The organism is Shewanella pneumatophori (genome assembly GCF_023283895.1).
Taxonomy (GTDB): domain Bacteria; phylum Pseudomonadota; class Gammaproteobacteria; order Enterobacterales; family Shewanellaceae; genus Shewanella; species Shewanella pneumatophori.
In genome coordinates, this window is sequence record NZ_JAKILB010000020.1 from 1 (window position 1) to 57,671 (window position 57,671).

A 57,671-nucleotide genomic window follows, 5' to 3' on the forward strand; every position below is an offset into this window, starting at 1 on the left:
GATATCATAGGTCCAACCCATGTCATCGTTATCGAGACTAAAGCCTGCCAATAAGTCCGAGACTTGCTGAGCGGTGAGCGCGGCCATGGCCGGATTTTGCCAATCAATATCACCGTTATAGCTGGCACTTAAAGTAAGAACATCATTGTTATCGACATCAAAGGTGGTGATGTCACCAGTGGCAACAAGGCGGTCTGGTGCCACATCAATAGTGTCTTCGGTGACGCTGCCAGTGTTGGTCACTGTCAGCTCAGGGATGTCGTTGGTACCTTCAATCGTTATAGTGACTTCTTGAGTATCAGACAGGCCAAACTGATCAGTAACTGTAATCGTAAATGTTTCAGTTGTGCTATCGCCAAAAGCTAAGCTATTGGCAAGTTCGTTATCTAAACTAAAACTCCATTCACCCGTTGCTTCATTTAAGGAGAAAACACCATAAGGCGTCATAGGATCACTAACAAGCTGCCAAGTTAATACTGCACCATTATCAATATCATCAGCAGTTAGTGTTCCTGTAACTTGTGGGATCCCAGCTGTTTCGATATTACCGCCAACCAATACACCAGCTTCTATCACTGTGCCTTGCGCATCTTCAAGCGAAGAGGTGATCTGCGGAGCGTCATTCTCACCAGTAATCGTGATAGTTAACGTTTGGGTTACTGCATCGCCATCGCTATCAGTAAGAACATAGTCAAAGGTTTCGATAATTTGCTCACCAAGAGCGAGCATTTGCACTTCAGGAAGTTGATTATTTAATTGGTAGGTATAACTACCGTCTGCCGCGATAACGAGCGAGCCGTAAATACCGGAGATCACGGTATTGCCTGCAATATCAGCAGCGCTATTTTGGCTGTTTGCGATTTGAGTTACTACTGCGGAGTCTGCACCCAAGGTATCGTTGGTTAATACACTGCCAGATACGCCAACTTCATTACCTTGAGTGATTTCGTTAACATCATCTAACCCACTTGGAGCATCATCTACAACATTTGCATTAACGACAGATGTGACGCTATTTCCCTGATTATCAGTGAGCTCTAGTAGAAATATCTCCGTTAATGTATCTGTGTCTTGATGATTGAAATTAGAAGCTAATGTGTAGCTGTAAGTTAAAGTTGATGTCGCAGGATCATAATCACTGAAAACCAGTACACCTAACTCAGTTGTTAAGGTTACTGGGCCTACAAAGTCACCAGCTACGAATATGGCTTGGCCATTGATTGTCAGTGAATTTATACCCGCGGGTACAGTAACAGACACACTTTCAGCTTGAGACAGCAAAGCTGATTGTGGGGCGCTACCTTGTGCTAAATTTTGCTCATAAAGCGTGACAGAACTTGATGTGATAGTCGGGATGGGGAATTGAATTAAAAAGCTTTGCTCTTCTTCCACGATTGGCGTCGACACTTGCTCAAAACCTTCGGTGTCATGACCTGCCGCTGCTATGGTTTCATCTCCGGTACGACCAACAGCAATAAAACCGCCGCCCTCATTTGAAGTCGGAGCGGCTTCCCCTGCTGCGGTGTCGGGCAGTTCTAAGCTCGGATCTTCCCCTGCTTCAACCTGCGCTTGTAATGCTGCGATGTCATCATCAGAGGTTGTTTGAATATTGTCAGGCTCACTTTGAACCGAGTCAGCTTGAGTTAAATCATTTTGATTTACCGTGGTGCCATCACTGTATTGCAATATAAAAGTTGCGCCCACAGCAATGCTATAAACACCATTAACATTAAGTATGTCACCGACTTTGAGCGGTGTTTCTATACCTTGTTCATTAACTGTGTTTATTGCACCAGAAAGCTCAAGAATCTTGGCATCCTGCTTTGGAATAAATTTATCCATCATAAAGTACTCTAACTATCTCATCCATGAGCGAAATGAAGGATTGTTAGTACTTAGTCATTTTTTATTGGTGCACTAACAGTATAAATTCTGTACTGCATTGAACGGTTGTCAAATTATGGGAAGTCAAGCAAGGGAGGAGGATTTAGTTTGAGTTTAACTAAAATAGCTTGAATAGGCGGCTAATCAGTGACTTAGCACAAGAAGTGTAGCTTATGCATAAGGCATAAATAACAAAAGGCCGTTTAAATAACGGCCTTTAGTTTAAAAAGGTATAAAAGTTAGATGAGCTTAGCGGCATTTCTTCTGGTTTGCAGGGCTCGGTTGAGTTCGCCTAGATGTTCCTGTGCATCAGCTAAAGCATGCAAGTTGTCGCGATCATCTTTTAAGTAACAAGCCTTTTGCCACCAGATCTTCGCTTGATGAAAATCGTGATTCTTTTGATATAGCTTTGCTAAGCAAACTTGGTAATCAAGATTGTCTTGATATTGAGTCTCTAGAGCTAGCAGCTGTTTTTTAACTTCAACATCAGCAGGTGAAATGACCTCTGCTAAAGCCTGTAAAATCGGTGCAGATGGTGCAGCCTTAACTTGTTTTAGCAGTAGTTTTTTGGCTTCATCTCCGCGTTCAAATCTATTTAAACCAATGGCATAAAGTGCGATATATTCAGGTTGCTTTCTTTCTGCACGCGTTAGCCAGTGCCAGCATTTTTCTAGCTCTTGCTCATTGGCTAGTCCAGCTTGGTTTAGTAAGGCGGTATTAGTTGTAAGCGATAAAGCTTGAAACTGCTCATCTGCCAAAACGTGTTTTTTATTAATAATAGGTAATAGCAGTTTAAGTGCTTGCCAGTCTTGCTGTGCTTGGTATAACTCAATAGCAAGCTTAAGTACTGGAAACTTACTCTTGCTGGTCGGGTTAAGTTTGTCTAGCTCTTCTCTAGCAGCAGCTAGCTCACCTTGTTGCAGTAAATAACGTGTACGGGTAGTGCTTACTGCTTTAACGGCTTGTGGCTCGAGTTCTGCTTTGGCTAGGTATTCATCACGGCTTTGAAAGTTATTTTGGTGATGGGCTGCACGAGCGGCGGCAAGCAAATTAAGTGCAGGGATTTCGCCTTTTTCAGCGCCTTTAGCCATGGCCTTTTCAGCTGCAGGCCAGTTCTCTTCAGCTAAAGCTAGCGCACCAAGTAAAGTATGTTTACGTGCCGCATTTCTGCGCCAGCGTTCAGGTAGGTAGCGGCTGTTTAGCACCAAGTTGAATAACCATACCATTACAAACTCAACTAGTTGCAATAAGCTGTAAAAAATAATTAAGCCAATCACAGCAAAAAAGATACTAGTTTCAATTTGGTATTCGCCAATTGCGAGATACAAATAGCCTTTATTACCGACCAGAAAAGGGCTAACACACAGCCCTAGCAAGATGATGACGAGATAGACCAGAGCGCGGATCATTATTGCGCCTCCTCTGTCATCAAGTTGCCATAAGTAACCAGCTGATTAAGCATGTTTGAGGCTGCAAAACGGTCAATGCTGGTTGATTGGATCTTTAATGTTTCTAGCGCATCTAAAGTAGCAAGCGTGTCTGTTGTTTGCTGATCTTTTAAATCAAAATATTGAAAAATCCACTTTCTAGCGAGTTTAATCGAATTGCGGTAATTCACTTGATCTTGGCGATATAAAGCCAATTGTGCCTGTAGTAGTTTGTTTTTAGTATTTTCAACTAGATACCATTGTTGATCTGGCTCTAAAAGCGGCGCCGCGTCAGTTGTACGCTTTCTTACAATAACAAAATCGTCAATCAAGGCCTGCCAAGATTTAGCAAGATTAGACTGCCAATCATCTAAAGACTCAGTCATTTGCGTGTCAGCCACCTCTTCTGAAGAGAAGTGGGTTTCAGCTCGGTTTAGTGGCAACTTATCTAAATTATCAATAATGGCATCTAAGGTTAAAACAGTGCCCGAAATGTCGGTATTTTTAACTGAAGCTACAGCGGCGATATCTTTAGATAATGCTTTTCTAAGCGGCATTAACGATGGATCGCGCATCGACTTAATACGCTCATCAGCTGCTTTTAGTAGGCTAGTTGCAGTGCTAGGGTCTTTTTCAAGCCATAGCTTTTGACCTGCTAAGCGCACTAAATATTTAGCTTCTTCTGCGCGCCAATGATTAGGGTTACGCTGAGCAATAATAGACACGCGCTCTTCGAGCTGAGTTTGTTGCTCAAGTGATTGTGCCATTGCATTTTCAACACTGGTAGCAAACCGTCCCTGTTGCTGCTCAAGCGATGCAATACGCTGATTAGGCTCAACTAAAGCCGCTTGAAGCTGTTGAGTTAGCTTTGCAGACTCGGCTTGCTGAGCTTGTAGTTGTTGATATAGGTAATAGCCGCCAGCAACTGAAGCAAACGCCAAAATGAGCAGTAAAAATAGGGTGATGATAATGCCCCAAGGGGTTGAGCTTTGCTGTTGAGCTTGCTCTTTAGGTGCACTTTCGTTGGAGTTAGTTTCTGGTTCTGACTGAGTGTCGATAACAGGCTGAGTGGCAATTTTTGGCTCAGTTGTTGGTTCTGAAGCGCTAGCGTCAGTGTTCTTGGTTTCCATTAAACAGTCCTTGAAAGCGATGATGCTGCAGTATTTACGAGTATTAACTTAAATCAGCTGCGGACTACTTAAGTGATAACGCAGCCAACATAGCATTAGTATTGGCGGCGGTTGCATTGCTTACATGTGCAAGTCCGTATGTTTGAGCTTTTTCGAATACCCGGGAGCTTGGCACTATAATATGACAAGTTTGCAGCCAAGCAAATAGCTCTTTTGGTACTGTTTTAACTAGGTTATCGAGTATTCCGCCACTGGTAATGATAATAGTGTCAATGCCGAAGCTTTGCCATTGTTGGCAAATAACACTGGCTTCAATTGCTGGGCAGCCACGTTTATAGACCTCCCAATAATTAAGTTTTGCGCCTCGGTTTATTAGCTCTGTGGCCAAATCTTCTCGGCCACCTTGGCCGCGAACAATAACAATATGCTTATTATCGACCTTAGATAACGAGTCGAGTGTTAATAGTCCTTCAGTTTGTTGGCAATCTTCAGGCGCTTTTTCTGCGTTAATTCCTAACGCTTGCAAAGCACTATAAGTTGCATCGCCTACGGCAAGATAATGCGCGTGAGCTGGCCATTGGTTATCAATAATCTGCGAAGCAAAAGTAACGGCGTTGGTACTGATAAAAATGATGATGTCGGCTTGATTGAGTGTAAGCTCAACGTCTGCAGTACTGAGGTTGGAAGTGGATTGAACGTTAAGTAAGGGCGTAACAAAATAGGAGACGTTGCGCTGAGTCAACGCCTCTATCATCAACTGATTGCGCCCTTCTGGGCGCGTCAGTAAGACTTTCATCGTGATTATGCGTTTGCGTAAACAGCATCAAGAATGGTTTTTGCGCCTTTCTCGAGTAGTTCTTCAGCCAATGCTACACCTAACTTTTCTGCATCTGCAGTGCTACCTGTGGTAGAAGCTGTGATGATTTGGCTGCCATCAGGGTTACCCACTAAACCACGTAGGTTGATGGTGTCGCCATCGATTTCAGCGTATGCGCCAATTGGTACCTGGCAACCGCCTTCAAGACGAGTGTTCATCGCACGTTCTGCGATAACGCGCATACGTGTTTCAGCGTGCTCAAGTGGAGCTAGCAGTGCTTTAACGCGAGCATCATCAGTACGACATTCAATACCTACAGCGCCTTGGCCGTTTGCTGGTAGTGATTGTTCAGCTGAAATAAAGCTAGCGATTCTTTCTTCAAGCTTTAGACGCTTAAGGCCTGCAGCTGCAAGAATGATTGCATCGTAGTTACCAGCATCTAACTTAGCTAGACGAGTTCCAACGTTACCACGTAGATCTTTAATCACTAGATCAGGACGTGCAGCGCGGATTTGGCACTGACGACGTAAGCTAGAAGTACCAACAACAGCGCCTTGTGGTAGATCTTCGATTGTCTTATAGGTGTTTGAAACAAATGCATCACGTGGATCTTCACGCTCACAAATCACTTCAAGACCTAGACCTTCAGGGAACTCCACTGGCACGTCTTTCATTGAGTGAACTGCAATGTCAGCTTCGCCTTCTAGCATAGCGACTTCAAGTTCTTTAACGAATAAACCTTTACCACCCACTTTTGCAAGCGGAGTGTCTAAGATGATGTCACCTTTAGTGCTCATCGGTAGCAATTCAACAGTGAGGCCTTCGTGGATTTTTTCCAGTTCTGCTTTCACAAATTCGGCTTGCCACATGGCAAGAGGGCTCTTACGTGTTGCGATACGGATCAGATTTTGAGACATGAAGATATTCCATCTTAGAACTTATTTGCGCCAATGCTAACATTGGCTGAATATAGATGTAACATTCTGTTGTTGATTCTTTGAAGTCTACCCATTTCTAAAACTGGAAAAATAGTGATCTTGATCACATTTGCTTGCTGCTGTGAAGATTGCCATATACATTAGAGGGGCATTATTTTCTTTTTAAAGGTCGAATCATTTGCCACATGAGCTTGGTAAATTTGAGCATGCCGCTCAGAGGTTAGATGTTATCAGGTTTGCGAGAGCGATAGCTTTATTGTCGCCACTAAAGCGTCACCTGTTGCGGCTTATTGCGGTCTTTTTACATCATAATTCCTCTAAACTCCCCGGCTATAACGGCCCTTTAACGCCATGCGGTGTGATTGATTTTGAGCTTTCATATGAAACTCAAGAAGCTTGCGACACCTTAAATATTGATATTGACGCTTTTACTCAGGTAAAAAAGCCTCAAATAGAGGGGATTTACAGCATGGGGAGTACGGCCAGTTTTGGCCAGAATCCGCAAAGTGATATCGATGTCTGGTTAGTTCATAGTGCCGAACTCACTCAAAATGAATGCCAATTACTTGCCGATAAAACTTTACTGCTCACTCGCTGGTTTGCTCAGTTTGATTTTGAGGTGAATTTTTACCTAGTTCATCCACTGCAGTTTATACAGGAGCGAGAGCCGCAAACTGATTTATACAACTGCATGGGGCAAGAACACAGTGGTAGTGCGCAACATTGGTTATTGTTAGAAGAGTTTTATCGCAGCCAGTTTCGGCTTGCTGGTAAGCCTATTGCTTGGTGGCCAAATGCAAAATCAAGCGCCTCGTTATTGTCGCTCGGAGATACCAATGCCCTGCCTGCGAGTGAATATTTTGGTGCTTCATTGTGGCAATTGTACAAAGGGGTAGAAAAGCCCCATAAAGCGTTATTAAAAGTGCTATTGCTAGAGGCTTACGCCAGCGAGTATCCACATACTCACTTGGTTAGTGAGCATATTTGGCAGCACACATTGGAGGGGGACTTTTCCGCTGCAAATGATGCTTATTATTTACTTTATGAGTCGATAGAGGCTTATTTATTGAAGCGCGGCGATGCTAGGCGACTTGAGATCACTCGGCGCTGTTTTTACTTAAAGTGTGGCGTTAAACTGAGTCAGGCGGATCAAGCTGTAGATTGGCGTTACTTTAAAATGCAAAAACTAGTTGCTGATTGGCATTGGTCTGACAGCTTACTGCGCACTTTGGATAATTGCGAAAACTGGCATTGTGGCCAGTTACAGTGGTTTAACGAGCAGCTCAATGAATTGATGTTGGGTAGCTATCGCACTTTGCTGCAATTTGCTTCGACTCATAAGTTGAGTGAAAGCTTACGGATCTCAGAGCTTGGGCTGCTAACTCGAAAACTACATACCTATTTCAGTGAAGATGCACATCAAATAATGCGTTTGAATCCGCTATGGAGCCGCTCCATATTGGAACCAAACTTATCAGTGATCTATAGCTCCACCGATCAGTATTATTATTTGTATCGCTGTAGTCCAAATCCAAGAAATTTTCTTGAGCATAGTGCGGTATTTCATTCCAAAAGTAAGGCGAAATTGTTGGTTTGGGCAAGCTTGAACGGCGTTGCTAATCAGCAAACACGCTGGCATGAAATAAGACAAAGTAAACGTAAATCAAATTATTTAACTCAGGCCGCAAGTCGCCTAGATGGCTTAATTGTTAACGAGTCAATTAGGGTGTCTAAAATGGCACTTTATCAGCCTTGGCACTTCCGTAAGCTTGTATTCTTGCTTAATTTTAATAGCGATCCAACTGAGAGCTGGTCGGGGCAAGATATTATGGTTGATTACATGAATAGCAATGTATTCTCGATTGGCCGTGGCTATTTGAATATGGTCGATTCGATAGATGTGATTAGTCTTAACAGCTGGGGTGAGTGGCACTGCAATCATTTTGAAGGTGAAAAAAGCATTCTGGATGCACTGTCGTTTGTCACTCCAGGGATGAAGCGCGCTAGCGCGGAAGTGTCTGTTGATGTGATTAGCTGCTCATTAAAGTTACGCTCGCAAACTGAACGCACAGTTAAAGACTTACTTTACCGCGCTGTTCGTTTAAGTCGGCAGGCACAAAGTTCAACAACGCTGGCTCATGCGCTACAAGTTGGTAAAGTTCGTTATGGTTTATTTTTCAATAATCGCGGTATGCATTACGAGAATTTAAGCGACGCAAAATCTTTCTATCAGCAGTTATCGCAGCGTAAATTGTTAGAATTGCCACGCCCGAGTTTAGGTGATGAGCCGTTTGCTAAACTACCTGCGGTTATTCAAGATTATGCCGCTAAAGGCGCAATTCAATATTTTCTACGTCAGCGTAAGCAAGGTTTAGATGTTTTTATCTTAGATGAAGCCAATGATCTAAATCATTATGTGCAAGAGGGGACGGACGTGAATGCGCTAGTTAATAAACTTAGCCACTACCATACTTTTGAAGATCCACAACTGACTAAAGAGAACTTTAACTTGCCACAGTTTTTTAAATTAGACCGAATTAAAGGGGTGTTGATTGCCGTGCCTTTTGGGGTGACACACGAGTCGAGTGAAGTCGATTTTTAACGTTGGTAATTACAACAAAGGGAAGCAGAGCTTCCCTTTGTTGTAATTTAACAAGAGATTAGCGGAAATCGCTTAGTCCCTTTTAAATATCGAGTTTGTAGCCGCTTTGCTTAAAGATAGATTCGATTACAAATGGCATAAATTCATTGCCATTGCGCTCATCCATCCACTTACCGTCAACATAAGCAAAGTGGTAGCCACCAAACTGCGTTGCTAACCAAATCTCATGCAAAGGCTCTTGCTTGTTCATCACGATTGTCGATGAACCGTTAAACTCTAATTGCAGCACATTGCCTGAACCATCAACATCAATATCTGCATCTTGTTCGTCAATCAGTACTTCTAATGCGTTATCAATAGTTTGAAATATTTCATCAACCAATTGATGAAATTCGAAATCTGTTAGAGCCATGCTAATTATTCCTCAGATTTAGTTAATGCAATCATATTACCAATCGTCACGATGATTACCAATCACATTAATTTTGTGGTTAATGCTTTGCTAATCAAAAATAGCGACAATTATTATAAATAATCTAATTTTTTCATTAGTTTAAATAGTTTTAGTGACAGATAGCTGACTTAAAGCCTTACCGGGGTTAGTTGATCTATTTTGTATTAACCGCGTTTTTACCCTGCAAGTTGCGATTTAACCCAATTAACTTTGCTCATTTAAGCTTAACAAGGCCAATATTAGTTGTAATAAAGCCGCCATATAAATGCGTTAGAGGGTTGACGCGTAGCGGGCTGTCTGCAAACATCAGGATTAACTATTTTCGCCGTATAGCAAGCCTTAGTGCTATTGCTCAAAGGGTCACCTGATGTTGAATAAAATGAGACTGTTTTTGCTAGTAGGGCTTGGTAGCCTAGTACTTTTAGGTTGTGGCCAAAAAAGTGCGTTATATAGAACGCCACCACAGGAAGTTAATCAGCAGGCAACTGAGCAGCAGGTGTCTGACGCAGAGCAAAAGCAAAGCGAACCGAGCAAAAAGGACTAAAGACGTTGGATCATTTTTTATATCAAGCAGATGAGCTTTATGCGGAGCAGTGCCAAGTTGCCGAACTCGCAAAACAGCATGGAACACCGCTGTATATATATTCTCGCGCGACATTAGAGCGCCATTGGCACGCTTTTGACAATGCTGTGAGTGATCATCCACATCTTATCTGTTATGCGGTAAAAGCTAACTCAAATATTGCGGTGCTGAATGTACTGGCACGTTTAGGCAGTGGTTTTGATATCGTTTCTGGCGGTGAGCTATCACGGGTGATAGAAGCCGGTGGTGATCCCGCTAAAGTGGTGTTTTCTGGCGTGGGTAAAACCGTAGCAGAAATGGAAATGGCACTGAACCTTGGTATTTATTGCTTTAACGTTGAGTCGGCTGCAGAGCTTGAGCAGCTAAACCAAGTTGCTTTGCGTCTTGGCAAGGTTGCTCCTGTATCATTACGAGTTAATCCTGATGTTGACGCTGGCACTCATCCTTATATCTCAACGGGTTTAAAAGAGAATAAATTCGGCATTGCCATGGAAGAAGCCGAAGCTATCTTTGCCCGCGCCCATGAATTAGCGGGTCTTGAGGTCAAAGGGGTAGATTGCCATATTGGATCGCAACTTACCGAGATCAAACCTTTCCTCGATGCAATGGATCGCATGTTAGCGCTTATTGATCGTCTTGGCTCGCAAGGTATCGAGATCAAACATTTCGATGTAGGCGGTGGACTCGGTGTGACTTACGACGATGAAGTGCCACCACAACCAGATGTTTATGCGGCAGCATTACTCGATCGTTTAGGCGGTCGTGATCTTAAATTGATTTTTGAGCCTGGTCGCGCGATTGCAGCCAATGCCGGGATCTTTGTTACTCAAGTGCTTTACCTTAAAGAAAATAGCGATAAGCGTTTTGCCTTGGTTGATGGTGCGATGAATGATTTGATCCGTCCATCTCTGTATAGCGCATGGCAAAAGATCATTCCGGTGATCGAGCGTGCAGGTACAACACACAACTACGATGTGGTAGGCCCAGTTTGTGAAACTGGAGACTTTTTGGGTAAAGATCGTCAATTGAACGTGCAAGCGGGTGACTACCTTGCGGTGCGTTCGTCAGGTGCCTACGGCTTTACGATGGCTTCGAATTACAACTCACGCCCACGCGCAGCCGAAGTGATGGTTGATGCAGATAACGCTTATGTCATTCGAGAGCGAGAAAAAGTCGCTCAGTTATGGCAAGGTGAGCAGATCCTGCCGTAAACTAGAACAATACTTAAGTAGCGGATCCTTGATCCGCTATTGATACTTTTTAAGGATATCCACCTTGATCCAATTCACTAAGATGCATGGCTTAGGCAATGACTTTATGGTCGTGGATGGAGTGACACAGAATGTGTTTTTCTCACCTGATCAAATTAAGCGCCTAGCCGATCGGAATTTTGGCGTAGGATTCGATCAGTTGTTACTGGTTGAGCCGCCTTATGATCCCGATCTAGATTTTCATTATCGCATCTTTAATGCTGACGGTAGCGAAGTAGAGCAGTGCGGTAACGGCGCACGCTGTTTTGCTCGTTTTGTGCGTAATAAGGGGCTAACCCATAAGCATAAGATCCGAGTTAGCACTTCATCGGGCAAAATTACCTTACGCCTTGAGCGCGACGGCAAAGTTACTGTGAATATGGGGGTTCCCGTACTTGAACCTAATAAGATCCCATTCACGGCTAAAAAAGTAGAAAAAACTTATCTACTAATGGCATCGAGCGGTACTTATTTATGTGGCGCTGTTTCTATGGGTAACCCGCATTGCGTGATTGAAGTTGAAGATGTTGTGGCATCTGATGTTGATACGATCGGCGCGGATCTGACTAATCATGAGCGCTTCCCTAAAGGGGTAAACGTTGGCTTTATGCAAGTGATCAACTCTGGCCATATTAAACTGCGAGTTTACGAGCGAGGCGCGGCTGAAACCCTTGCTTGTGGTACAGGTGCTTGCGCTGCTGTGGTTGTAGGTATTCAACAAGGTAAGCTAGATCGCAATGTGCAGGTTGATCTTCCTGGTGGTACGTTAATGATCAACTGGGAAGGTGAAGGTAAACCTTTGTGGATGACAGGCCCTGCTGAACACGTATATGACGGGCAGATCGCACAATGATCGACAATCCAAATTCTAACATTCCTTTTGACGAGATCCTGATCCGCGAGTATCTGTTGGATAACCCAGACTTTTTCAGTCGTTATCCAGAGCTGTTACTGGCTATGCGTATTCCGCATGCGGAGCGTGGCGCTGTGTCATTGGTTGAGCGCCAACAAGAAAGCTTGCGTCAACGGGTGCGTCAATTAGAAGAAGAGATCACTGCGCTGTTGGCTATGGCATCACGTAATGAGCAGATCTACATGTTTAACAGTGCATTATCTTTGCAGCTGCTAAAATGTGAAGATATGGGCGAATTACGTCAGGTGTTATCGACTGGTTTAAAAGAGCAGTTTAACTTTACCCATGTGAGGCTGATAACAGTGCACGATCTTGATAGCGAGCTATCAAAGATCTGGAGCAAGCGTCTTGATTCAGGCTATTACTTTGGTCGCTTAACGATCGAAGAATCAAAACGACTATTTGGCAGTGAAGTAGGTTCAGTTGCATTGTCTCGCTTATCACAAGATAGCGGTCAGGTAATCTTTGCGATCGCCAGCCAAGATCCAATGCATTTTCATCCAGAAATGGATCACTTGTTACTATCACAGTTAAAACAGTTTCTTGATCACCAGTTAACCAAAATCTAATCGCGAGGCTTTATGGCTGTTAATGCGTTGTCAGATAACAAAGGTTGGCTAGCTGACTTTGAACGATACTTGCGTACCGAACGTCAAGTATCGGCATACACTGTGCGTAACTATCTGTTTGAACTCAATCGTGTTGAAAAATTGTTTGCTGAAACAGAATCATGGGGCGCGCAGCAACATGACTCTTTGCAGGCTCTGCTGGCTAAATTGCACCGTAAAGGTTTAGGGGCACGTTCTTTGTCCTTGACGCTCTCATCGCTAAAACAGTTTTATGAATTTTTGCTACGCGAACAACATATCAAGTTAAACCCTGCGATAAATCTAACGGCTCCAAAACAAGGCAAGCCTCTGCCTAAGAACATGGACGTTGATTCTGTAACCCATTTGCTCGAGATTGACGCTAACGATCCCTTAAGCTTTCGCGATAAAGCCATCATGGAATTGTTCTACTCTTCGGGTTTACGCTTAGCAGAACTGGCAGGCTTAAATGTGGCCGATATTCAGTTTTCACAGGCGCAAGTTAAGGTGCTAGGTAAGGGCAGTAAAGAGCGTATCGTCCCGATAGGTAAATTAGCGCTCCAAGCCATTAGCCAATGGTTGGATATCAAGCGTGATATTTTGTGCGACGATGATGCGCTATTTGTTACAGCTAAAGGCAAGCGTTTAGCTCATCGCAGTATTCAAGCGCGTTTAGCAAAATGGGGTCAAGAGCAAGCGTTAGGCATTAAGGTGCATCCACATAAGCTGCGGCACTCATTTGCAACGCATATGCTTGAGTCCAGCGCTGATCTGCGTGCGGTACAAGAGCTTTTAGGTCACGCTAATTTATCGACCACACAGGTTTATACCAGCTTGGATTTTCAGCATCTGGCTAAGGTTTACGATGGCGCTCACCCCAGAGCGAAAAAGCGTACTAAATAAGGGCGAGGGGAGCTCGATGCAAATATTCATTCGACCACAGGCTTTTGCAGCGATCAGTTTTGATTTAGACGACAATCTTTACGACAATCGGCCGATTATTGTTGCGGCTGAAAAAGCGCTGCAGCAATTTCTCCACCAAAACTACCCTAAAGCAACTGCGTGGCAATTTGATGATTGGCGCGCGTTAAAGTCACGTATGCTGCGCCAATCACCACAATTACGTCACGATACCAGTAAAGCAAGATTACAGATGTTAGAGCTGGGATTAATCGAGCTTGGTTATGATAGGGATACAGCCCAAGCTGCTGCCAAAGCAGGCTTGGCTCACTTCTCCCTGCATCGCAGTAATTTTAAGGTGTCAGATGAAGTACTTGAGCTATTAGCCCAGCTTAAGCAAAAGTACCGCTTAGTTGGCATTACTAATGGCAATGTCGATTATCAGCGTATAGGGCTAGGAGATTTATTGGAGTTTGTACTACATCCAGGCTTAGGCTATCCACAAAAGCCTGCGGCAGATATGTTTAAAGTGGCAGCTAACAAACTTGAGTTACCGTTAAATAAAATACTGCATGTCGGCGATAGTGCTAAAAGTGATGTCGATGGCGCAAGAGCGGCAGACTGTCAGGCGGCATGGTTAAATCCAGGTTTTGGTGTAACGCAGAAATCATTACCTCAACAACAGCTGCCTCACATCGAAATCTCATCAATACTGCAGCTAAAACAGCTTTTATAGCTTTTATAGCTTTATATAGCTTTTAAATTATCTGAGTTATTTGAGTTATTTGAGTTATTTGAGTTAATTAAGCTATTAAAGGCTCACAGATGTGAGCCTTTTTACTTTCATAACTTGGTCACTGTTTCTGATTAAGCGGTTAGTGCCAGTGCTTTGGGGAACAAAATATTGTTCTCAATATGAATATGCTGTTTTAAGTCTGCTTCAAACTCTGCCAAGCTGGCGTAGCAAACTCGCCAAGTGGTGCAAGCGTGTGCTGGTGGAGTAAATTCATTGGTCAGCTTACTGATTTTTTCAAAGATCTGTAATGCGTCATTGTGCTCATACTGCATAGCATTGATTGGGTTGCCGATATGACCAAAACAGTTCTGCATCTCAACTTGGTTGTGTAGGCCCAAAATAGCTGGAAACAATATCTGCTCTTCTTTCATTAAGTGCGGTATTAGGTCATCGACTAATGCGCGGATCCAACCTGCTAGCGGTTTAATTTCGTCATAGTTCTCACCGTGAGCGCGTACCATTTTCTGGCTATATTCCAGTAGTAGCGGCGCTTTCTCTCTTACAAAAGTATGGTGTGTCGATTCAATGTAATTCAGCAGATCGGGTAGGGGGAGTTGCTCCAAACCTTGTAACTTCTCGCCATCGCTTTCTAACGCCATCAATGCGTCAAGCAATGCCGTTTCGTCTGCATCAAAGCGTTTAATTGCTCGCGCTAGTGAAATTCCACCACCACAACAAAAATCAATATTATGCTGGCTAAAAATATGGGCGATACGAAAGTCATTAGCGACTAGCTCACCGACGCGAGTGTTGAGTAAGTTGGTCTTTTGTTGAGATTGATCAGCTTGAGACTGAGGCATACGCAGCTCCAATAAACGCAATTCATTTAGGTGTATATTATTTGCATCTTTTGGGTGGTTCAATTATTAGTTGAGTAAAATGCTCGGGTAATCACATTTTTTGCGCTAGATTAACTCTATGTAGGTAGGTATTGGCTGGTAATAAGTCGCTCGGTTAATGATGCGGATTTGCAGAGGTGGCGGATTACTTTGCTTAAAAGAGGTGTGATTTGAGTCCTGAAATAAGGTTTTAATATAGTGTTTTAATTTTGATTAATTTACACTAACCCGAAGCAAACTAAGGTATTAGTCATCATAAATCTATTGATGATTAGTAACATAATAAGGATTGTAGTTAGTCATAATGTTTCGCCTAGCTCGTTTTATTCACGCATTTATCTGCTCTCCAGCTAAGTTGGGGCGGGTATTGTTGATCGTGATTTTAACGATGCAATCTATGGTAACTATGGCTGATGACTGTACTTCTGCACATGATGATTGTGGCAGCGAAGTCTTCTTTGTGGCAGAACATACCAGTGGTACTGCCAATAACACATCACAATGTGATGACCTTGAAACTGCAAGTCATGTAGAAGATGATTGCGCTGAATGCAGTAATAATTGCTGTTCATGCTGTATGACCCTAATGCATCCGGTTACTGCGATGCAAGCATCGACATCTAACCCTAATAGTTTTGTGTTATCTTTTAACTTCACTTCTGTTGAAGCACCCTACTACTCGCTCTTGCGTCCCCCCAAAGCTGTACTCGTTTAAACAAAATATTATTTATTTAGCGGGCTTTTAAAGCTTGCTTTAGATCTGTGGCATTTTTCAGATTTAGCTAACAGGTCTGTATTTTTGTATTAAATCGAGGCTTATTCTCTGATGTTTTATAATACTTATGTCGTCAACGATGCCGTAAAAATGGCTATGCGTTGCCTTTGGCGAGGGTTATTTAGCACTCTCGTTATCATTACTCTGTTATTTGCAGTGCCTTTTGTTGCCAAGGCTGAAACGCAAACAGAGTCTTTGTCGTTAGCTAAGGTTATCGAGCGGGTTCAACAGCAACACCCTTCACTAAAAGTGTTTCAGTTTAGACAGCAAGCGCTTGATGGCGCTGCGCAAACTCAAGCCTTATCTCCGGGTTTTGAGATTGGTTTTGACCTCGACAATGTTGTTGGAACGGGTGAGTTTCAAGGCATAGAAAGTGCTGAATTTAGTGTATCACTGTCTTCGGTTATTGAGCTTGGCGATAAACTAGATGCACGTTCTGGTGTTGTGAATGAACAACGCGCGGTGCTTGATGCTGAACAGAAAATTGCCGCGCTTAACTTGCTTGCTGAAACCACTCGCCGCTACATAGATGTATTAGCTGCGCAATCTCAGTTGCAGCTTGCGATAGACGCTTTAACGCTCGCGGAAGAGACTCAAGCGGTTGTGGCTGAGCGAGCACAGGCTGGTGTTACACCTGACGCGGAAGTTAAACGTGCTCAAGCGGCAGTATTCAATGCCAGATTAGTTGCCGAAACCCAGCTACAGCAGCTTGATTACGCTAAGTTGGCATTGAGTATGATGTGGGGTGAATCTCAGGTCGGCTTTGATTCGTTGCAAGGCAACTTGTTTGCCTTTAGTGATGATGTCGCGCTCGAACCATTATTCGAAAAGGTAAAGTACAGCCCAGCGATCACTGCTTATTTAACTCAAGCACAGCTAAAAGAGGCTGAGCTGCGTTTTGCTAAAACTCAGTCGAGTAGCGATATAAGTTGGTCTGTAGGGGTTAAGCAGTTACAGCAAACTAATGATATGGCGTTAACTGCAGGATTTAGTATGCCGCTGTTTAACGGCGAGCGAAACACTGGCGAAATCATGTCTGCTCAAGCAGCAAAAGAGCAAGTGCTGGCTAACCGAGAAGTGGCATTACTAGAGCTTTATGGTCAGTTATATCGCGCTTACGCCAGCCGTAAGCAGGCGATAGTAACAGTTAACCGTTTGCACTCGAGTGTTATTCCTACCTTAACTTCAGCCCTTGAAGATACTAAACGAGCTTATGAGCAAGGCTTATATAGCTACCTTGATTATTTAACTGCACGTGAAGAGCTGTTATTTGCTCGTCGAGCATTGATTGATGCTGCGGCCTCTGCACTGCGTTATGGCGTTGATATTGAGCAACTGATTGCTGAGCCATTACCAGCTTCACAACATACTTTTTTCAATGATTTTTCAAGTACTGCCGACTTTTCTCACGCAGCGATTTCTAATGCAGCTAAAGGACACACAAAATGAGCGCTAACACATTAACTAAACTTTCTCTCGTTCATCTTGCTGTAACAGCTGTCATTACAGCCTGTGTGGTTGTGACACCGGTATATGCTTCAGGTGATCATGCTCATGAGCATCAACAGCACACTGAGCGTCATGACGAACATGGTCATGATAAGCATGATGATGAGCATGGACATAAGGATGAACATGGTCATGATGAGCACGATGATGAACATGGACATAAAGACGAGCACGGTCATGGCGATGAACATGGCCACGATGAGCATGAAGAGGGCAAAGTCCACATTACTGCGGAGCAGATGCTGCGCTCTGGTATAGCGACTCAATTAGCCCAAGCAGGGGATATTAAACAAACTGTCACCGTATATGGCCGAGCAATCTTGCCAGAAGCTGCGAGCAGCCAAGTCAAAGCTCGCTTTGCTGGTTTAATTACGCAAGTGAAAGTTAACGTAGGTGATAGGGTCAAAGCGGGGCAAATCATCGCCGAAGTGGAGTCTAATTCAAGCTTAAAACGTTACGCAATTAAAGCGCCTATCTCCGGAGTGGTGGTTGAACGTAATGCCAACGCTGGCGAGATGGCAAGCGATAATGTGCTGCTAAGCATTATTGATGACAGCAAACTGTGGGCTGAATATCAAATATTTCCTGCACAAATGCGCAGTGTGGCGGTTGGTCAGGAGTTACTTATCACAGGCACACAGCAACAAGCAGAATCTAACATCAAGTACCTATTGAGTGCACCAGAAGGCGAGCTATACCAGCTTGCACGTGCACCACTGGATAACACTAACGGTCAGTGGCCGCTAGGCAGTTTAGTCTCTGGTTATGTCACGCTGAGTAAACAAGCCGTTGGTTTGATGATTGATAACCTAGCGGTGCAAGAAATGGAAGGTCAGCAAGTGATATTTGTACGTACTGCTGAAGGCTTTGAAAAGCGCGAAGTTGAGTTAGGACTGCGTGATAGCCAAATGACAGAAGTATTGTCTGGGCTAAGTGCTGGTGAAGAATATGCAGTGCAAAAGAGCTTTTTGTTGAAGGCTGATCTTGAGAAATCAAGCGCTGGCCACGTTCACTAAAGGAGACGACAATGATTGAATCTATATTGCGTCTCTCGATTGATAGACGCTGGATGATGATGTTCCTTGCCATGCTGCTCGTTGCAGTAGGCTTGTGGAGCTATCAAAAACTACCTATCGATGCTGTACCAGATATTACCAACGTACAGGTGCAAATTAGTACTCGCGCAGAGGGCTACTCACCGCAAGAAACTGAGCAGCGAATTACCTATCCGATCGAAAATGCTTTGATGGGGATCCCTAAGCTCTCTTATACCCGCTCACTATCGCGCTATGGTTTATCGCAAGTGACAGTGGTATTTGATGAAGGTACAGATCTGTACTTTGCTCGTAACTTGATCAATGAGCGTTTAAATGCGATCAAGGGCAAGTTGCCGAGTGATATTGAGCCGGAGATGGGGCCGATCTCCACCGGTCTCGGTGAGATCTACATGTACACCATTGAAGCGTTGCCTGATGCTAAACAAGCAGATGGCAGCGAATTTGATGCCACCGCGCTTAGAGAGATCCAAGACTGGATCATTAAGCCGCAGTTAGCCCAAGTGTTGGGTGTCACTGAGATTAATACCATTGGTGGTTACGATAAGGAATACCATATCACGCCATCACCCAGCAATATGCTGCAATACGGCGTGTCTTTGGTTGATATCAAGCAGGCATTGCAAAGCAGTAACAATAACCGCGGCGCAGGCTTTATTGAACGTGAGGGGCAGCAGTTAACTGTGCGCTCTGCGGCGCAGCTAAAAACCATCAGCGACATTGAGCAAGTGGTTATTAAGCATATTGATGGCGCGCCAATCTTTATAGCTGATGTAGCAGAAGTAGGTATTGGTAAAGCGCTGCGTACCGGCGCCGCAACTCGTGACGGTAAAGAAACCGTACTTGGCAGCGCAATGATGCTGGTGGGTGAAAACTCACGTGAGGTATCACTCGCTGTGGCGGCAAAGCTAGAAGATATCAAAGCATCACTGCCAGATGGCATAAAAGTAGAAGCAGTTTACGATCGCACCACTTTGGTCGATAAAGCCATTTATACGGTACAGAAAAACCTAGTTGAAGGCGCGCTGCTAGTTATTGTGGTGCTGTTTATTCTGCTGGGTAATGCGCGAGCTGCGTTAATCACTGCAGCGGTTATTCCGTTAGCGATGCTCGCTACTATGACAGGTATGGTGCAAGCTGGCGTATCGGCCAACCTTATGAGCTTAGGTGCGCTCGATTTTGGTTTGATTGTCGATGGCGCAGTGATCATAGTTGAAAACGCAATCCGCAGACTCGGCCATGCACAAGCGCAAAATGGTGGTCAGGTATTAGGGCGCAAGCAGCGTTTGCAGGTGGTGTTTGCTGCCACTAATGAAGTGATCCGCCCAAGCTTATTTGGCGTGCTGATCATCACCGTGGTCTACATTCCACTGTTTAGCTTAACGGGTGTTGAAGGCAAGATGTTCCACCCAATGGCGGCAACGGTAGTGATGGCATTGTTAGCTGCACTAGTTCTATCGTTAACACTAGTACCAGCCGCTGTAGCGCTGTTTATGACGGGTAAAGTGACGGAAAAAGAGAGTCGCGTTATTACCGCCACTAAATCAGTTTATAAGCCGTTACTCATTGTAGCGATGAAGCTACGTTGGTTGGTTCTCGGGGCTGCTATGGCGTTAGTGGGCTTCTCTATTTGGTTGGCTACAACACTTGGCTCTGAGTTTATCCCGCAGCTTAATGAAGAAGATATCTTGCTGCAGGCGATCCGTATCCCGGGTACAGGGCTAGAGCAGTCGGTGGATATGCAGATGCAGTTAGAAGATCGCATTAAGCATTTCCCACAGGTGTTAAATGTATTTTCTAAGATCGGTACCCCTGAAGTGGCTAACGATCCTATGCCGCCAAATATTGCCGACACTTTTATTATGCTTAAGCCGCGTAATGAGTGGCCTAACCCTAAGATGAGTCACGATGCGTTAGCGGCTGATATTGTCGCTGCAGTTTCTGGGCAACCGGGTAATAACTTTGAGCTGACACAGCCAATTGAGATGCGCTTTAACGAATTGATCTCAGGTGTGCGCGCCGATCTAGGGATTAAAGTCGTGGGTGATGATCTCGATCAGCTATTAGCTTCAGCTAACGCGATCCATGAAGTGTTAGAAAAGATCGACGGTGTTGCAGATCTGCAAGTTGAGCAAGTCACGGGTCTACCTATGCTCACGATCCAACCTGATCGTATGGCCTTGGCTCGCTTTGGGTTAACAGTGGATCAGTTGCAAGATTTTGTTGCTACTGCAATCGGCGGCGAGCAAGCTGGTACTATCTTTGAAGGCGATCGCCGCTTTAAAATGGTCGTACGTTTACCTGAAGCGATCCGCCAAGATGTAGAGCGCTTGCATGAGCTACCTATCGTGTTGCCATCTGGGCAGTATGTGCCGTTATCAGAAGTGGCGACGCTAGATATTGCGCCATCGCCAAATCAGATCGGCCGTGAAAACGGTAAGCGCCGTATTTTGGTTACTGCTAACGTGCGTGGTCGTGATTTAGGTACCTTTGTCAGTGAAGCTAAACAACAAATTGCTACAGAGGTAGATATGCCTGCGGGCTATTGGCTTGAATATGGCGGTACCTTTGAGCAATTAGAATCGGCGAGTCAGCGCTTATCGATTGTAGTGCCATTAACGCTGGCGCTCATTCTAGGCTTGTTAGTGATGGCCTTTAGCTCAGTAAAAGATGCGTTAATTATCTTTACTGGTATTCCACTGGCTTTAACTGGCGGGGTGATTTCGCTGTGGCTACGAGATATGCCATTGTCGATTTCAGCAGGCGTAGGTTTTATTGCACTCTCTGGTGTAGCAGTGCTTAACGGCTTAGTGCTGCTGAGCTTTATTCGTCAGCTTTATCAAGAGAAAGGTGAGTTGATGTCTGCGATTATCGATGGCGCGATGATCAGGTTACGTCCTGTATTGATGACAGCCTTAGTAGCAGGTCTAGGTTTTGTACCTATGGCGCTGAATATTGGTACCGGCGCAGAAGTGCAGCGCCCAATTGCCACTGTGGTGATTGGCGGCATTATCTCATCGACCATTCTGACCCTGTTCGTGCTGCCTATTTTGTATCGTATGGCGCACCAGCGTGGGGAGAGTAAACAAAAAGTGACTGATGAGGCGTCTACTATCTAAGAGTTACTTTTAGAGCTAAAGAGCGGCACTTATTGCTGGCCGCTCTAGCTTAGCTTGGATGTGATGATAAAACTTACTGCGATAGTTAGCTTACTCGTTGTAGCGAGTTCAATCCGACAGTAAAACAAAAGCCCTGCATCTGCAGGGCTTTTTATGACTTGCTATCATCTAAATTATAGATGCTGTACCAAAAGCTTATTTGCTTTGGGTCATCAGCCAGTTACTTAGTAAGCGCACGCCATGGCCTGTACCGCCAGCTGGGGTTACACCCACATCTTTTGCCGCTAATGCACTACCAGCAATATCTAAATGCGCCCACTTAGTGTCGCCAGTAAACTGCTGTAAGAATACCGCAGCAGTGGTAGCCCCTGGGCCACCAAAACCGGCGTTCTTCAAATCAGCGATTGGGCTTTTAAGTAAGTCATCGTATGCAAGCGGCAAGCGCCATAGCTTTTCATCAACTGCTTTGCCAGAGAAAGTGAGTTCATCAACTAAATCATCATCTTCACTAAATACCGCTGTGTAGCGTTTACCTAGTGCACGCACCTTAGAGCCGGTAAGTGTTGCAACATCAACCATCACTTGTGGCTTATAGTATTCACGGGCGTACCACATGCCATCGGCTAAGATCAGGCGACCTTCAGCGTCAGTATTAAGCACTTCAACACTTAAGCCTTCAGCTGTCATTAATACATCGCCTGGTGCTAGAGCGGTTTCAGACACCATGTTAGCCGCCATTGGCATTACAGCTACCACGTTAACGTCGGCTTTTTGTAGTGCCATAGCTTTAACTGCACCCAATACTGCAGCCGCACCAGCCATATCTGACTTCATACGTGAGATAGAGTCGCCTGACGCCTTAATGTTATAACCACCAGAGTCGAATGTGATGCCTTTACCTACAAGCGCGATTGGCGCGTCATCATTACCTTCCCAGTGAGCAACCACAAGGCGAGCACCTTCTTCTGAGCCGCGGCCCACAGCGTGCAATGCACCCATGCCAAGCTTGGCAATTTTCTTAGGTTCCAACACTTTGATTTTTACGCCGAGCTTTTTAAGTTCTTTTGCTGCATTGGCAAAATCAACTGGCGTCATTTCAGTTGGAGTTTCAGAGGTTAAATCACGCGCTAAGAATACACCTTGCTCAATCGCTGCTAACTGAGTGTATAGCTTGTCAGTGTCTTTCGCTGCGTCGACTGCGATGATGTAGTTCTTTTCGGCAGGCTTTTTCTCTGAAAAATACTTATCAAACTTGTAAGCGCGCAGATTAATACCGTGTGCAAGTTCTGCTGCAAAGCTAGCGTTGCTGGTGGCATCGCTAATGCCATCGGTTAATACTTGAATGTCTTTGACTTCAATACCGTTGAAATGGGCGGTGATTTCCGCACCTAGCTTATTCACTTCACCGGGAGTCAGCTCTGCTTGCTCACCCATGCCGATAACCACTAGGCGCTTAGCATCAATGCCATTCGGCATTAAAATCTCAACGATTTGCTTCTTTTCGCCTGTAAATTCCTGCAAGGCTAGTGCATTACTAATTTGTTGATTAGATTGTTTGTCTAGCTTGTTAAGCGCACTTGATGCATTTTCGCCAGCTTGAAAGACCACTAAGGTGTCGATGTTACTAGATTGCTTTTCAACAAAATCAAATGTTTCTGCATGGGCTGAATAGCTGGTTAACAGGCCTAGGCTTAATGCACTGCTTAGTAGGGTTTTCTTAGTTAGCATAATGTCCTCTATCGGGATTTAGTTCTACGGTCAGTTTTGCCAAGCTTGCCGCAGCTTCTTTTTGTTGTATTGGTATTTATCGTTATAGCTTTAGTCACACTGGATTGGAAATTGCCAGTGGGCTGTGCAATTTATCACTTTTTGAGTTAACAACTAAGTTAAAACTTGTTAGGAATTGTCACATGGTTTGCGAGTCTACAAGGTGAAAATTAGCCGAAGCTGAAAGCGCTATATGGTTTGAGGTTTATTTGCTTGATTTACAAATGGAATGAATGGGATTTTTGGTCGAGGCGATAGGGACAGCGGGGTACATATGAGGGTACATATAAAAGCAAAACGGGCTTCCCATTGCTGGAAAGCCCGTTTTAATACAACACGTTAAGACGTTAGTCTTAGTTCATGCCGTATTTCCTAATCTGTGTTTTTTCTTGTTCGGGCTTGTTCTGTTTTCTATTTAAAACTTGCTATTTTTTAGTATCTTAGCGAGACTCTTGTTCGTGTTTGTTTAAGCTGGTTTTTCTTCGTTAACCAATCCGTGTGTAGCACGGTGTGTAGCACGGAACGTGGCAGAGCAAGGATTCATATGGGCGTTATCAATAAACTATCAGATACATTTTTACGTAAAGTATCAGGTAAGCCTTATACCGGAAAATCAGTCATTTCAGATGGTGATGGCTTAGCTGTACGTATTTCAAAAAAGGGTGTAATTGGTTGGGTTTTTCGTTACAGATTGGGTGGCCGTGAAACCAACCCTAAGTGGGCAAGCTTGGGTAAGTACCCAGAAACTTCAATCAAACAGGCAAGAGATAAGCGCGATCAATGTCGTGAATGGCTGGATAATGACAAAGACCCAAGTGTCGAATTAGCATTGGCTAAAGTCGTGCGCAAAGAAGCTGTGACAGTTAAAGAGGCGCTTGAATATTGGCTGGTGGAATATGCCACTGAGAACCGCAAAAATGTTAAAAAGCATAGAGCGCAATTTGCACGGCATTTGTACCCGTATATAGGTAAGTACCCGTTAGATAAAACGACTAAGCCTCAGTGGTTAGCCTGTTTTGATCGAATTAGAAAAGGCATTCCCAGCGAGCAAAGGGCGGCACCTGTTGCTGCAGGGCAAGTTTTGCAAGGAGCTAAACAAGCGCTGCTATTTTGCCGCAAGCGGGAATATGCCACCAGCTATGTGATTGATGACTTAACTATCACTGATGTTGGTAGTAAGCAGAAAAAGCGCGATAGGGTGCTTACGGAAGCTGAACTACAAGATGTGATTAATCAAGTTAAAGCGGGTGAGCATCAAGAGTATTACAACAATCTTATCTGGCTGTTAATTATCTTTGGTGCACGTACACAAGAGGTGCGTTTGTCTTCTTGGGATGAATGGGACTTTGATAAAGGCTTGTGGACAGTCCCTAAAGCTAACAGTAAAACCGACGAGTTAATTATCCGGCCAATACCGCCTAGGTTGTACTCGTGGTTAAAGCAGCTTAAGGCCAAAAACCAGAAGTCAGGCTATCTGCTTGGGCAATTAAAAAGCCCTGAGTCAGTTAGCGTTTACGGCGGCAAGATCTGGGAAAAGCTACAACACGAGAAGAAGTGGACCTTGCACGATTTAAGGCGAACCCTTGCGACTCGGCTTAACGACTTAGGTATTCCACCTCATGTTGTAGAACACCTCTTGGGTCACTCTGTCTCCGGTGTGGCAGGGATCTACAATCGCAGCCACTATATCAATGAAAAGAAGATTGCGCTTGATAAGTGGCTCGATGAGATACATGGAGAGCCTGTATTGGGGAGCGAAAAGGCGTTGTAGTTTGTTTTGGTGCCTACAAAGGTTTACTTGGACACCCGTTATTATTTAAATGCGCACAGTGGTTACTTTTAATATTAAAGTCGCTGCGGATAAACAAGGTGATATGTGGTAATGCCATTGTATATCACCCGTTTAATAACGGGTGGCTAATTGGCCTTCCTAGTTCCCTTTAGAAAGGAATGTCATCATCAAAATTATCATCGAAAGCTGGTGGGGCAACCTTTGTTATCACAGGTTGATTAGGCTCTGTAAGTTGTTCTCTAGCCTTCATGGGCGCATGTCTAAAATGGCCTTCAACTTTAAACCGCTCCCCCTCTCTAATAACTTTTGAACCTGGGTTATTTCGGGCATAAATACCGGCTTCTTTAAAAGTATTAAAATACTGAATGTTCGTTTGCATAGTTATCACTTATCATTGTTATATTTCGACTTTCTAGCTATGCTCATTACCAAGCTCCCCACTCACCGCATTTTGGAGATTTCATATTAAAAGGCTCTATTGCACGAGCCGAATGATAACTCCAATAAAGTCCATTCTTGATTAAACGGCTATCAGTAGTTCTGCAATGATTAAATATTTGATACTGCTCACATTCCGTACACTTCGTCCATACTGAACGTGGAGTTCTTTCAACCCATTCGCCTCGGCTATTTTTATATGTAGATGTTTTATATATTCTTTCTACGTGAGTTGAACCGCATCGAATACAGATAGGCACCGCTATTGTTTTGTCATTTGTGTTCAATCTCGTATTTGGATCTTCAAGTTTGTATTGCAAGAAAAGCCCTAAGAGCCTTTGTAGTTCATCATTATAAAGTTCTCTATCAATAGGGTTTAAAAGGATGCCGCCATAACAATGGTTTGGATAAAACTCCTTGTCCTCTCCGATATTTATATTGACTTCACCTAAATAACTGTATTTCCCCCAAGACTGGGAGGTAACCCTAGTTGGTAAAGCATTAAAACAGGGGTGGATTAGAAAAACTGGATTTTTGTCATTTTCACTATAATTTTTATCATAGTATAAGTGCTTAATTACATTGATTAAGCCACCAAAGCGCTCAAATGTTCCTTTGTTATAAAATTTTGCATCCATAACAAAACGCTTATGTTTTGCCTCGGCATTGTTTATATCTTTTTCAGTAAACCAGATGAGATCCAATACAAAATCAGGTCTCTTCCCGTGATCTAATGTTTTTTCATAAGTAAGCTTAATAAAACGTTTAGCATCTTGATTGGTAAGCAAGAGTTCGATGTCGGTCTTGTTTGTTTTAACAGCTTCAATTAACAGGTACTTCCAATTGTCTTGCAGGGTAAATCTAAATGATTCTTTTAGTATTTTTATAATTTGAAGTAGGCACCAGCGCTCATAAAGCATCGGCATATTTACTAGCCCAATTGCATCAATCTCTTCGAGACTAAGTAACAGCTCTTCATCTGCTAAATTAGTAACGTCGCGAAGAGTTTTATAGCCGTTATGCACACCTTGATAATGCGGGTTTTGGACAAAAGTCATCGAGTTTGGAAAGTGTGATGAAGGTTTTATCTGTAGTTTTTTAAAAGCTTTAATCAGTTTGTCCAGCTGGCGTAGCTTGGGTGCTATTTTTTTATAAACATACTCAGACATAGTTTGATTTTGTTCATAAAAACTAATTCGATTACGTAGAGATGCCTTTTCTTTTTCTTGCTCTTCAATTTCTGAGTCTGTCAGTTTTTTTTGCCAGCCTTGCTCACTTAGTTTTTTGCCTAATAGCTTTTCCTTATCAAAAGCTAGGCGAGCGTCCAGCATCGACTCAGAACCAATTAACTTGATAGATTGAATCGAGTTTAAATTGAATATATTTAATCTTTCGGTGCTGTAAAGATGACTTTGGCAAGTAACTTGTAAGCTCATACCGTGCTGTAACACAGATAGTAGAGGTGCATAACTTTCATTATGTCTAAATGAGATAATTGAGTGTTTCCCATTCACATCTCCCCAGACACTTCCGTCCCACACTTTGATAAAAAAGCCATCTCTCTCTCTTGTTAAGCTTTCTATTCGAACAAAAAAGTCTTCAAATTGGCCATGTTCACTAAATTGAATACCGCTATTGTCGAGTTTATTTGCAAAAAGCTTTTGCCAATAGTCTATATGGCAACGCTCTGAAAGCTTTTTAAGATCATTAACGACAAGCTCTCTTTCCACTAGAACACTATCACTAAAATTATTATGCTGATTTTCTAGTTTAGTGACAGTGTCTTTATAACGCTCGGCTTTATTATTAGCTAATATAGTGACTTGCTTTACTATGCGGTAGCACCTTTCAAGGGCAAAAAGTACATAGCGGTTTTCAGCGACATTAAATGTTGATTCAGTTGCTCGGCTGGTAAGAAACCGTTGATTGGTTTTGCTCGCTAGCTCCATAAAGGTGCGATTAACGGGTTTAACTGCCTTCCTCGGCTTTAACGCCTGTACCTCTCGAAGTTCAGCTTTCGGTGTGATTAAAACTTTTTCAGCATGGGATACCAAATTATTGATGCTCTCAATAATTTTATCGTTTACTCCTATCGCATTAGATGTTTTGGCGTTAGCTTGAACAGCGCTACTTTCATCTAATATGAGCTCCCATAAATCATTTTTAAAAGAACTCAGATAAGATTCAAGTTGTTCTAGGGTAAAATCGGCACCAGCTATAGCAAGTATGCAGGCTTTACCTTGCAATGAAAATTTTATGCTTCCGGCGATATTTGGGGCAATACTCCGCCATATTTTGTTTTTTTGATCCCATTCATCTGCAACTATCCACCAAGTTCGCCCTGTATCAATATCTTTAATTGGAGTTAAATACTTAACACTGCCGTTAGGCATATCTATGTAGGGCTTGGCTATTTTGTTATTTAAAAAACGTATAGCAAGTTGGCCGCGATCTACACCTTTTGCGTTGGGGTAAATAGTGGTTTCACATTCAAATTGACTCTTAGCTTCATCATATTGAATCTGTAAACCACTGATAGACTCAGTAACTTTTGTAAGCGTATTTTTGTCATACCAGATTAGATCAAGATACTTTACTTCAAAATGTGGCTTCATAAATTACGACCAGAAATTCACTACACCATCGTTTGCTTTGGCGTCTCTAACAACGGTTTCTAATGCCTTAACTGCACAAAATACATCACTGTAGTTTTCATGATTTGGAAGTTGTAACTTAAGGCGCTCAGTTAGCACCCTCTCTATCAATTCCAGCTTAGTTTGATCACCAATACTTTTATTACCATCAAAGGTAAATTTAGGTAGTACCTTATGCAGTAAAAAGTTATTGATAGCTAGCTCGCTATCAGAATTAACATCTTTAAAGAGTGCTAAATAATTTAATCCCTGACGAATAGTGCGCATACCAAACTCAACGCCAATCTTGTGGAAGAATTCTCTATTTAGGTCAATAAAGAGTTCGCAGAACTCATTACTTCGTTCAAATTTTGGATAACTTTCACGAATACCTAATGCTTCTGCATCAAGTAATACAGGCTTGCTGACATCATCAAAACCATAGCCCTTGACCTCATCAAAAATGGAGTCCCAGTCAGATAAAAGTGGTGATTCAAATCGCATTATATGGGCACGGTCTAGAATCTTAGGAGACAAATAGTGTGTTGTTTCATCGATGTTGATGGCACCAACGATACGTACGTTTGCAGGCACTTTTATTGTCGAAGGTGTATTAATAACCCCTGCCAGCATTCGGCGTATATCGCCATGGTATTTTATTAATGAGTCTTTATCGCTAAAGCCAAAAGCACGCTTCATTTCAGCGTTGACGGCTTCATCTTGCATCAGCTTTACGAAGTCGACCAGCCCGTCTTGAGAGTACTTTTCTTTTGCTTCTGAAATGATGGCCACCACTGCTTTAAGTTCTGATAACACATGCGCAGATTCATCATCAGAATAAAGTTGGATCTCAGGTGTTTTTTCTCGATCTTCTAGCTTCGATAAAAAGTCTGCAAAATAGTACTCAACCCTTGCTAAATTCATCTCATCTAAACAGATAAAGTAAGGAATCTCAGGGTTTTGTTGTGCTTCAATTAGCGCTTCGAGAAATGGTGTTGCAAGGTATTTTTTCTCAAGTGGATTATAGTAACCAAGCAGATCTTCGGAACTGGTCCAGTTCGGCTTTACTGGAATAATTTTAGATACACCGCCAACGGCTTTGGCAAACGATTGCACCAAATTCGTTTTACCTGAGCCTGAGTCACCAGCAAGAATGATAAGATCGTTTGAGCGAATAAGTGTAAGGTAGTTCTCAATGACATGCCTCGGATACAGTATCCCTTGTTCTTTAAGAAAGGCCTGAATATAAGAAACAGTTAGCTTGTAGTCTCCCTTAAACACTTCATCAAAGCTGACCATTTCTGTAGTATCACGCTCTTTTACTGCATCAAAGATAAAGCTATCGAAATCATCTTCATCGATGAACTCAAAGTCCTTAAGAAAAACAGCTTTTTCAGCAATATAAGATTTTAGTTTTTCAATTTTTTTGGCCATTTCCAACTGTATCTCTTTGTATTGAACTTTAAGGGAGTTGAGTTCATTTTGACGTTGATTAAGCTCTGAGCTTAACTTCTGGGTATTAAGTTTAAGCGCGCTTTTTTCTTGTTGTAACTCAGATAATGCAACTTCGGTTTGTGCAAGAGCCTTGTTAACTTTTACTAACTCAAGCTCTGCAAGTTGCTTCTTGCTATTGTGTTCATTAATAATTTGATTGGTAGCTTGCTGCTGTTCAGCCTCTATGGATGCTATTAACTCATCTTTCTTACTTGTTATCTGATTTAGATCTTGTTGAAGTTTTTGTTCAGCTGCTGCCAATTCTTGCTGCAAATTTGCCATGTGAAAGTCATATATAGACTTAACGATATAGCTGCTCTCATCACCTTCGATTAACTGTGATTTATCAAAGTTAATCGGTAAAGCTTGAAGCACTTCTGCAGAACCAAATTTGACAGTTAATTCAAACGGGTTGTTATGCTTCTGGCGTTCTTTCAATGGAGAGAGTACTAACTCACACTTAACCCAAACTCTTAGCTTGGTATTTAAAAGAGCCTTTGCGTAGTCATATGGGACATAGATTCCGGACTCTATTCCATGTCTAAGTTTTAACGGATAATTTATGGTTTGATTGCCAGCTATTAATCTAACCTTGTGTAAATTAATAAACTTGTTAGTTTGAGGGTCAACGAGTTCCCCCCAAACTTCTATCTTGCCATTGGTGATGCCCCAGCTATCAAACAAACGTTGATAAATCTCTGCATCGGAAAGGTCTTTAACGACATCAAAACTATAGATAATGTCTGTGTTGCTCATTGATTATATAGCCTGTTCGACGATGGTGTAGGTAAGGTGAATATGAGGGTTTGTTGTAAGCTCTGCTGAGTAATATTGCCGCATTGCTGTTATTGTTAAGGGCATTCAATGGCACTTCAGCCAGCCATCAGCGTTATCACTTAATCAGAATAGAATGCTTACCGGGTTGAGGCTAACTTAATAAGCTAGCCTGAACTCACATAGAATCTTATTCAAATAACAGGTGGCTATAGTCTTTTGCTCTTTGCCCCTTTCCTTTAGGCTGAATAATGGCAGTCAATGATTCAGAGATTAGCATCGAGCTTCCATTTTTATCTACTCCGATTGACGCCATAGGGTTATAGGTGCTCAATGCGCTTTTCATTTCATCTAAAATCGAGTCATTATCGGCTAACTCTTCTTCGTTAAGTACCATTAAATTATTAAAGAACTTTAAATCTAAAAGTGTACCTTCAAGCCAATCTACAGAGCATTTGTAACCTAGCTGCCACACAATGGATGAAGACTCTGTGTACACTTCTAAGTGACTTGTATTTTTACCCACTAAGCATGAGCCGAGTAGTACGCCAACGATATTTCTTTCTTTGGCTTTAGCGCTGACTTTCCCTAGTAGAGTCGTTAAGTTCATGCCCCCTAAACGTAAACCTGAACCATGACATGCGATATAAACATAGTAGTTTGCGTAGTTAAGCTGAGTAAGTTCATCAAGCGCTAAATCAAAGCTTTTTGCTTCGTAAAAATTGGTATGGTAAAGGTCGAAATTGCCGTTAGTACGCTCTAGTCCCTGAAAGTATGGCAATACACTGACCACGTTTTGATCTATAGCGACTGAGCTTTCACGACGAAATAAATTCCACGGTCTTTCTAAAATGATTAATGCATTCTTGTTTTTCATTTTATTTCCCTATAATCATGCAAACACTAAACCTGCTTGTGTCACTATAAAACCGTGACACAAGTGTTGGCGAAATCTCATTCTACTTAGAGTGAGGTAGAGAACCAGATATAGCCATAAGCTCTGAAAATCTGACTTTGTTACTACCTATCGCTATGGGATATGCGACGCTTAATGCAGAGCAATTATAGCTTCACTCTACGTATATGAACGGTAGCACATTAGCCATTCTAGAAAATGGGGTGTAACTCAAAATCATGAAATTATAACAATAAAAACATCTAGATAGTAATATTAGTGCTCAATGAGCGCCTTTCCTATATTCAAATTAGGGCGATCAGTTCAACTCATAGTTAACGAAGCGATTCCATTCTTCAATTGCATCATTTGCTGCATTTCGGTGGGTTTAAACAGCATCATTTTGTTCTTCAATAAAATCGTTGATACAGCGTTTATAGCGTTGAACGCTATCATTGAAGTTATCAACTTCCCACTGTGAGTTAAATTCATAAGGCTTGTAGGGCTTGCTGCAATTTGGGCTTGGTGTATAAGTATCAGCCGCCGCAAATTGTGATGCAAAGAGCAAGGCGCTTAATGTTATGAGCTTAGATAATTTTAATTTTGAGGTCATGATTATGTTTGGGATTTAAGTTCAATATGATTAGTGTGTTCAACATAGCTGGATACATCCAGCCGTATGAATAACGGCTGGAGTGAATAAACTACTACACCGCCTGTTCGACGATGGCGTCGGTGAGATGGAGTTGGGTAGTTTGCGCGTCAGCTAAACGGGCTTTAAGTTGGTCGCAAAGCGCCATTAACTCATCAACTTTAGCAACGATGCGTTTTTGTTCCTTGAGTGGGGGGCAAGGAAAGGCATATAAACCGACGCTATTCGCGGATAAATTTGGTTGAGCAGAGCCATTATCAAATCTGAATATTTGAGAGCGGCCAAAGGCACTCGTTAGATATCTATATATGAAATCATTTAACCGAGTGTCGTAAGCACGAATTATCATTAAAGATGAGGCTATTGCGCCTTCAGAATAAGGTTTAACAAAAGCTGTTTTACCAAATGTTGCGCCACGTAAGCAATACACGAGATCATTTGGTAACACCTTACCGCTTCGAAGTGAGTCAAACTTCTCTTTGGTTATATAATTCATATTCTGAGTAGTAAGTGTTCCATTTGGTTCAATATGACCAGTATTTATCCATGGAATACCAGCCTCTACGTACTCACTTTTATTAGGATAATTCTTACCTCTATCTCCATTTAGGAACTCGGATAATAAACCGAACTTACACCACTCCCACCCTTGCGGCAGTTCAAACGGTTTTTCTTCATCGGTGATGGCGGGCAGTGGTTTTTGCTTTTTGATTTTCTTGTCAGCTATTAATTGCGCTTTTTCTGCGGCGATACGCTCTAGTAGCTTAGCGGCTGGTTCATCATTAGTATCCTGTGGTACCAGCTTGCCCATGACGGCGAGTTGCAGAATGGTTTGCTTTAGCGTGTCGATGCTGGCGCTGGTGGTGAATAACGTGTCGAAGTGCTCGGCAACACGTTGCCAGCTCTCTCTAAAGTGCCGCTCAGGGCTGTTATCAAAAGACGGCTCAGGGCTGTCTACCTGTTCAGGGCTGTTAGCATCAGCGGAAGGAAGCAGTAACGCCCCTAGCAAGGTTTCAACTAAGGTTTGGTGTGCAGTAATGCTAGCTTCTGTTTGTGCTTCTAGGGCATCACACAAACTCATCAGCTCATCGACTTTAGCAACGATGCGTTGTTGTTCTTCACACGGCGGTACAGGTACAATAACACTATTAGCTCTAACAATAGTTAGAGTATGTACAGTAGTACCCATACTATCTTTGTGAATATCCCTATTCCAAAGTGGAGATTTCATAAAAATATCTAAATATAAAGGGTACAACTTGGCAATATTTTTGAATATGAGAACACTTGCATCTTTAAAATAAAACTTATCATTAGGGGTTACTACATATGGCACGCCAATGGTACCGACACCAGTAATCATAATATCTTCTGGTTCTGGCGCTGTACCACTTTTTGATAGTTCTAAAAAAAGTTCATTTGAAATATGAAGATCGTTATCTACGGTACCATTAACAGATAACTTAATTATTTCCCTTGCCCGATAAAATGGTACACCTGAATCTTGCCAATCCTTTTTTTGAACCCGACTACTTGACCCGACGACACCTAAATCACCTAAATGTTGAAAGCCCCAACCCTTCGGCAGTTCAAACGGCTTTTCATCCTCACTAATTTCAGGCAAAGCTTTAGGCTTTTTAATCTTCTTGTCTTTCACTAATTGTGCTTTTTCAGCGGCAATACGTTCAAGCAACACCGATGCTGGCTCGTCACTCTCATCTTGTGGAACCAACTTACCGCGCACGGCAAGTTCTAAAATCAGCTCACGCAGCTTTTTGATGCCATGCAATGAAAACTTCTTCGATGAACCACGGCCTGATGCTGACTTCTGCTCGATGGCGCTGGTCCAGATATCTAGGTTTTCTGTGATTAATTGTTCTGCACTTAACTCAGAGCTTCGTTCTGGATTTAGTTCTGCAGCCTTATTAAATGCGTGCTCAGCCATTATTTAGCTTCTCCCGCTGAATCTTTTGGAGAAAGGGCGGCAGAAAGAATACCTTTTAGCTGATCACGCAAGGCTTGAATATCGGCTTGCTGCTTGGCGTAGTCTTGTAATAACGCTTGTGGATCGTGGCTGACCACATCACCTACATGCGGGTTTTTAATATCTAGATTGTAGTTGCGAGCGATGATGTCATCGATAGACACTTTCCATGCTTGCTCGTTTTCAACTCGTGATGCAAAACCGTCGGCTTCAACGCCCCACCAGCTCAATTCAGTTACAAACTCTTCAAACTTCATTGGCTTGGTTTTGTTGTAGTTTTTCACCCCTGCAGGATATGGGTGCTCATAGAACCAGACATCTTTGGTTGGCTGACCTTTAGTGAAGAATAGGATGTTAGTTTTAATGCCTGTGTAAGGGTTAAATACACCGTTAGGTAAACGCACGATAGTGTGTAGGTTGCATTCTTCAGTCAGCAGCTTTTTGATTTTGGTTTTAACGCCTTCACCAAATAGGGTGCCGTCTGGCAATACCACAGCTGCGCGTCCTTTCGTTGCTAGAACTTCAATGATTAGCTGTAAGAATAGATCCGCAGTTTCACGGGTTTGCATTTCGCTTGGGAAGTTCTTCTCAATACCGTCTTCTTCGGTGCCACCAAATGGTGGGTTAGTGATGATGACGTCAACTTGGTCATCCCAGCTTGATAATGGCTTATTAAGGGTGTTGCCGTGCTTAATCTGTACTGGCACTTCAATACCGTGCAGCATCATGTTAGTGGTACACAGTAGGTGTGGCAGCTGCTTTTTCTCTACACCAAAGATTTGTTGCTGTAGGGTTTTGTGGTCTTCGCCCGATTTCACGTAGTTAGTTTTAACGTGGTCAAAGGCACACGCTAAGAAGCCACCAGTACCGCAAGCTGGGTCCATAATAGACTCTCCAAGCTTAGGATCGGTTACCGCGACAATGAACTTAGTGATGGCGCGTGGGGTATAGAACTCGCCCGCATTACCTGCGCTTTGTAAGTCTTTTAAGATCTGCTCGTACAGGTCACCAAACAAGTGACGTTCTTTTGAGTCGGTAAAGTCGATTTCATTGAGCTTGTTGATCACTTGGCGTAGTAGAGTGCCGTTTTTCATGTAGTTGAAGGCATCTGAGAATGCTTCTTTGACTACATAGCCGCGCGGGTTTTTATCTATCGGCGCAGTGAGGTTTTTAAGCTGTGGAAATAGCTCATCGTTAACAAAGTCCAGTAACTCTTCACCTGTGATGCCTTGGTTGTCTGCAGCCCAGTTGCGCCATAGGAACTGTTCAGGGATCGGCTCACGGTAATCGTCTAGTTCAAGCTCTAACTCTTCCTCTTGGGCATCGAACACCTTAAGGAAAAGTAACCAAGACATTTGCCCTAGGCGCTGGGCATCGCCGTCAACACCGGCATCTTTACGCATAATATCTTGGATGGATTTAATCGCTGAACTGATAGACATAACAAAGCTACTTTTAATTGCTAAATATAATGCTGGGGAGTATAGCAATACCTGCACTGGTAATCAGTGAGTTAGTTATGATTATTTTGCTGTTCTAGCTGGTGGCGTTTTCGCTTTACTGGTCATGACGTACGTTAGATATGTAAAGCGTAAAGTTTTCAGCTTAGCGCTAATACAGGAGTGAAGGGTGATGACGGTATTGTTAGGTTTTCGGGTTATATAAAATGCGATGCTTTTAATATTTGGTTGTGATTAAATAGCCAGCAAAACAACTAATTAGCAAGGATGAAAGTTAGTGGTGACCCATGATTGTTGAATGCCCCCATTGCAGCGAAGATAATGAAATCGAATACGCTGAAAACATACGCTGTAAAAAATGTGAGAAAGACTACAAAGGTTATGAGTTTTCTAAGCGGAAAATCATAACAGGAACAGCGCTTGCCCTTTTAACCTATATTGGTGTTCATACTCTTCGAGATGAGGCCAAAGGCTACGGTGACCGATATCCTATCGCGGTGGAATACGCTCTGCTCGATAGCTGTATTAACGGCAGTAGCAATTCTATTTCTCAAAGCCGTTACCTTAGTAAGCGTGATGTTTGTCTATGTGCGCTGGAAGGGGCTCAAGAAGATTATCCCTACTCTGATTATAAAGATGACTCGAAAGGTTTTGTGCCGATTTTTCGTCGATACACTAAGAGTTGTAGATAGGTTATAGATAAAAAGCGGTAACCTTGAGGGACCGCTTTTGTTGAGCTTAACCAAGTAGGGTTTTATTTACCCTTTGGAATGTTACCGCGCCCGCCGCCAGACGGTTTACCCGTTGTGCTTGGGTAGTTGGGGTTATTACTTGGACGAGGTGCAGCTGGTGCTTTTGGGCTTGATTTTGGTGTTGATTTGCTCATGGTGATCTCCTTATTTACCTGACTTTTTGTTGGTTTCAGCCGCACGTTGGGCGCGAGCACCAAAACTGCCTTTATCTACCTTGCCGCCATTTTGCTTGGCTGTACCTGATTGAATGCGAGCAGCGGCTTCAGGTGTCATTGGAGTTTTATTTTTAGTCATGTTCAATTCCTTTTTCGGATTAATTTAATTAGTGTCTTCGCTAAGACAGGCACAGAATGACATAGTGGTTGGGGACTCATGGGGACAGAAGTAAAACAAAAACAAATAAAAGTGTTATTGCAAAAGCTAAACCTGAGTATCAATAACTTTGCAGGGTTAGTTTATGAAGCGCGTTATGATGATAATGATGAAGAGGCAGAGCAAAAGCTCGCCGAGAAAATAAAGAAGCAACTACAGCGGCAAACTACCAAAGAGGAAGTGCTTGACTCATACCTTGATATATTGGCAGATTTGCCTAGTTATCAGGCTCTAAATCTTGATAACGTCCGCAGTCAATATGTAAGTCATAGCTGCTTAAATGATGACGTTATGATGAGTCTCACAGAGCTGTCTAGTGAATTGGATAGCTAACTGTAAAAGCAAAGGGGCGCTAACACCCCTTTACGATTTCTATTAAGCTGATTGCTGGTGGAGCTGATAAATCTCAGCTTCTAACTCGCTAATTGCTTGATCGTACTCTTTTTTACCACCAAAGCCTTTTTTAACGATCTCGCTTAGGCTACCAATCTCGTTAAAGGGCTGCACTTTTAGCACTTGCATGCTTTCAATTTCTTGCACCCCAACGTCGGCGTATTTAACCAGTAGATTCTCTAGTACCGTTTGGGCGGTATCAGAATACTTGGTGAAGTAATTACGCTTTTTAACGCTATTGGCACGTTCTTTTCGGGTGAGCGGCGGTTGGTCGTACACCACATGACAGATCATGTCGAAGGGGTCCATCTCTTTGCCAACCTCCTCTTCAAGTGCGGCCCAGATAATCCCCTCTTGTGCGAGCTCATCGATGATGGCTTGTTTACGGTCAGAGTCATTCCAGCGCTTTACGAACTCATCGAGAGAGCTGAACTGCTTAGCCATGGTTTTTCGAGTGTAGTCTTTGAAAGACTCGGTAACTAACTTACCGTCGCTGTCGTAATACTGCACACGTTCTGCGACCTTACTGACGCTTACACCCGACACGCGGTATTTGGCTACTTTACGGGTTTCATCGTCTGTCCATTCGCCTTCACCAGTACCTTGCGCACCACCGGTTTCATTTCCACCAGTCTCGGGCGTATCAGGTTGGTTAGTACCATCGTCATCATTACCGTTATCGTCGGTTGAGCCCTCTTCTCCAGCGCCATCAATATCAATGTCAGGATCTTCAATCTCTTCTGGTTTCTTAATGATTACCTTTTCTGGAGTACCATCAAAGCGCTCATCGGCAAACAGTTCAGTGGCTTTTTTGAAATCTAAGATGGTGAACCACAGCTTGCCGTATCTATCGTCGATACGGGTGCCGCGACCAATGATCTGTTTAAACTTGGTCATTGATTGGATGTTTTGATCCAGTACCACCAGCTTACAGGTTTTAGCATCAACGCCCGTGGTCATTAGCTCTGAGGTAGTGGCAATGACAGGATAAGGCTTTTTCGGATTGATGAAGTTATCAAGCTGAGCTTTACCTAGCTCATCATCACCAGTGATTTTCATCACGTACTTATCGTTCTTCGCCATTTGCTCTGGATTGAGATTGGCGATAGCTCGGCGCATACGTTCAGCGTGGTCGATGTCATTACAAAAGACAATGGTCTTTGCCATTGGGTCGGTACGCTTTAGGTAGTTGGTTATCGTCTCGGCCACCAGCTGAGTGCGCTCATCAATCACCATGGTGCGGTCAAAGTCTTTTTGGTTATAGATACGATCTTCTATTACCTCGCCTTGATTATCGACTTGGCCTTTTGTTGGTCGCCAGCCTTGCAGATCAACATCAATATCAACGCGCACCACTTTATAGGGCGCTAAAAAGCCGTCTTCAATACCTTCTTTAAGGGAGTAGGTATAAGCCGGATCACCAAAGTAGTCTGAATTTGATACTTCATCGGTTTCTTTAGGGGTCGCCGTTAAGCCTACTTGAGCGGCACTTTTGAAATACTCTAAGATTTCACGCCATGCGCTGTCTTCTGAGGCGCTACCGCGATGGCACTCGTCGATGATGATTAAGTCAAAGAAGTCTGGATCTACTTGCTTAAAGGCTTTCTGAGCCTCTTCAGGGCCGGTTAAAGCTTGATATAGGGCTAGGTGTATCTCGTATGAAGGATCAACGGTTCTGCCCGTTATCTTTGTCATGGATTGGCCGAATGGCTGAAAGTCATTGATGCGGGTTTGATCGACTAAGATATTGCGGTCGGCGAGGAACAGAATGCGTTTTTTAGCGCGAGACTTCCATAAGCGCCAGATGATCTGAAACGCCGTGTAAGTTTTACCAGTGCCTGTTGCCATGACAAGCAATACACGGTCTTTACCTGATGATATTGCTTCTACGGTTTTGTTGATGGCTTGCAGTTGGTAATAACGAGGGTGCTTACCGCTACCATCGTCATAGTATTCTTGGTTGATAATGGGTAGCTGCTTTTCGGTGTAGCCTTTCCAAGCGCAATACTTAGCCCATAGCTCTTGTGGTGATGGAAAGTCTTCAAGACGGATTTCGGATTCTAGCTGGTTTGCTTCGTTAGTCCCGAGCTTTGTTTTGTCGTGAAAGATAAAGCCATCACCGTTAGAGGCAAAGATGAAAGGCACTTCAAGCAAGCGTGCGTAATCGAGCCCTTGCTGCATGCCTTTGCCTACTTCATGTTTGTTAGCTTTAGCCTCAATCACTGCAAGGGGCATGCTTGGTTTATGGTAAAGCACAATATCAGCAGACTTTACGGTTTTGCGTACACCTAGTTGGCCACGCACAATCACCTTACCGTCGCGTAGCTTCACCTCTTGGCGAATTTGCGTCATATCATTCCAGCCCGCGTCTTTAATCGCTGGCATGATGAATTTGGTGATGATATCGGTTTCAGTCAGTTTTGCTTTATTGATGCTCATAACCTAACAAGGTCCTTCTAGGAAAGATAACAAACAGTTACGGACAGCTTTGCCCATTTCGATTGTGTCATAAAGCCTTAAGGAAGCACAGGATTTAGCTCAAGGATTGATAATGTGGTTGGAGGTTTTGCATTGATTGCAACTGTTCTATTTATTGTTGGTAGAGCTGCAAGGGATGCTAGTGGATAACCTTATTTGACGTAAAACAAATATGAATGACATGAGAGCTAAATAACTGTGATGCAAAGAACTATTTCGAATTTAGGTGCTTGAACGGTGGTAGATAACCAACTAAAAGAAAGGCTCTAAATATTGTGAGATAACAGTTTTATGGCTGAAAGATATTCATTAACAGTTAATACGGTGAACGGCATTACTCGAACTCAAACTGAGTGTGCAGCATTCTTAGTTTATTTAATTAAGTTCTCAAATGGCTCTACTTACATAGTAGAAAGTCAGGACCTAGTTACTAGCTGGTATGCAATTTACAACACTTCTTGGAATAACACCCCTAACTCTGTTACTGACAAAGTTCGAGCTGCTGTCGTTAAGTTACGCAATCCTGAGTTCTTTGTTGTTGCGTTAGCAAAGTCGAAAGATGAATCTCAGGCGAGAAAGGCCGCGGCGATAAAGTACTACGCACCGGACTTAAATACTTCTGCCGGAGTTAGCTTATCTCAGCCGAGCTTTTTTGACTCGCTAGACAAGGTTGTCAACACATTTGAGTTGGCTTCTCGTTCGACAAATCACAATAACATCAAGTTTGAAGATAAAGATCGTGACTTGCTAATCGGTGAGATTGTGATTAATCGTTCTAAGAAACGATTCTTGGTTATAGAGGGGCCTCACAAGGGAAAATTTGTGAGCTGCTCAACCCCAGAAAGAGAGAAGTTCCCAGTTGGAGCAAAAGTGAAGGTTAAAGCTGCAATGATGAGTAATGGCACGTTGAAAGCAGCAAATACAGCAAAGTTGCTTCCAGCCTAAGAGACGCTTCACGATACATGATGAAAAGGAAAGCATAGGTGTTAAACGCTAATAGTTGTGGTCTTTGCGGGAGAGTCATCGCTCCCAGAGAGTTATTTAGCCATCTAGTAATTGATCATGGATGGAAAAAAGTATCTGAGAATATAAATTTAGTTGGTGGTCCTTCTAAAAAGGGACTCGACGTTAAAAAACAGACAAATCCTCCTTGCGATAGTTTCGAGCTAAACAATTCAACAGAAGTCTTATCAAAGTTACAAGGCTTAGTTAATGTTCGCTTATTCCAACTAGAGGACAATTGGCATGTAACGACCAAAAAGGGGGTTTTTATAGCGTCATTTCCATCTGAAATGTCAGCAGAAAGTTGGTTGAACTCATATGCTGATAAAAGAAATAAAGAATTTAATATAAACAAGATAGCCCCGTCAGTTTGCGCTGGCGGGCTGCACGGCGCATTGAATGTGCGTCTGAAGAAAAAAGGCCGTAAGTTAAATCCCCTTTTTGTTTCAAAGTTCACTAAATCGGGGCCTGTATTCTGTTCTCAATGTGGCGGTGATGGCGGCGCTGGTGGACGTTGCTGGAAGTGTAATGGTACGGGGTGGGCGAAATGAAATCTCTTGTGTGCGAATTGTGCCAGTGTATTGTTGCTGAATGTGATTTACATACCCATTTAGCGAATGTTCATGGATGGTTTGGACGCCCAGTATTAAGCGTTGGTCAGGGAGGGACAGGTAGTAAGCCTCGTAAACCATTTAACGCTAAAAGTGTTGAACGTGTCGGTCATAAGTTGCTTGCTCCAATAAAAAACTCGAAGAAGGCACCTCTTACAAATTGCACTTGCTGTGGAGTTCAGGTTTCAAAGAAAAAGCTAGCAAAGCATGAAGCTGCTTGTCTTGAAAGGCAGAAAGAAAAGCAGCTAGAACTGAAGAAAAGTCAAATTAACAAAGAATGTAGTGGTGTATTAAAATTAGTTCTTTGTCCCAAGTGTTCTACGCCCATTGCAGAGAAAAAGCTTAAGAGTCATATGACTAGCCGGTGCCCTAATCGGAGTATAGTATCTCAAGTTACAAGTCTTAGAAGCGGTAAAGCTTGCTCATCGACATATAATGACCCTGAAATCGCCGCATACTTAAATAGAAATCCTGAACCTGAAAAGGTTGGCCCTCGAGGATTGCCGCAAGATAAGTATCGGCGCAGTGCCTATGGGCGTTCAGGGATGGAATATGACTCTTGGGGAAGGGGGGAGTAGTCGTTATTTTGGGCGGCTCATGCAGAGCTGCCCTGCGATTTTTCTAACAGCTATAGCTAACGCTTAAGGTTTCTTTGCGTCACTCTTCAACGCTTTTATCCGCTTATTGAATGCTCTCATGCCTGGAGTTGCTCTAGTGCTTCCTGTGTAGAAAGGTCCTTTTTTTCTGTCTGCATTAATCATTAATTTTGTTTGATGGTCGAATTCAGCATTGGAGCCTGTAAGCCTTTGAAAGAAAGGTGAGGGATATATTGGTGCGTGAATGTGGAAGAGTAAATGTTGGTAGGCATCATCTTTATAGTAATGATCTAACGCCGATTGAATAAGTAATAAAGCTGCTGAGCCATCACGTTCGGCGATGAGGTATTTACACATTTCTAGCTCAATTCTATATTGGCTAACGACGTTGAAAACCTGAGCTTTTAGCTCGCTAGAATTTAGGTCTTTTAGCTCTATTAGCGTTAGATAGGCTATTAGTGCCCCTTCTAGATCTGAATCTTTGATTTGTAGGTAGATTGTTTTATCGCAGTGCCAAGCAAAAACATTGAGTAAGGCATTAGTACGTAGCACCATCTTTCCTTCTTTAGTTTTTGCACCTGTAGAGTGGCCACCATGTAACTTGCAGCGGCCATTGGTAATATTTCCATAACGCTGACAGGGCTTCCCACTTCTGGTTTTAGCGCCGCATTTGGGCAAGTTATCAAGGTTAAATCTAGCCATTTTTGTTTCTGCTCCTTTTGAACGGTCGAGTGATCACTTTTTGCAATAGCTTCGGTTCATGGGCTTTGTTCTGTATTTTGAAATTTGTAGTGAGCATTTGATCATTGAAGTGTTTACAACACCCCGAAGGGTATTGGTTTTCTGTTGTTTATAGAGGCTTTACGATTTACTCATTGATGATCTAGGTGATCAAAAAAGAGTGATCACTTTTCGGTTCATGGGCTGATAGTCGAGTGATCACTGTTACATCCTGAGTGATCACTTCATTAGCTTGATCATTTATCAGCGAGTCTTTATAGCGATACTTTGGCTTGGCATCACTTAGAGGTGGATTGGTTAAATGGTCTAAGCTCGTGGGCCTTGCGGCAATGCACGCTTTTAGTTGCTGCTCGTGAGAAAGGGGGTTAAACCAGCCATGTTTTGGTGGTCTAGATGTTTGGCTCTTGAATTGTGGGTTAGCTATTTGAAAATGTTCAAACGCTTGCTTTCGTTGGTTGTTATTAAAGGTGATTTCTGGGTCCACCAGCATAAGATCTGTAGTCGGATCGAAGTCTTTTGCAGGGGCGATCTTATTACTTAAAAAGCCTTTAGCTTTGCCATTCAGCTCTTTAGTGTGCTCTTTAGCCAAGTAACTTGAACGGTAGATGGCACTCTTTAGTGAGGCTTTGTCGCCTCTGTAAGTGATGCAATAAGGGTTATCAACAAATGAGACTGTGCCATTCGAATGCATTTCCCACATTGCTTTAATAAGCGATTGTAACCGGTACGAGTGCTGTATCTTGTGGGCACTTAGCATGACTTCAAGATGATAATGCTCAATCTCAGATGTGTTCTGCTCTCTGGCGCAATGGTAAATCACCTTGCACTTGTATTGGGTTTGAAGAAATTGCTGTAACTGCTTTAAGAATTTTGTAATTGTCTGATTATCAATAGAGTAGTGGCTTGGGTGTAGGTCAATTCTAGCAATCAACAGTCGCTTGTAGTGACTAAGCATGATTTCGTAATCAGAGATAATGGTATTCACTATGCTTTTGTTTAAACACTTGTGTTCCGGCTTAAAAACATCGTAAGCATGGTTCTTGTAAGCAAACAACATTGAGTTGTGTTTGGTTATACAAAAGCGCTTTTTACGGGGCTTAGCTTGGCTGCTGGGTTTATTAGTCTTTTTATTCATGGTTAGTTTTTCTAGTTGTTTGCATTGCTGCTAGCCTAGCGGGGTATATTATTTAATATCCGCCGTAATCCATTATTGGTTTTTGCTTGAACGAGTCAGTACATCAGGGTTTCAGGGCTTTATAGCTGGTTAATGTTAACTTCATAAGTGGGTCAAAGTGTGTCAGCGGGTGAGGTTGCCTATTGAGGCCCAACTGACAAGCCCTATGAGTTATTCAGGGTATAAAAAAGCAGGCCTAAGCCTGCTTTTTATCTATTAGTTAGTCAGCCATTTATGGATGTCCTTGAAGCGCCAAAATGAGCGTCCGTTCTGTATCAGCGCAGGTAAGGGGAACTGGCCCGACTTAACTCTTCTACCTAATGTTGAACGACTGATCCCTAAGAGCTTCTGGATTTCAGGTTTTCTCACTAATCTATTTTGTTCTAAATACATTGCTAAATGATCAAGTTGATTTTGTTTCATTTTTAAACCTCATTATTTAACTGATTGACGTGATTCGACCCACTCAATGACTTCTGATAGCAACCAGCCTACGGAGCGGCTACTTTGGGATATGTAGCGTCGCTTGGGAAACTGTCCTTTTTGTTCAAGAATCCAAGCTGTTGTGCGTGATATAGAGGTAATTGCTTTACGTTCTGCTTCGCGAATGAAGCGGTCTGTTTGTATTGAAATTGATTTTTTCATGGTCATTCTCGTTTATTTATGTTCGAGAGTGATTTTGAAGATACTGAGATAAAAAAACAGACAGTCCTCTTAGAGTTAGCCTGTTTTTTATTTTAAGGTATTGTTTATTTTAAAGTTTAATTTTTACGAGGGTTGAATCGATAGGTGTTTGTTTATTTTTTGATTTTTGAATGCTATCTCTAATTCGTTCACTAGCCTATGTAGACTTGGCTTGGGTAGTTTGTCTGAGTTTTTAGGTTTTTTTATCGGCTTTAGCCAGCTACCTATTGAGCTTTCAGCCGGTTTACGCTCGACAAACTTTGTGAGAACGTCAATATTCATATTATCCCCTTCTTTTGAGAAGTTGGTGATTCTTGTATGAATGGCTTCTGCTAACAAAATTTTTGGTGCAGCTATTAGATGTTCATGCTGATAGATATGGTTTGCCATCGAGATAACTAAGTGTTTTATGCTTTTAGTTTTATTTGCGTTTGTGTCTCCAGCTTTTTTAGGAGTGCTAACTATCGACTTATACCCTGAATCGGTATACCTATCTAAAAGTGCACACGTATCATTGCTCCCTGCGGGATAAGCAATGTGGAAAATATTGAAGAATAATTGATATAAGAGTTGGTAAACAGGCCAATTATAAGGTTCGTCTGGTGGCAATATTTTCCATAGTTTTTGAATGAGCAGCTTGAATACGTCGCAGTTATCAAGAACTAGGTCGAGTTGAGAAGGCTGATTAATAGAGCTACGGTCGGCATATAGGTCATTTTGCTTTGTTTTGATAGCTTTTGCTCTTCGACGTACAAGCCTGATAAGCTCTATTCCTGATGCGTCATTTTGATACGCATCGTGTGAGTTCCCTTCAGCTATATCTTGTACAGATATCCCTAATAGCTTTAATTGATCTGGTGCCATTTCTGGCAATATCATTTTACTCATATCGTCGATACGTGATTTTCTGTCTTTGAGTGGAATGATAGTCATCGTTTAACCTTTCTCTTATTAATAGCAGCTTTTAGTTTTAAGTTGGTTAGAGGGATTTCAGTTCTTCATATTTTTCTGTGTGTAGCACCGTGTGTAGCACGCATAGCAAAACGGGCTTCCCATTGCTGGAAAGCCCGTTTTAATACAGCAAGTTAAGACGTTAGTCTTAGTTCATGCCGTATTTCTTTAATTTCTTGCGTAGTGTACCACGGTTGATACCTAGCATGTTGGCAGCGCGAGTTTGGTTGCCACGAGTGTGTTGCATGATGATATCTAGCAGAGGTGCTTCAACTTCGCTTAACACCATTTCATATACTTCTTCAGCTTCTTGCCCGTCCATTTGAGCGAAAAAGTTAGTGACAGCACGCTTTACCGCATCACGTAGTAATTGTGGCTTGATAGCGCCACTTGCGGTTTCGATTTTGCCAACAGTAAGTGGGTGAACTTCAGTGTGAGTAGTCTGATCAAACATTCGTATTCTGCTCTTTATTAATTTGCAACAAATTCATCAAAATAGCGTTCCACCATGGAACATTGTTCTTCAACGGTTTCGAGTCGATTAAATTCGGCCCTAAAAGGTCGTTGATGTTCTTGGTCTAGGTACCAGCCAACATGCTTTCTTGCGAAGCGGATGCCCTTGAAATCACCATACAGTTTGTAAAGTAGTTCCAAGTGTTCAAGCATAACTTGACGCATTTCATCCATCTCAACGGGCGCTAGCTTATTACCTGTATCCAGGTAATGTTGGATTTCCCTAAATATCCAAGGCCTTCCTTGAGCTCCTCGTCCTATCATCAGGGCATCCACACCAGTATAATCCAACACAAAACGTGCTTTCTCTGGCGTTAAAATGTCTCCATTTGCGACAACGGGGATCGAGATCTGTTTTTTAATTGCTTTGATTGTGTCGTACTCGGCATCGCCTTTGTACATGCACTGCCTCGTTCTGCCGTGAACGGCTAATGAAGCAATACCGCAATCTTCTGCAATCTGGGCGATATGAACACCATTCCTGTGCTCTGGAGCCCAACCCGTTCGAATTTTTAGCGTAACAGGCACGTCAACCGCGGCTACTACAGCACGTAGAATTGCTTCTACTTGTACTGGATCTTGTAGCAAAGCTGATCCTGCAAGCTTCTTATTCACTTTTTTCGCTGGGCAGCCCATATTGATGTCAATGATTTGCGCCCCTTGTTGTACGTTGACAACAGCGGCATTGGCCATTAACTCAGGATCTGCTCCGGCAATCTGAACCGAACGTATTCCGTCTTCACCTGCGTGTGTCATACGCAAGCGGCTTTTGTCTGTATCCCAAACCTCAGGATTAGACGAAAGCATCTCCGACACGGCTAAGGCTGCGCCATAACGTAAACAGAGATTTCTAAAGGGTTGGTCTGTGACACCTGCCATTGGCGCCACGATCAACTGATTTTTCAGGCGATAGGGTCCAATCTGCATTTATCAAAACACCTTGCTCGTCAAAGGGGCGCTATAGTACGCCTTTTTCAAGCCTGTGAAAAGGTCAATAAATGACCTGAGGGCAACTTTTTTGCTTGACTTTTGTTGACTGAGAAGTCAGTCGCGGCGCTGAAAGCGCCGCGGGTTACCGCTATTTGCGTATGCCTGTCAAGCGACTCCAGTCGTCTTTGTGAGCCGGTGCATCCATATCGAACCACTGGCTGTAGAAAGCTGAGATCTCTTCAGCTTGTTCTTGTAACAGGCCTGATAGTGCTAATTGTCCACCTGGTTTTACTTTTTCAGCAATAAGTGGCGCAAGTTCACGCAGTGGACCCGCAAGAATGTTGGCCACGAGAATATCGGCAAGCAGATCGGCTGGTTGATCTTCTGGTAGGTATAGGTCTAGTTTGTCTTCAACGCCGTTACGCTCAGCGTTAGCTTTTGAGGCTTCAATCGCTTGGTAGTCGATATCGATACCGGTAACGCGCTCTGCACCAAGTTTTAGTGCGGCTACGGCTAAAATACCTGAGCCACAACCAAAGTCGATAACATCTTTATTGGTGTAATCTAGGCCGTCTAACCACTCTAAACAAAGTGCTGTGGTTGGGTGAGTACCAGTACCAAATGCTAAACCTGGATCTAAGATCACGTTAACTGCTGTTGGATCAGGGGTTTCACGCCAGCTTGGGCAGATCCATAGACGGTCACCAAACTGAATCGGGTGGAAGTTATCCATCCACTCACGTTCCCAGTCTTTATCTTCAACTTGTTCAATCTTATGGCTGAAGTTTTCACCTAGGTATGGCAAGCCTTTAAGCATGGTCACAATTGGCGCTAAATCGTAATCGGCTTCAAATAGCGCTGTTAGTACTGTGTGGTTCCACAGTGGTGTTTCGCCTAAAGTTGGCTCAAAGATTGGTGTATCTTTGCCATCTTCGTAAGTGATAGATAGTGAACCAAGATCCATAAGCATGTCGCTTAAGGCATCGGCGTGCTGGTTGTCGGTGTCGACTTTTAATTGGATCCAAGGCATGGGATCGTCTCTGTAGCTAGATATAATGGCGTTATTGTAAACCATCTGCTCGATTTACGTCAGCGCCAACATTAAAAAGCTGTGGTTTTTGTTGTAAGGCTACTTAAGCGTACACTTGCAAGTGAAATCTTGGGTTAGATTATGCGCAAAATCATGAGCTTAAATTTAGACTAAAGTCTAACGGTTTTTGCTGGTTGCGTGTTTATATTTTCTTTTCAAGTGTTTGAATTTTGTCGGTAAAATGGTTTGACCAGTGTTCGGTTGGTCATTTTGTGTTTGTGATCGACGTCAAAGAGTGCCGCGCTACTTGGTGAGCAAGCTCACGCTTTAAAATGGTGAATATTTGTAGGGCAAATCTTCCTGTTATGGTGTAAATCCCGATAATAGGCACTATAAAAGAAAAATAACCGTGAGAACCCTAACCGACACTACAACTCTGTTTAAACAAAAAGTGGCTAGCGCTTGGTCTGCCAAAGCTGACCGTTTACAAAGTGCTACCGGCATTCTACTAGGATGCTTTTTGTTAGTGCATCTGCACTTCGAATCTAGCATCTTATTTGGTAAAGAAGCTTTTTACCATGTGGTGCAATTTTTAGAAGGCGGCATGTTTAGCGAAACCGGCCATGGTTACCCGCTATTGACCACCATTTTCTCGACTTTCTTATTAGTAGTGGTTTTAGTCCATGCGGCATTTGCACTGCGTCGTTTCCCTGCGCAAATTGGCCAGTGGCGTGCGCTACGCAGCCAAATGCAAGTGGTTAACCATAGCGATACTCGTGTGTGGTTTTGGCAGCTAGTCAGCGGCTTCATCTTATTCTTCCTTGTGCCTGTGCACTTATACACCATGATTGCGACCCCTGAAATTGGTCCGCACTTAAGTGCTGAGCGCGTGTATCACGATAATGCATGGTTACTGTATATCGTGTTGCTGCCTGCTGTTGTTATTCATGCAATGTTTGGTTTGTACCGCGTTGCAGTGAAGTGGGGCATTAGTGCTAATCGTAATGGTCTTCGTAAATTCGCTCATATCTTAGTGGTGTACTTAATGGTGATTGGCTTATTAAGTCTAGCTCAGTACATGATTATCGGCAGCGAGTTAACACTCCCTATTGAGCCGTTTCGCCCATAAGGCGCACGATTAACCTAAATTCTTGATGCCGATTGATCTTGATAGTTAATCGGCATCAATAACACCAATAAAAATAGCGCTGCGGGTGGTAATGAACCACTACACAGCGCAATAGAACATCGATCTATTCCTATTTAAGGAGCAAGCGTGAAACTCATATATACCGATTCTTTAGTCGTGGGCGCCGGTCTGGCTGGACTAAGGGTCGCCATCGCCTCGAAAGAGAGAGGGCTCGACACCGTTGTGCTATCTCTGATCCCTGCTAAACGTTCACACTCTGCGGCAGCGCAAGGTGGTATGCAGGCAAGTCTTGGTAACACTGTAAAAGGCATGGGTGATGATGAAGATGTGCATTTCCAAGATACCGTAAAAGGATCTGACTGGGGATGCGATCAGGATGTCGCTCGTATGTTTGCTCACTGTGCACCTAAGGCTGTGCGTGAATTGGCTAATTGGGGCGTACCTTGGACCCGCATTACCAAAGGGCCACGTCAGGTGGTAGTGAATGCAGAAAAAGTCACTATTGAAGAAGCAGAAGAGGCGCATGGTTTAATTAACGCCCGCGACTTTGGTGGTACTAAAAAATGGCGCACTTGCTATACGGCAGACGGCACTGGTCACTCGCTGCTTTATGCGGTAGATAACAAAGCGATTGCAATGGACATTCCTGTGCATGAGCGCATGGAGGCGTTATCGCTTATTCATGATGGTAAGCGTTGTCACGGTGTGGTTGCACGCTGCTTAATTACCGGTGAGCTTATTGCGTATGTTGCTAAGTCGACCACGATTGCTACTGGTGGTTATGGGCGTATTTATGAAGTATCGACTAACGCTATTATCTGTGAAGGTGTTGGTCAAGCACTGGCGCTAGAAACCGGTGTTGCCAAGTTAGGTAACATGGAAGCGGTACAGTTCCACCCTACTGCGATTGTGCCGGTGGGTATTTTAACTACTGAAGGTTGTCGTGGTGATGGTGGTTTATTGCGTGACAAAGATGGTCACCGCTTTATGCCTGACTACGAGCCAGAAAAGAAAGAGCTAGCATCACGTGACGTGGTATCGCGTCGTATGACTGAGCATATGCGTAAAGGTAAGGGGGTGGATAGCCCTTACGGTCCGCATCTATGGCTAGATATTACCTTGTTAGGCCGTAAGCACGTTGAAACCAACCTGCGTGAAGTAAAAGAAATTTGTGAGAACTTCCTTGGGATTGACCCGGCTAAAGATTGGATCCCGGTAAGACCGACGCAACATTACTCTATGGGCGGTATCCGTACTGACGCTACCGGTCAAAGCCCACAGCTTAAAGGCCTATTCAGTGTCGGTGAAGCGGCATGTTGGGATATGCATGGCTTTAACCGTTTAGGCGGTAACTCATTAGCTGAAACAGTCGTTGGCGGCATGATCATCGGTAAGTATGTGGCCGACTTCTGTGAGCAGAACACCCTTGAAATCGACACCAATCTAGTTGAGACCTTTGTAGGCAAACTACAAGGTGAAATTGATGAACTGATTGATGGTGACGGTACAGAGAATCCATTTGAGCTTAAGCAGCAGATGCAGCGCATTATGATGGACTACGTGGGGATTTTCCGTAATGGCCCTGAGCTTGAAAAAGCGGTAAGCGAGCTGCAAGACTTGCTTAAGCGTGCCAATGCGTTAGGCCTTAAGTGTAAGAAGCGCCATGCTAACCCTGAGCTGGTTGAAGCGCTGCGTGTTAAGCGCATGCTTAAAGTGGCACTAACCGTTGCAGCTGGTGCAGCTGCGCGCACAGAGAGCCGCGGAGCACACGCTCGTGAGGACTTCCCACAGCGTAATGATAAAGATTGGCTAAACCGTACATTATCAAGCTGGCCAGACGCTAACAGCCTGTCACCACAGCTTGAGTATGAACAGTTAGATGTGATGAAGATGGAGTTGCCACCAGGATACCGTGGTTATGGTATCGACAATGCCATTGCCCATCCAGACACTGAAAAGCGTGAACAACAAATTGCAGAGATTATCAGCCAGCTTGGCCCTGATGCCGATAGACATCAAAAACAAGCAGCAGTTATGCCATTTGACGTACCAGAATCATTAAAACCAAAGAACGAACGTTTGAGTGACAAACTAAACTCAGGCGCAGGAGAGATCGCTAAATGAGCCAACAAATGGCTAAAGGCCGCACCTTAACTTTCAGTATTTTCAGATATGATCCGCAAATGCCGGATGATAAGCCGAAGATGGTGGATTACCAGATCGAAGAAGCGCCTGGTATGACGGTCTTTATTGCGCTAAATCAGTTGCGTGAGTTGCAAGATCCATCGCTGCAGTTTGACTTTGTTTGTCGTGCGGGTATTTGTGGTAGCTGCGCTATGGTGATTAACGGTATGCCGACTCTGGCATGTCGCACCCTAACTAGCAAATTTGCTGATGGTAAGATCAAGTTAATGCCGCTACCTGGCTTTGAGTTGATTGGTGACTTGTCGGTGAATACGGGTAAGTTTATGCGTGAAATTGCAGAGCGCTTAAAGCTATGGCTACACCCGAAAGCGGGCGATGATGATATTCACCGTTTAGAAGCGCCGATGTCACCAGAAGAAGCGGCTAAGTTATATGAGCTAGAGCGCTGCGTTGAGTGTGGCGTGTGTGTATCAGCGTGCGCAACTAAGCAGATGCGTGATACCTTTGTTGGGGCAGTTGGCCTAATGAAAATTGCGCGTTTTGAGCTAGATAGCCGTGATGCACGTAATGCTGAAGACTTCTACCATGTAATTGGTAATCAAGACGGCGTATTTGGCTGTATGACCTTGTTAGGTTGTCAGGACAACTGTCCGAAAGATTTGCCGCATATGCAGCAGATTGCTTACCTTCGTCGCAAGATGGCGGTAACCTTGGTTTAATCGATTCGATAGTACTTAGCGTTTCAATTCGAGTAAACCTTAAAAAGCCTGCTTATTGCAGGCTTTTTTATGGGTGACGTTTGTACGAGCTTTATCTACAATTTGGAATGAATATATAAGTATTTATTAATGGAATATTGATAATGCAACTGAATGACTTGAAGCTGTTTGTGCGAGTTGCTGACTGCGGCAGTTTAACGGCCGCTGCAGTTGAGTTAGACATATCTTCAGCTGTGGCCAGTGCAGGCTTAAAGCGGTTAGAAAAGGAATTAGGTACAGCATTATTCATTCGTAGCACGCGTAGCTTACGTTTAACGGATGCTGGGGAACGTTACCTTATTCACTGCCGTCGCGCTTTATCAGATCTCGAAGTGGGTCAGCGCGCGATTGAAAGCACCCAAGCTAGCATTTCTGGACTGGTAAGCTTCTCTGTTCCGTCTGATGTTGGCCGCAATGTGCTACTGCCGTGGTTGGATGACTTTTTACTGGCATACCCCGAACTTAAGCTTAGATTGCATATTGGCGATAACTTGTCTGACTTTTATCATGACAAAATAGATGTGGCATTGCGCTCTGGCGTACCTAAAGACTCTTCGCTGGTGGCTTTTAAGGTTTGTAATTCACGTCGGGTATTATGTGCGTCGCCAGACTATATTGCGCAGTTTGGTGATATCACTGCGCTTGAGCAGCTAGCGGAGCATAATTGTTTGTTTTTTATGTTAGATGAGCGCACTCACGACCAATGGGTTTTTAACAAAGATGGTCAACAATATAAAGTCAGAGTGACTGCTAACCGCATTTGTAATGACGCTGATATTGCCCGGCGTTGGGCGATTGCGGGTCAAGGTCTAGTGTTTAAGTCTTGGTTAGACTTGACCGAGGATATTGAAACTGGTCGCTTAGTGCCATTACTCACTGATTATCGAGGCGAATCAGCAGATTTATATTTGGTATGCCCTGGACGCGAGCATGTTACACCTGTGATTCTGTTGCTTAGAGATATGATACGTGAGCGCTGTAAACAGCGTTTAGCACGGGTAAAGCATCTGATGGACTGATAATGCCAATCGGCACAAATTGCAGCTACAAAAAAACCGCACGAATGCGGTTTTTCATTTTATCCGTTTAAAGGCAGATAGTGTAAAAGCTAATTAGCTTTTAGCGCGTTTCATCGCAGTGAAGAACTCATCGTTAGTTTTGGTCATTGCCAATTTATCGATAAGGAACTCCATACCTGTCACTTCATCCATTGGATTAAGGATCTTACGTAGGATCCACATCTTCTGTAGTTCGTCCGGCGTAGTTAGTTTCTCTTCACGACGCGTACCTGAACGGTTAAAGTCGATTGCTGGGAATACACGTTTTTCAGCCGCTTTACGAGAAAGGTGTAACTCTTGGTTGCCCGTACCTTTGAACTCTTCGTAAATGACTTCATCCATTTTAGAGCCTGTATCAACAAGCGCAGTTGCGATAATCGTTAAGCTACCGCCATGTTCGATGTTACGTGCAGCACCAAAGAAACGCTTTGGACGGTGTAGAGCATTGGCGTCAACACCACCAGTAAGTACCTTGCCTGATGAAGGAATAACGGTGTTATAAGCACGTGCTAGACGCGTGATAGAGTCAAGTAAGATAACCACGTCTTTCTTGTGCTCAACTAGGCGCTTCGCTTTTTCAATTACCATTTCGGCAACTTGTACGTGACGGCTTGCAGGTTCATCGAAGGTCGAAGCAATTACTTCACCTTTTACCATGCGCTGCATTTCTGTTACTTCTTCTGGACGTTCGTCAATTAGCAGAACCATCAACACCACTTCTGGGTTGTTGTGAGTAATGCTTTGCGCCATGTTTTGTAGAAGCAATGTTTTACCAGCCTTTGGTGGAGCAACGATAAGACCACGTTGACCTTTACCAATTGGTGAACATAAATCCAGAATACGTGAAGTGATGTCTTCAGTAGAGCCATTACCACGTTCCATGCGTAGACGATCTTGTGCATGTAGCGGAGTTAAGTTTTCAAAAAGGATTTTGTTGCGAGAGTTTTCAGGCTTGTCGAAGTTAACTTCGGTAACTTTTAGCAGGGCAAAATAACGTTCGCCTTCTTTTGGTGGACGAATTTTACCAAAAATCGTGTCACCGGTGCGCATGTTAAAGCGTCTAATTTGGCTCGGTGATACGTAAATATCATCTGGACCCGCTAAGTATGAACCATCAGAGCTACGAAGGAAGCCGAAGCCGTCTTGTAAAATCTCTAAAACGCCACCACCGAAAATATCTTCACCGCTTTTAGCGTGGGCCTTAAGAATAGAGAAAATAATGTCTTGCTTACGAGCACGAGCCATATTATCTAGCTTCATGTCCTGCGCAAGCTGGACTAAATCTGATATTGAGGTGTTTTTTAATTCTGATAAATTCATCTTGGTGGGTCTTGTTTTGTACGTGGCAATGCCATCTACGATCGACAGTTTTGTAGCTTAATGAGTATCAATCGGATAGCGAGAAGTGGGTTAATTAGAATGATTCTGGTCATTAAAGTAGCACTAACAGGGCGAGGCGTCTAGAAGTTTAGCTAAACCCGACACATTTTCTTGTTGAAGCTGTGCCGGGAGTCACTTATACACCGCACAATCGAGTGTTGCGCGGTGTTTTAGTGATTAAAGTTGCGCGTCAATGAACTCTTTAAGTTGAGTTTTTGATAGTGCGCCAACTTTAGTTGCAGCAAGCTCGCCTGCTTTAAATAGCAGTAGAGTTGGAATGCCGCGAACGCCGTATTTAGCTGGTGAAACGTTGTTTTGGTCAACGTTTAATTTAGCGATAGTGATCTTACCTTCGTATTCTTCAGCTACGTCATCTAAGATTGGGGCGATCATCTTACATGGACCACACCATTCAGCCCAAAAATCAACCAGAACTGGTAGTTCTGAATTAATTACGTCATTTTCAAAGCTATCGTCGCTTAGGTATACAATCTTGTCGCTCATGTCGTTCTCCAGTTTGGCTGCCATTGCTGGTTTGTTAATGGCTTAACCTGTATATTGGGTCGGTAAAATAGCTTTTCAAGCTAAAAGTTATGCAAATATTACTGTCGGCACTCTTGAGTATGTTAAATCGCTTTAGACAAGACGCTGATTTACAGGCATAGTTAGCCTACGTCAACGACGTTTAACGCCTGATGCGTTTAAAATTGTCCTAAAGAGAACGATAAACACACGCTTAAATTTCATTGCATCACATAAATATAGAGGGAATGATGATTCCGTCATTGATGCCAAAAATATCGTGGTAAACGTTTCTCCGAGAGTGCACCAATTTTCCGTGATAAAATTCAATCGCTATTTCAAACGATCGAGTTTTTTATTGCAACCTTTTACAGGTAAGCCTGCGCTATGAGCGAAACACATTTATCTACACAGAAGTTTGCTGACTTCCCTTTGAATAAAGAAGTACATCAAGCACTTAATGAAGCTGGTTTTGAGTTCTGTACTCCAATTCAGGCTTTATCGTTACCAATTTTATTAGAAAAAAAAGATATAGCCGGTCAGGCACAAACGGGTACCGGTAAAACTCTGGCCTTTTTGGTTGCGACGTTTAACCACCTTCTATCGACACCTATTCCTGAAAACCGCCAATTAAATCAACCTCGTGCAATTATTATGGCGCCGACTCGTGAGTTGGCTATCCAGATTGCGAAAGATGCTAACCTATTGGCTAAACATACTGGTTTGAAAGTAGGTATTGTTTATGGCGGTGAAGGTTATGAAGTTCAACGTAAAGTATTAGACAAAGGCGTTGATATTTTAATTGGTACCACTGGTCGCATTATCGATTATGTACGTCAAGGCGTTATCAATGTTAGTGGCATTCAAGCGGTAGTGCTTGATGAAGCGGATCGCATGTTCGATCTTGGCTTTATTAAAGACATTCGTTTCTTGTTTAGACGTATGCCAGATGCTAAATCACGTTTAAACATGTTGTTCTCTGCAACGCTTTCAATGAAAGTGCAAGAACTTGCTTATGACCACATGAATGAGCCTGAAAAAGTTGAGATTGCGCCAAACGAGAAAACATCCAAGAATATTAAAGAGGAGATCTTCTATCCATCGATGGAGGAGAAGATGCCTTTGTTATTGTCTTTGCTTGAAGAAGACTGGCCAGAAAAAGCCATCGTATTCTCAAATACCAAGCATAGCTGTGAAAAAGTCTGGTCATGGCTTGAAGGTGACGGACATCGCGCAGGCCTGTTAACCGGTGATGTGCCGCAAAAGAAACGTTTACGTATTCTAGAGCAATTCACCAAAGGTGAGATTGATATTCTAGTGGCAACTGACGTTGCTGCGCGTGGTTTACACATCTCTGATGTTTCACACGTTTATAACTATGACCTACCTGACGATTGTGAGGACTATGTGCACCGTATTGGTCGTACAGGTCGTGCTGGTCAAAAAGGTGTGTCGGTCAGTTTTGCTTGTGAAGAGTACGCGCTAAACTTACCTGCGATTGAATCTTATATTCAGCATTCAATTCCTGTTACGTCATACGACAGCAGTGCCTTACTTGATGATATTCCACCACCAGTGAAAATTCATCGCAAGCCTAGCACCCACACGCGTAATACTCGTGCTCCGGGCAGCCCTCGTCCACAAGGTGGCCAGCGCAATGGTCCGCGGCGTCATGACAGAACTCGTAGACATTCATAGGCGGTAACACGTAATGACAGCACCTCTTTATGCAGCCATTACCCTCGGCTCAAATAGCTTTAATATGTTAGTCGCGAAAACCGTCGGCCAACAACCTAAAGTTATTGCTAAATATAAGCGAAAAGTTCGCTTAGCCGAAGGGATCCAAGATGATGGCTCACTAAGTGAAGAGGTGTTATTACGCGGTCTAGATTGTTTAACTATGTTTGCTGACATGCTCCAAAAAGAGGGCGTGTCTGCAAATAATGTTGCAGTTATCGCAACCGCGACATTACGTAAAATTTCTAATTCAGACGAATTTTGCCATCGTGCTTTGCCTATTCTTGGTCATCCGATTGAGATCATTTCAGGCATGCGCGAAGCTGAATTGATCTATCAAGGAATGGTTGCCACAACGGCTGGCGAAGGTCGGCGCTTAGTGATAGACATCGGCGGTGCTAGTACTGAGTTTATTATTGGCGATGGTAGCAAGGTGCTGCTAAAAACCAGCCTGCCTATGGGCTGCGTCACGTTTAATGACTCATTTTTTGCAAGTTCGCCTTTACAGCTGCTCGACTTTGATGATGCTAAAGCCAGAGTCAAGTCGGTACTGAGTGAACAACTGTCTCAACTGAAAACCTTAGGTTGGCATTGTGCTGTTGGCGCCTCAGGCAGTGTGCAGTCTGTGGTTGAGTTGCTTAATCATCGCGGTTTATCAAGTGTGATAACCTTAGATGTATTATCGAGTTTAAAGCAAGAAATCCTATCTCAAAACGACAATTCAATGTTGAATATCAAAGGCCTTAATCCTGATCGCGCACCAACATTTGCCGCTGGAGTGGCTATTTTATTGGCGTTATTTGAATTGCTCGATATTCAAAAGCTTCACCTTTCAGGTGGCGCATTGCGTGAAGGTGTATTGCAAAATCTTGCTAACTGTTGTTAATGCTTATGAATTACCCCTAGTTTAAGTGCTTATCTAGAATATTTCTTGGTATTGTTGAGGAATTTCAAACGTTAACTCTACTTGCTTTAATCTCTCCTATCGTTGCTATTTAGTTATTTTTGTCGCTTAGATAGCGGTTGAAATATTTTTGTTATATTGCATTTCTACGCACTTGACTATTCTTTCTCCCCACAATTAATTCCAGACTTATTTATTATCCCGTCTAATTTTTAGGCCATTTATCTAAACTGTTATTCCTCACCGTTACTTGATTTTTTAAATGTTTATTTTGCATTTCTATTATTGCAGCTTGAAAATGATATATTGCATACAAAATAAAA

Annotated in this window: 50 protein-coding genes; 23 read left to right on the plus strand and 27 right to left on the minus strand. The window is 43.1% G+C overall.

Annotated features, from left to right (window positions below; all coding sequences use genetic code 11):
- From L2740_RS20130 to hemC, 5 genes are all read right to left on the minus strand, one after another.
- Positions 1 to 1,845: retention module-containing protein (locus L2740_RS20130; protein WP_248951812.1), on the minus strand; the 1,845-nt coding region annotated here is incomplete at its 3' end.
- Between the two features lie 278 nt (positions 1,846 to 2,123).
- Positions 2,124 to 3,293 carry a heme biosynthesis HemY N-terminal domain-containing protein gene (locus L2740_RS20135; protein ID WP_248951813.1) on the minus strand — a complete coding sequence of 390 codons (1,170 nt, stop codon included), beginning with the start codon at positions 3,291 to 3,293 and terminating at the stop codon, positions 2,124 to 2,126.
- Entirely contained in the window at positions 3,293 to 4,441 is a 1,149-nt protein-coding gene (locus L2740_RS20140; RefSeq protein ID WP_248951814.1) for a uroporphyrinogen-III C-methyltransferase, read from the minus strand. The genes L2740_RS20135 and L2740_RS20140 overlap by 1 nt, the downstream gene beginning before the upstream one ends.
- Positions 4,442 to 4,505: 64 nt before the next feature.
- Complete coding sequence (locus tag L2740_RS20145) at positions 4,506 to 5,237, minus strand: uroporphyrinogen-III synthase (protein ID WP_248951815.1); 732 nt, start codon at positions 5,235 to 5,237, stop codon at positions 4,506 to 4,508.
- A 5-nt stretch (positions 5,238 to 5,242) separates the two neighbouring features.
- Positions 5,243 to 6,175, minus strand: a complete 933-nt coding sequence (hemC, locus tag L2740_RS20150; RefSeq protein WP_248951816.1) for a hydroxymethylbilane synthase — start codon at positions 6,173 to 6,175, stop codon at positions 5,243 to 5,245.
- 199 nt (positions 6,176 to 6,374) lie between these two features.
- Between hemC and L2740_RS20155 the strand changes: the two genes are divergently transcribed.
- Entirely contained in the window at positions 6,375 to 8,798 is a 2,424-nt protein-coding gene (locus tag L2740_RS20155) for a class I adenylate cyclase (protein WP_248951817.1), read from the plus strand.
- Positions 8,799 to 8,880: 82 nt separating this feature from the next.
- Here the strand turns inward: L2740_RS20155 and cyaY are convergent, their stop codons facing one another.
- Entirely contained in the window at positions 8,881 to 9,210 is a 330-nt protein-coding gene (gene cyaY, locus L2740_RS20160) for an iron donor protein CyaY (RefSeq protein ID WP_028767903.1), read from the minus strand.
- Positions 9,211 to 9,619: 409 nt separating this feature from the next.
- On the opposite strand from cyaY, the gene lptM reads away from it, so the two are divergent.
- The 6 genes from lptM (at position 9,620) to L2740_RS20190 (ending at position 14,221) form a co-directional block, all read left to right on the plus strand.
- Positions 9,620 to 9,796 carry an LPS translocon maturation chaperone LptM gene (lptM, locus tag L2740_RS20165; RefSeq protein WP_248951818.1) on the plus strand — a complete coding sequence of 59 codons (177 nt, stop codon included), beginning with the start codon at positions 9,620 to 9,622 and terminating at the stop codon, positions 9,794 to 9,796.
- A gap of 5 nt (positions 9,797 to 9,801) precedes the next feature.
- A complete protein-coding gene (gene lysA, locus L2740_RS20170; RefSeq protein WP_248951819.1) occupies positions 9,802 to 11,046 on the plus strand; it encodes a diaminopimelate decarboxylase in 1,245 nt (414 codons plus the stop codon).
- Positions 11,047 to 11,110: 64 nt separating this feature from the next.
- Positions 11,111 to 11,938: a diaminopimelate epimerase gene (gene dapF / locus L2740_RS20175; RefSeq protein WP_248951820.1), complete on the plus strand. Its 828-nt coding sequence runs from the start codon at positions 11,111 to 11,113 to the stop codon at positions 11,936 to 11,938.
- Positions 11,935 to 12,567: a DUF484 family protein gene (locus tag L2740_RS20180; RefSeq protein ID WP_248951821.1), complete on the plus strand. Its 633-nt coding sequence runs from the start codon at positions 11,935 to 11,937 to the stop codon at positions 12,565 to 12,567. The genes dapF and L2740_RS20180 overlap by 4 nt, the downstream gene beginning before the upstream one ends.
- Positions 12,568 to 12,579: 12 nt before the next feature.
- Positions 12,580 to 13,488, plus strand: coding sequence for a tyrosine recombinase XerC (xerC, locus tag L2740_RS20185; protein WP_248951822.1), 909 nt, complete (start codon positions 12,580 to 12,582; stop codon positions 13,486 to 13,488).
- A 16-nt stretch (positions 13,489 to 13,504) separates the two neighbouring features.
- A complete protein-coding gene (locus L2740_RS20190; protein ID WP_248951823.1) occupies positions 13,505 to 14,221 on the plus strand; it encodes an HAD-IA family hydrolase in 717 nt (238 codons plus the stop codon).
- A 131-nt stretch (positions 14,222 to 14,352) separates the two neighbouring features.
- On the opposite strand, the gene ric is transcribed toward L2740_RS20190, so the two are convergent.
- Positions 14,353 to 15,081: an iron-sulfur cluster repair di-iron protein gene (gene ric, locus L2740_RS20195; protein WP_248951825.1), complete on the minus strand. Its 729-nt coding sequence runs from the start codon at positions 15,079 to 15,081 to the stop codon at positions 14,353 to 14,355.
- A gap of 343 nt (positions 15,082 to 15,424) precedes the next feature.
- Here ric and L2740_RS20200 point away from each other — a divergent pair, with 343 nt between their 5' ends.
- From L2740_RS20200 to L2740_RS20215, 4 genes are all read left to right on the plus strand, one after another.
- A complete protein-coding gene (locus L2740_RS20200) occupies positions 15,425 to 15,835 on the plus strand; it encodes a hypothetical protein (protein WP_248951826.1) in 411 nt (136 codons plus the stop codon).
- A 111-nt stretch (positions 15,836 to 15,946) separates the two neighbouring features.
- Positions 15,947 to 17,344: a TolC family protein gene (locus L2740_RS20205; RefSeq protein WP_248951827.1), complete on the plus strand. Its 1,398-nt coding sequence runs from the start codon at positions 15,947 to 15,949 to the stop codon at positions 17,342 to 17,344.
- Positions 17,341 to 18,420: a biotin/lipoyl-containing protein gene (locus L2740_RS20210; protein ID WP_248951829.1), complete on the plus strand. Its 1,080-nt coding sequence runs from the start codon at positions 17,341 to 17,343 to the stop codon at positions 18,418 to 18,420. Before L2740_RS20205 ends, L2740_RS20210 begins: the two co-directional genes overlap by 4 nt.
- Before the next feature lie 11 nt (positions 18,421 to 18,431).
- Complete coding sequence (locus L2740_RS20215) at positions 18,432 to 21,578, plus strand: efflux RND transporter permease subunit (protein ID WP_248951830.1); 3,147 nt, start codon at positions 18,432 to 18,434, stop codon at positions 21,576 to 21,578.
- A 195-nt stretch (positions 21,579 to 21,773) separates the two neighbouring features.
- On the opposite strand, the gene L2740_RS20220 is transcribed toward L2740_RS20215, so the two are convergent.
- Positions 21,774 to 23,306, minus strand: coding sequence for a leucyl aminopeptidase (locus L2740_RS20220; protein WP_248951832.1), 1,533 nt, complete (start codon positions 23,304 to 23,306; stop codon positions 21,774 to 21,776).
- A gap of 583 nt (positions 23,307 to 23,889) precedes the next feature.
- Here L2740_RS20220 and L2740_RS20225 point away from each other — a divergent pair.
- Positions 23,890 to 25,116 (plus strand): tyrosine-type recombinase/integrase, encoded by a 1,227-nt coding sequence (locus L2740_RS20225; RefSeq protein ID WP_248951833.1) that lies wholly within the window; start codon positions 23,890 to 23,892, stop codon positions 25,114 to 25,116.
- 169 nt (positions 25,117 to 25,285) lie between these two features.
- Here L2740_RS20225 and L2740_RS20230 read toward each other — a convergent pair whose 3' ends face one another.
- From L2740_RS20230 to L2740_RS20255, 6 genes are all read right to left on the minus strand, one after another.
- The gene (locus tag L2740_RS20230; RefSeq protein ID WP_248951834.1) at positions 25,286 to 25,516 is read right to left on the minus strand and encodes a hypothetical protein; all 231 of its coding nucleotides are present in this window, start codon (positions 25,514 to 25,516) and stop codon (positions 25,286 to 25,288) included.
- 46 nt (positions 25,517 to 25,562) lie between these two features.
- Positions 25,563 to 28,190 (minus strand): nuclease domain-containing protein, encoded by a 2,628-nt coding sequence (locus tag L2740_RS20235; protein WP_248951835.1) that lies wholly within the window; start codon positions 28,188 to 28,190, stop codon positions 25,563 to 25,565.
- Between the two features lie 3 nt (positions 28,191 to 28,193).
- Entirely contained in the window at positions 28,194 to 30,458 is a 2,265-nt protein-coding gene (locus L2740_RS20240) for an McrB family protein (RefSeq protein WP_248951836.1), read from the minus strand.
- A 208-nt stretch (positions 30,459 to 30,666) separates the two neighbouring features.
- Positions 30,667 to 31,353, minus strand: coding sequence for a hypothetical protein (locus L2740_RS20245; protein WP_248951837.1), 687 nt, complete (start codon positions 31,351 to 31,353; stop codon positions 30,667 to 30,669).
- A 725-nt stretch (positions 31,354 to 32,078) separates the two neighbouring features.
- Positions 32,079 to 33,968: a restriction endonuclease subunit S gene (locus L2740_RS20250; RefSeq protein WP_248951838.1), complete on the minus strand. Its 1,890-nt coding sequence runs from the start codon at positions 33,966 to 33,968 to the stop codon at positions 32,079 to 32,081.
- Entirely contained in the window at positions 33,968 to 35,449 is a 1,482-nt protein-coding gene (locus tag L2740_RS20255) for an N-6 DNA methylase (RefSeq protein ID WP_248951839.1), read from the minus strand. The genes L2740_RS20250 and L2740_RS20255 overlap by 1 nt, the downstream gene beginning before the upstream one ends.
- 305 nt (positions 35,450 to 35,754) lie before the next feature.
- On the opposite strand from L2740_RS20255, the gene L2740_RS20260 reads away from it, so the two are divergent.
- The gene (locus tag L2740_RS20260; RefSeq protein ID WP_248951841.1) at positions 35,755 to 36,159 is read left to right on the plus strand and encodes a hypothetical protein; all 405 of its coding nucleotides are present in this window, start codon (positions 35,755 to 35,757) and stop codon (positions 36,157 to 36,159) included.
- A gap of 62 nt (positions 36,160 to 36,221) precedes the next feature.
- Here the strand turns inward: L2740_RS20260 and L2740_RS21490 are convergent, their stop codons facing one another.
- Both L2740_RS21490 and L2740_RS20265 read right to left on the minus strand, forming a co-directional pair.
- A complete protein-coding gene (locus L2740_RS21490) occupies positions 36,222 to 36,353 on the minus strand; it encodes a hypothetical protein (protein ID WP_275974422.1) in 132 nt (43 codons plus the stop codon).
- A 10-nt stretch (positions 36,354 to 36,363) separates the two neighbouring features.
- Positions 36,364 to 36,513: a hypothetical protein gene (locus L2740_RS20265; protein WP_248951842.1), complete on the minus strand. Its 150-nt coding sequence runs from the start codon at positions 36,511 to 36,513 to the stop codon at positions 36,364 to 36,366.
- A gap of 78 nt (positions 36,514 to 36,591) precedes the next feature.
- On the opposite strand from L2740_RS20265, the gene L2740_RS20270 reads away from it, so the two are divergent.
- Positions 36,592 to 36,924: a hypothetical protein gene (locus L2740_RS20270; RefSeq protein ID WP_248951843.1), complete on the plus strand. Its 333-nt coding sequence runs from the start codon at positions 36,592 to 36,594 to the stop codon at positions 36,922 to 36,924.
- Between the two features lie 42 nt (positions 36,925 to 36,966).
- Here the strand turns inward: L2740_RS20270 and hsdR are convergent, their stop codons facing one another.
- Positions 36,967 to 39,423, minus strand: a complete 2,457-nt coding sequence (gene hsdR / locus L2740_RS20275; protein WP_248951844.1) for an EcoAI/FtnUII family type I restriction enzme subunit R — start codon at positions 39,421 to 39,423, stop codon at positions 36,967 to 36,969.
- Between the two features lie 330 nt (positions 39,424 to 39,753).
- Here hsdR and L2740_RS20280 point away from each other — a divergent pair, with 330 nt between their 5' ends.
- Genes L2740_RS20280 through L2740_RS20290 form a run of 3 tightly spaced genes read left to right on the plus strand, consistent with a single transcriptional unit; the run spans position 39,754 to position 41,653 of the window.
- Complete coding sequence (locus L2740_RS20280; protein ID WP_248951845.1) at positions 39,754 to 40,407, plus strand: hypothetical protein; 654 nt, start codon at positions 39,754 to 39,756, stop codon at positions 40,405 to 40,407.
- 38 nt (positions 40,408 to 40,445) lie between these two features.
- On the plus strand, positions 40,446 to 41,015 hold the full coding sequence (locus L2740_RS20285) for a hypothetical protein (protein WP_248951846.1): 570 nt from the start codon (positions 40,446 to 40,448) through the stop codon (positions 41,013 to 41,015).
- Positions 41,012 to 41,653, plus strand: coding sequence for a hypothetical protein (locus L2740_RS20290; protein ID WP_248951847.1), 642 nt, complete (start codon positions 41,012 to 41,014; stop codon positions 41,651 to 41,653). The genes L2740_RS20285 and L2740_RS20290 overlap by 4 nt, the downstream gene beginning before the upstream one ends.
- A gap of 63 nt (positions 41,654 to 41,716) precedes the next feature.
- Here the strand turns inward: L2740_RS20290 and L2740_RS20295 are convergent, their stop codons facing one another.
- The 8 genes from L2740_RS20295 to prmA all read right to left on the minus strand — a co-directional run bounded on the left by L2740_RS20295 (position 41,717) and on the right by prmA (position 47,694).
- Entirely contained in the window at positions 41,717 to 42,373 is a 657-nt protein-coding gene (locus L2740_RS20295) for an HGGxSTG domain-containing protein (protein WP_248951849.1), read from the minus strand.
- A 181-nt stretch (positions 42,374 to 42,554) separates the two neighbouring features.
- Entirely contained in the window at positions 42,555 to 43,547 is a 993-nt protein-coding gene (locus L2740_RS20300) for a YagK/YfjJ domain-containing protein (RefSeq protein ID WP_248951850.1), read from the minus strand.
- Positions 43,548 to 43,802: 255 nt separating this feature from the next.
- Entirely contained in the window at positions 43,803 to 44,009 is a 207-nt protein-coding gene (locus L2740_RS21520) for a helix-turn-helix transcriptional regulator (protein ID WP_420833550.1), read from the minus strand.
- Between the two features lie 12 nt (positions 44,010 to 44,021).
- Positions 44,022 to 44,231 carry a helix-turn-helix transcriptional regulator gene (locus tag L2740_RS20305; protein ID WP_248951851.1) on the minus strand — a complete coding sequence of 70 codons (210 nt, stop codon included), beginning with the start codon at positions 44,229 to 44,231 and terminating at the stop codon, positions 44,022 to 44,024.
- A 123-nt stretch (positions 44,232 to 44,354) separates the two neighbouring features.
- Positions 44,355 to 45,203 (minus strand): hypothetical protein, encoded by an 849-nt coding sequence (locus tag L2740_RS20310; protein WP_248951853.1) that lies wholly within the window; start codon positions 45,201 to 45,203, stop codon positions 44,355 to 44,357.
- A gap of 166 nt (positions 45,204 to 45,369) precedes the next feature.
- The gene (fis, locus tag L2740_RS20315) at positions 45,370 to 45,675 is read right to left on the minus strand and encodes a DNA-binding transcriptional regulator Fis (protein WP_012153658.1); all 306 of its coding nucleotides are present in this window, start codon (positions 45,673 to 45,675) and stop codon (positions 45,370 to 45,372) included.
- Positions 45,676 to 45,692: 17 nt separating this feature from the next.
- Complete coding sequence (dusB, locus tag L2740_RS20320; protein WP_248951854.1) at positions 45,693 to 46,661, minus strand: tRNA dihydrouridine synthase DusB; 969 nt, start codon at positions 46,659 to 46,661, stop codon at positions 45,693 to 45,695.
- A gap of 151 nt (positions 46,662 to 46,812) precedes the next feature.
- Positions 46,813 to 47,694 carry a 50S ribosomal protein L11 methyltransferase gene (gene prmA / locus L2740_RS20325; protein ID WP_248951855.1) on the minus strand — a complete coding sequence of 294 codons (882 nt, stop codon included), beginning with the start codon at positions 47,692 to 47,694 and terminating at the stop codon, positions 46,813 to 46,815.
- Positions 47,695 to 48,103: 409 nt separating this feature from the next.
- Between prmA and L2740_RS20330 the strand changes: the two genes are divergently transcribed.
- From L2740_RS20330 to L2740_RS20345, 4 genes are all read left to right on the plus strand, one after another.
- Complete coding sequence (locus tag L2740_RS20330) at positions 48,104 to 48,823, plus strand: fumarate reductase cytochrome b subunit (protein WP_248951856.1); 720 nt, start codon at positions 48,104 to 48,106, stop codon at positions 48,821 to 48,823.
- Positions 48,824 to 48,970: 147 nt separating this feature from the next.
- A complete protein-coding gene (locus L2740_RS20335) occupies positions 48,971 to 50,968 on the plus strand; it encodes a fumarate reductase flavoprotein subunit (RefSeq protein WP_248951857.1) in 1,998 nt (665 codons plus the stop codon).
- 8 nt (positions 50,969 to 50,976) lie between these two features.
- Positions 50,977 to 51,708, plus strand: coding sequence for a fumarate reductase iron-sulfur subunit (locus L2740_RS20340; protein WP_248472478.1), 732 nt, complete (start codon positions 50,977 to 50,979; stop codon positions 51,706 to 51,708).
- A 143-nt stretch (positions 51,709 to 51,851) separates the two neighbouring features.
- Positions 51,852 to 52,766, plus strand: coding sequence for a LysR family transcriptional regulator (locus L2740_RS20345; RefSeq protein WP_248951858.1), 915 nt, complete (start codon positions 51,852 to 51,854; stop codon positions 52,764 to 52,766).
- A gap of 93 nt (positions 52,767 to 52,859) precedes the next feature.
- On the opposite strand, the gene rho is transcribed toward L2740_RS20345, so the two are convergent.
- Positions 52,860 to 54,125 (minus strand): transcription termination factor Rho, encoded by a 1,266-nt coding sequence (rho, locus tag L2740_RS20350; protein ID WP_248472402.1) that lies wholly within the window; start codon positions 54,123 to 54,125, stop codon positions 52,860 to 52,862.
- Between the two features lie 237 nt (positions 54,126 to 54,362).
- Positions 54,363 to 54,689 carry a thioredoxin TrxA gene (gene trxA / locus L2740_RS20355; protein WP_012278950.1) on the minus strand — a complete coding sequence of 109 codons (327 nt, stop codon included), beginning with the start codon at positions 54,687 to 54,689 and terminating at the stop codon, positions 54,363 to 54,365.
- A 405-nt stretch (positions 54,690 to 55,094) separates the two neighbouring features.
- On the opposite strand from trxA, the gene rhlB reads away from it, so the two are divergent.
- Both rhlB and L2740_RS20365 read left to right on the plus strand, forming a co-directional pair.
- Positions 55,095 to 56,405 carry an ATP-dependent RNA helicase RhlB gene (gene rhlB / locus L2740_RS20360; protein WP_248951859.1) on the plus strand — a complete coding sequence of 437 codons (1,311 nt, stop codon included), beginning with the start codon at positions 55,095 to 55,097 and terminating at the stop codon, positions 56,403 to 56,405.
- A 13-nt stretch (positions 56,406 to 56,418) separates the two neighbouring features.
- Positions 56,419 to 57,330, plus strand: a complete 912-nt coding sequence (locus tag L2740_RS20365; protein WP_248951860.1) for a Ppx/GppA phosphatase family protein — start codon at positions 56,419 to 56,421, stop codon at positions 57,328 to 57,330.
- The last annotated feature ends 341 nt before the right edge of the window (positions 57,331 to 57,671 follow it).

Excerpts from the sequence above, each read along its gene's own strand:
- L2740_RS20200 (WP_248951826.1), top strand. The coding sequence starts at position 15,425 with ATGTTTCGCCTAGCTCGTTTTATTCACGCATTTATCTGCTCTCCAGCT.
- fis (WP_012153658.1), bottom strand. The coding sequence starts at position 45,675 with ATGTTTGATCAGACTACTCACACTGAAGTTCACCCACTTACTGTTGGC.
- L2740_RS20365 (WP_248951860.1), top strand. The coding sequence starts at position 56,419 with ATGACAGCACCTCTTTATGCAGCCATTACCCTCGGCTCAAATAGCTTT.
- L2740_RS20240 (WP_248951836.1), bottom strand. The coding sequence starts at position 30,458 with ATGAGCAACACAGACATTATCTATAGTTTTGATGTCGTTAAAGACCTT.
- rhlB (WP_248951859.1), top strand. The coding sequence starts at position 55,095 with ATGAGCGAAACACATTTATCTACACAGAAGTTTGCTGACTTCCCTTTG.
- L2740_RS20135 (WP_248951813.1), bottom strand. The coding sequence starts at position 3,293 with ATGATCCGCGCTCTGGTCTATCTCGTCATCATCTTGCTAGGGCTGTGT.
- L2740_RS20245 (WP_248951837.1), bottom strand. The coding sequence starts at position 31,353 with ATGAAAAACAAGAATGCATTAATCATTTTAGAAAGACCGTGGAATTTA.
- L2740_RS20190 (WP_248951823.1), top strand. The coding sequence starts at position 13,505 with ATGCAAATATTCATTCGACCACAGGCTTTTGCAGCGATCAGTTTTGAT.
- L2740_RS20340 (WP_248472478.1), top strand. The coding sequence starts at position 50,977 with ATGGCTAAAGGCCGCACCTTAACTTTCAGTATTTTCAGATATGATCCG.
- L2740_RS20295 (WP_248951849.1), bottom strand. The coding sequence starts at position 42,373 with ATGGCTAGATTTAACCTTGATAACTTGCCCAAATGCGGCGCTAAAACC.
- L2740_RS20215 (WP_248951830.1), top strand. The coding sequence starts at position 18,432 with ATGATTGAATCTATATTGCGTCTCTCGATTGATAGACGCTGGATGATG.
- L2740_RS20230 (WP_248951834.1), bottom strand. The coding sequence starts at position 25,516 with ATGCAAACGAACATTCAGTATTTTAATACTTTTAAAGAAGCCGGTATT.
- L2740_RS20250 (WP_248951838.1), bottom strand. The coding sequence starts at position 33,968 with ATGGCTGAGCACGCATTTAATAAGGCTGCAGAACTAAATCCAGAACGA.
- L2740_RS20235 (WP_248951835.1), bottom strand. The coding sequence starts at position 28,190 with ATGAAGCCACATTTTGAAGTAAAGTATCTTGATCTAATCTGGTATGAC.
- L2740_RS20180 (WP_248951821.1), top strand. The coding sequence starts at position 11,935 with ATGATCGACAATCCAAATTCTAACATTCCTTTTGACGAGATCCTGATC.
- L2740_RS20260 (WP_248951841.1), top strand. The coding sequence starts at position 35,755 with ATGATTGTTGAATGCCCCCATTGCAGCGAAGATAATGAAATCGAATAC.
- hemC (WP_248951816.1), bottom strand. The coding sequence starts at position 6,175 with ATGTCTCAAAATCTGATCCGTATCGCAACACGTAAGAGCCCTCTTGCC.
- prmA (WP_248951855.1), bottom strand. The coding sequence starts at position 47,694 with ATGCCTTGGATCCAATTAAAAGTCGACACCGACAACCAGCACGCCGAT.
- rho (WP_248472402.1), bottom strand. The coding sequence starts at position 54,125 with ATGAATTTATCAGAATTAAAAAACACCTCAATATCAGATTTAGTCCAG.
- L2740_RS20210 (WP_248951829.1), top strand. The coding sequence starts at position 17,341 with ATGAGCGCTAACACATTAACTAAACTTTCTCTCGTTCATCTTGCTGTA.
- L2740_RS20140 (WP_248951814.1), bottom strand. The coding sequence starts at position 4,441 with ATGGAAACCAAGAACACTGACGCTAGCGCTTCAGAACCAACAACTGAG.
- L2740_RS20290 (WP_248951847.1), top strand. The coding sequence starts at position 41,012 with ATGAAATCTCTTGTGTGCGAATTGTGCCAGTGTATTGTTGCTGAATGT.
- L2740_RS20265 (WP_248951842.1), bottom strand. The coding sequence starts at position 36,513 with ATGACTAAAAATAAAACTCCAATGACACCTGAAGCCGCTGCTCGCATT.
- L2740_RS20145 (WP_248951815.1), bottom strand. The coding sequence starts at position 5,237 with ATGAAAGTCTTACTGACGCGCCCAGAAGGGCGCAATCAGTTGATGATA.
- trxA (WP_012278950.1), bottom strand. The coding sequence starts at position 54,689 with ATGAGCGACAAGATTGTATACCTAAGCGACGATAGCTTTGAAAATGAC.
- L2740_RS20345 (WP_248951858.1), top strand. The coding sequence starts at position 51,852 with ATGCAACTGAATGACTTGAAGCTGTTTGTGCGAGTTGCTGACTGCGGC.
- L2740_RS20280 (WP_248951845.1), top strand. The coding sequence starts at position 39,754 with ATGGCTGAAAGATATTCATTAACAGTTAATACGGTGAACGGCATTACT.
- L2740_RS20220 (WP_248951832.1), bottom strand. The coding sequence starts at position 23,306 with ATGCTAACTAAGAAAACCCTACTAAGCAGTGCATTAAGCCTAGGCCTG.
- L2740_RS21490 (WP_275974422.1), bottom strand. The coding sequence starts at position 36,353 with ATGAGCAAATCAACACCAAAATCAAGCCCAAAAGCACCAGCTGCACCT.
- L2740_RS20270 (WP_248951843.1), top strand. The coding sequence starts at position 36,592 with ATGGGGACAGAAGTAAAACAAAAACAAATAAAAGTGTTATTGCAAAAG.
- L2740_RS20310 (WP_248951853.1), bottom strand. The coding sequence starts at position 45,203 with ATGACTATCATTCCACTCAAAGACAGAAAATCACGTATCGACGATATG.
- cyaY (WP_028767903.1), bottom strand. The coding sequence starts at position 9,210 with ATGGCTCTAACAGATTTCGAATTTCATCAATTGGTTGATGAAATATTT.
- L2740_RS20305 (WP_248951851.1), bottom strand. The coding sequence starts at position 44,231 with ATGAAAAAATCAATTTCAATACAAACAGACCGCTTCATTCGCGAAGCA.
- xerC (WP_248951822.1), top strand. The coding sequence starts at position 12,580 with ATGGCTGTTAATGCGTTGTCAGATAACAAAGGTTGGCTAGCTGACTTT.
- hsdR (WP_248951844.1), bottom strand. The coding sequence starts at position 39,423 with ATGAGCATCAATAAAGCAAAACTGACTGAAACCGATATCATCACCAAA.
- L2740_RS20255 (WP_248951839.1), bottom strand. The coding sequence starts at position 35,449 with ATGTCTATCAGTTCAGCGATTAAATCCATCCAAGATATTATGCGTAAA.
- lptM (WP_248951818.1), top strand. The coding sequence starts at position 9,620 with ATGTTGAATAAAATGAGACTGTTTTTGCTAGTAGGGCTTGGTAGCCTA.
- L2740_RS20205 (WP_248951827.1), top strand. The coding sequence starts at position 15,947 with ATGTTTTATAATACTTATGTCGTCAACGATGCCGTAAAAATGGCTATG.
- L2740_RS20300 (WP_248951850.1), bottom strand. The coding sequence starts at position 43,547 with ATGAATAAAAAGACTAATAAACCCAGCAGCCAAGCTAAGCCCCGTAAA.
- L2740_RS20225 (WP_248951833.1), top strand. The coding sequence starts at position 23,890 with ATGGGCGTTATCAATAAACTATCAGATACATTTTTACGTAAAGTATCA.
- ric (WP_248951825.1), bottom strand. The coding sequence starts at position 15,081 with ATGCCTCAGTCTCAAGCTGATCAATCTCAACAAAAGACCAACTTACTC.
- L2740_RS21520 (WP_420833550.1), bottom strand. The coding sequence starts at position 44,009 with ATGAAACAAAATCAACTTGATCATTTAGCAATGTATTTAGAACAAAAT.
- dusB (WP_248951854.1), bottom strand. The coding sequence starts at position 46,661 with ATGCAGATTGGACCCTATCGCCTGAAAAATCAGTTGATCGTGGCGCCA.